At 72.2% G+C, this 57671-nt stretch carries 41 protein-coding genes (2 of these 41 cut by a window edge); 18 read left to right on the top strand and 23 right to left on the bottom strand.

Translation table 11 applies throughout. The features are described from left to right. Nucleotides 1-155, top strand: partial view of an ExeM/NucH family extracellular endonuclease gene (locus tag ACGFIB_RS34655; RefSeq protein ID WP_393377571.1) — the end only. It extends 2281 nt beyond the left edge of the window; 155 of the gene's 2436 nt are visible here — the last part of the coding sequence; its start codon lies beyond the left edge, outside the window; its stop codon occupies nucleotides 153-155. Between the two features lie 55 nt (nucleotides 156-210). Here ACGFIB_RS34655 and ctaD read toward each other — a convergent pair whose 3' ends face one another. Beyond that, the gene (ctaD, locus tag ACGFIB_RS34650; protein ID WP_393377569.1) at nucleotides 211-1899 is read right to left on the bottom strand and encodes an aa3-type cytochrome oxidase subunit I; all 1689 of its coding nucleotides are present in this window, start codon (nucleotides 1897-1899) and stop codon (nucleotides 211-213) included. A 122-nt stretch (nucleotides 1900-2021) separates the two neighbouring features. Here ctaD and trxA point away from each other — a divergent pair, with 122 nt between their 5' ends. Continuing rightward, nucleotides 2022-2387, top strand: a complete 366-nt coding sequence (gene trxA, locus ACGFIB_RS34645) for a thioredoxin (protein WP_142572720.1) — start codon at nucleotides 2022-2024, stop codon at nucleotides 2385-2387. Nucleotides 2388-2495: 108 nt separating this feature from the next. Here the strand turns inward: trxA and ACGFIB_RS34640 are convergent, their stop codons facing one another. Together ACGFIB_RS34640 and ACGFIB_RS34635 are read right to left on the bottom strand one after the other, a co-directional pair. After that, nucleotides 2496-3866 (bottom strand): class II 3-deoxy-7-phosphoheptulonate synthase, encoded by a 1371-nt coding sequence (locus ACGFIB_RS34640; RefSeq protein WP_357247477.1) that lies wholly within the window; start codon nucleotides 3864-3866, stop codon nucleotides 2496-2498. An 11-nt stretch (nucleotides 3867-3877) separates the two neighbouring features. Beyond that, the gene (locus ACGFIB_RS34635) at nucleotides 3878-5125 is read right to left on the bottom strand and encodes an FAD-dependent oxidoreductase (RefSeq protein WP_393377566.1); all 1248 of its coding nucleotides are present in this window, start codon (nucleotides 5123-5125) and stop codon (nucleotides 3878-3880) included. Between the two features lie 119 nt (nucleotides 5126-5244). Here ACGFIB_RS34635 and ACGFIB_RS34630 point away from each other — a divergent pair, with 119 nt between their 5' ends. Then, nucleotides 5245-5412, top strand: a complete 168-nt coding sequence (locus tag ACGFIB_RS34630; RefSeq protein ID WP_167748343.1) for a hypothetical protein — start codon at nucleotides 5245-5247, stop codon at nucleotides 5410-5412. 2 nt (nucleotides 5413-5414) lie between these two features. On the opposite strand, the gene ACGFIB_RS34625 is transcribed toward ACGFIB_RS34630, so the two are convergent. The 6 genes from ACGFIB_RS34625 to ACGFIB_RS34600 all read right to left on the bottom strand — a co-directional run bounded on the left by ACGFIB_RS34625 (nucleotide 5415) and on the right by ACGFIB_RS34600 (nucleotide 12243). Next, nucleotides 5415-6419, bottom strand: a complete 1005-nt coding sequence (locus ACGFIB_RS34625) for a phosphotransferase family protein (protein WP_393377564.1) — start codon at nucleotides 6417-6419, stop codon at nucleotides 5415-5417. Continuing rightward, complete coding sequence (locus ACGFIB_RS34620; RefSeq protein ID WP_229689862.1) at nucleotides 6420-7316, bottom strand: aldose 1-epimerase family protein; 897 nt, start codon at nucleotides 7314-7316, stop codon at nucleotides 6420-6422. Between the two features lie 464 nt (nucleotides 7317-7780). Beyond that, nucleotides 7781-9103 carry a GH1 family beta-glucosidase gene (locus ACGFIB_RS34615; protein ID WP_223853660.1) on the bottom strand — a complete coding sequence of 441 codons (1323 nt, stop codon included), beginning with the start codon at nucleotides 9101-9103 and terminating at the stop codon, nucleotides 7781-7783. 4 nt (nucleotides 9104-9107) lie between these two features. After that, nucleotides 9108-10349: a 2-oxo acid dehydrogenase subunit E2 gene (locus ACGFIB_RS34610; RefSeq protein ID WP_393377562.1), complete on the bottom strand. Its 1242-nt coding sequence runs from the start codon at nucleotides 10347-10349 to the stop codon at nucleotides 9108-9110. After that, the gene (locus ACGFIB_RS34605; RefSeq protein WP_393377559.1) at nucleotides 10346-11323 is read right to left on the bottom strand and encodes an alpha-ketoacid dehydrogenase subunit beta; all 978 of its coding nucleotides are present in this window, start codon (nucleotides 11321-11323) and stop codon (nucleotides 10346-10348) included. Before ACGFIB_RS34605 ends, ACGFIB_RS34610 begins: the two co-directional genes overlap by 4 nt. Then, nucleotides 11320-12243 carry a thiamine pyrophosphate-dependent dehydrogenase E1 component subunit alpha gene (locus ACGFIB_RS34600; RefSeq protein WP_357247492.1) on the bottom strand — a complete coding sequence of 308 codons (924 nt, stop codon included), beginning with the start codon at nucleotides 12241-12243 and terminating at the stop codon, nucleotides 11320-11322. The genes ACGFIB_RS34605 and ACGFIB_RS34600 overlap by 4 nt, the downstream gene beginning before the upstream one ends. Before the next feature lie 497 nt (nucleotides 12244-12740). On the opposite strand from ACGFIB_RS34600, the gene ACGFIB_RS34595 reads away from it, so the two are divergent. Genes ACGFIB_RS34595 through ACGFIB_RS34555 form a run of 9 tightly spaced genes read left to right on the top strand, consistent with a single transcriptional unit; the run spans nucleotide 12741 to nucleotide 30304 of the window. Further along, nucleotides 12741-18365: a non-ribosomal peptide synthetase/MFS transporter gene (locus ACGFIB_RS34595; protein WP_393377556.1), complete on the top strand. Its 5625-nt coding sequence runs from the start codon at nucleotides 12741-12743 to the stop codon at nucleotides 18363-18365. Next, entirely contained in the window at nucleotides 18362-19972 is a 1611-nt protein-coding gene (locus ACGFIB_RS34590; RefSeq protein WP_393377554.1) for a class I adenylate-forming enzyme family protein, read from the top strand. The genes ACGFIB_RS34595 and ACGFIB_RS34590 overlap by 4 nt, the downstream gene beginning before the upstream one ends. 1 nt (nucleotide 19973) lies before the next feature. Next, nucleotides 19974-21569: a condensation domain-containing protein gene (locus ACGFIB_RS34585; RefSeq protein ID WP_393377551.1), complete on the top strand. Its 1596-nt coding sequence runs from the start codon at nucleotides 19974-19976 to the stop codon at nucleotides 21567-21569. Next, nucleotides 21563-21796 carry an acyl carrier protein gene (locus tag ACGFIB_RS34580; RefSeq protein ID WP_167748344.1) on the top strand — a complete coding sequence of 78 codons (234 nt, stop codon included), beginning with the start codon at nucleotides 21563-21565 and terminating at the stop codon, nucleotides 21794-21796. Before ACGFIB_RS34585 ends, ACGFIB_RS34580 begins: the two co-directional genes overlap by 7 nt. Further along, the gene (locus tag ACGFIB_RS34575) at nucleotides 21793-23613 is read left to right on the top strand and encodes a condensation domain-containing protein (RefSeq protein ID WP_393377548.1); all 1821 of its coding nucleotides are present in this window, start codon (nucleotides 21793-21795) and stop codon (nucleotides 23611-23613) included. Before ACGFIB_RS34580 ends, ACGFIB_RS34575 begins: the two co-directional genes overlap by 4 nt. A 1-nt stretch (nucleotide 23614) precedes the next feature. Further along, on the top strand, nucleotides 23615-23821 hold the full coding sequence (locus tag ACGFIB_RS34570) for an MbtH family protein (RefSeq protein ID WP_142572742.1): 207 nt from the start codon (nucleotides 23615-23617) through the stop codon (nucleotides 23819-23821). Further along, nucleotides 23818-25254 carry a condensation domain-containing protein gene (locus ACGFIB_RS34565; protein ID WP_357247507.1) on the top strand — a complete coding sequence of 479 codons (1437 nt, stop codon included), beginning with the start codon at nucleotides 23818-23820 and terminating at the stop codon, nucleotides 25252-25254. Before ACGFIB_RS34570 ends, ACGFIB_RS34565 begins: the two co-directional genes overlap by 4 nt. Before the next feature lie 2 nt (nucleotides 25255-25256). Next, nucleotides 25257-27206: a non-ribosomal peptide synthetase gene (locus tag ACGFIB_RS34560; protein ID WP_393377547.1), complete on the top strand. Its 1950-nt coding sequence runs from the start codon at nucleotides 25257-25259 to the stop codon at nucleotides 27204-27206. Continuing rightward, nucleotides 27203-30304 (top strand): amino acid adenylation domain-containing protein, encoded by a 3102-nt coding sequence (locus ACGFIB_RS34555; protein ID WP_393377544.1) that lies wholly within the window; start codon nucleotides 27203-27205, stop codon nucleotides 30302-30304. Before ACGFIB_RS34560 ends, ACGFIB_RS34555 begins: the two co-directional genes overlap by 4 nt. A 112-nt stretch (nucleotides 30305-30416) precedes the next feature. Here the strand turns inward: ACGFIB_RS34555 and ACGFIB_RS34550 are convergent, their stop codons facing one another. From ACGFIB_RS34550 to ACGFIB_RS34525, 6 genes are all read right to left on the bottom strand, one after another. Then, nucleotides 30417-31436, bottom strand: a complete 1020-nt coding sequence (locus ACGFIB_RS34550; RefSeq protein ID WP_142572750.1) for a LacI family DNA-binding transcriptional regulator — start codon at nucleotides 31434-31436, stop codon at nucleotides 30417-30419. Nucleotides 31437-31464: 28 nt separating this feature from the next. Further along, the gene (locus ACGFIB_RS34545; protein ID WP_357247643.1) at nucleotides 31465-32856 is read right to left on the bottom strand and encodes a GH1 family beta-glucosidase; all 1392 of its coding nucleotides are present in this window, start codon (nucleotides 32854-32856) and stop codon (nucleotides 31465-31467) included. Nucleotides 32857-32897: 41 nt separating this feature from the next. Then, complete coding sequence (locus ACGFIB_RS34540; RefSeq protein WP_142572752.1) at nucleotides 32898-33788, bottom strand: carbohydrate ABC transporter permease; 891 nt, start codon at nucleotides 33786-33788, stop codon at nucleotides 32898-32900. After that, entirely contained in the window at nucleotides 33785-34759 is a 975-nt protein-coding gene (locus ACGFIB_RS34535) for a carbohydrate ABC transporter permease (RefSeq protein WP_142572754.1), read from the bottom strand. Before ACGFIB_RS34535 ends, ACGFIB_RS34540 begins: the two co-directional genes overlap by 4 nt. Nucleotides 34760-34843: 84 nt before the next feature. Further along, nucleotides 34844-36190 (bottom strand): ABC transporter substrate-binding protein, encoded by a 1347-nt coding sequence (locus tag ACGFIB_RS34530; RefSeq protein WP_191053977.1) that lies wholly within the window; start codon nucleotides 36188-36190, stop codon nucleotides 34844-34846. A 328-nt stretch (nucleotides 36191-36518) separates the two neighbouring features. Beyond that, entirely contained in the window at nucleotides 36519-38033 is a 1515-nt protein-coding gene (locus ACGFIB_RS34525; RefSeq protein ID WP_393377541.1) for a sulfatase family protein, read from the bottom strand. Between the two features lie 225 nt (nucleotides 38034-38258). Between ACGFIB_RS34525 and ACGFIB_RS34520 the strand changes: the two genes are divergently transcribed. Both ACGFIB_RS34520 and ACGFIB_RS34515 read left to right on the top strand, forming a co-directional pair. Beyond that, nucleotides 38259-39290 carry a hypothetical protein gene (locus tag ACGFIB_RS34520; protein WP_393377539.1) on the top strand — a complete coding sequence of 344 codons (1032 nt, stop codon included), beginning with the start codon at nucleotides 38259-38261 and terminating at the stop codon, nucleotides 39288-39290. Continuing rightward, nucleotides 39287-40522, top strand: a complete 1236-nt coding sequence (locus ACGFIB_RS34515) for a DUF6716 putative glycosyltransferase (protein ID WP_393377537.1) — start codon at nucleotides 39287-39289, stop codon at nucleotides 40520-40522. Before ACGFIB_RS34520 ends, ACGFIB_RS34515 begins: the two co-directional genes overlap by 4 nt. Before the next feature lie 64 nt (nucleotides 40523-40586). On the opposite strand, the gene ACGFIB_RS34510 is transcribed toward ACGFIB_RS34515, so the two are convergent. Then, entirely contained in the window at nucleotides 40587-42077 is a 1491-nt protein-coding gene (locus ACGFIB_RS34510; protein ID WP_393377535.1) for an aromatic amino acid ammonia-lyase, read from the bottom strand. Between the two features lie 62 nt (nucleotides 42078-42139). Here ACGFIB_RS34510 and ACGFIB_RS34505 point away from each other — a divergent pair, with 62 nt between their 5' ends. Together ACGFIB_RS34505 and ACGFIB_RS34500 are read left to right on the top strand one after the other, a co-directional pair. Next, a complete protein-coding gene (locus ACGFIB_RS34505; protein ID WP_393377532.1) occupies nucleotides 42140-43693 on the top strand; it encodes an NAD(P)-binding domain-containing protein in 1554 nt (517 codons plus the stop codon). Beyond that, nucleotides 43683-45161, top strand: a complete 1479-nt coding sequence (locus ACGFIB_RS34500; protein WP_393377529.1) for a class I adenylate-forming enzyme family protein — start codon at nucleotides 43683-43685, stop codon at nucleotides 45159-45161. The genes ACGFIB_RS34505 and ACGFIB_RS34500 overlap by 11 nt, the downstream gene beginning before the upstream one ends. A 7-nt stretch (nucleotides 45162-45168) precedes the next feature. Here ACGFIB_RS34500 and ACGFIB_RS34495 read toward each other — a convergent pair whose 3' ends face one another. Then, a complete protein-coding gene (locus tag ACGFIB_RS34495) occupies nucleotides 45169-46392 on the bottom strand; it encodes a benzoate/H(+) symporter BenE family transporter (protein WP_357247531.1) in 1224 nt (407 codons plus the stop codon). A gap of 63 nt (nucleotides 46393-46455) precedes the next feature. On the opposite strand from ACGFIB_RS34495, the gene ACGFIB_RS34490 reads away from it, so the two are divergent. Then, nucleotides 46456-47037 carry an XRE family transcriptional regulator gene (locus ACGFIB_RS34490; protein ID WP_357247533.1) on the top strand — a complete coding sequence of 194 codons (582 nt, stop codon included), beginning with the start codon at nucleotides 46456-46458 and terminating at the stop codon, nucleotides 47035-47037. Nucleotides 47038-47043: 6 nt separating this feature from the next. On the opposite strand, the gene ACGFIB_RS34485 is transcribed toward ACGFIB_RS34490, so the two are convergent. The 5 genes from ACGFIB_RS34485 to pulA all read right to left on the bottom strand — a co-directional run bounded on the left by ACGFIB_RS34485 (nucleotide 47044) and on the right by pulA (nucleotide 55715). Beyond that, nucleotides 47044-48312: a polysialyltransferase family glycosyltransferase gene (locus ACGFIB_RS34485; protein WP_393377526.1), complete on the bottom strand. Its 1269-nt coding sequence runs from the start codon at nucleotides 48310-48312 to the stop codon at nucleotides 47044-47046. Then, nucleotides 48305-49270, bottom strand: a complete 966-nt coding sequence (locus ACGFIB_RS34480) for a glycosyltransferase family 2 protein (protein ID WP_357030752.1) — start codon at nucleotides 49268-49270, stop codon at nucleotides 48305-48307. Before ACGFIB_RS34480 ends, ACGFIB_RS34485 begins: the two co-directional genes overlap by 8 nt. Continuing rightward, entirely contained in the window at nucleotides 49267-51357 is a 2091-nt protein-coding gene (locus tag ACGFIB_RS34475; RefSeq protein ID WP_393377523.1) for an N-acetylneuraminate synthase family protein, read from the bottom strand. Before ACGFIB_RS34475 ends, ACGFIB_RS34480 begins: the two co-directional genes overlap by 4 nt. A 124-nt stretch (nucleotides 51358-51481) precedes the next feature. After that, a complete protein-coding gene (locus ACGFIB_RS34470) occupies nucleotides 51482-52918 on the bottom strand; it encodes a sensor histidine kinase (RefSeq protein WP_393377521.1) in 1437 nt (478 codons plus the stop codon). Nucleotides 52919-53054: 136 nt separating this feature from the next. Continuing rightward, nucleotides 53055-55715, bottom strand: coding sequence for a pullulanase-type alpha-1,6-glucosidase (gene pulA, locus ACGFIB_RS34465; RefSeq protein WP_393377519.1), 2661 nt, complete (start codon nucleotides 55713-55715; stop codon nucleotides 53055-53057). Between the two features lie 202 nt (nucleotides 55716-55917). Here pulA and ACGFIB_RS34460 point away from each other — a divergent pair, with 202 nt between their 5' ends. Continuing rightward, nucleotides 55918-56562 carry an ACT domain-containing protein gene (locus tag ACGFIB_RS34460; protein WP_229689858.1) on the top strand — a complete coding sequence of 215 codons (645 nt, stop codon included), beginning with the start codon at nucleotides 55918-55920 and terminating at the stop codon, nucleotides 56560-56562. Between the two features lie 18 nt (nucleotides 56563-56580). Here the strand turns inward: ACGFIB_RS34460 and ACGFIB_RS34455 are convergent, their stop codons facing one another. Beyond that, a protein-coding gene (locus ACGFIB_RS34455; protein WP_393377516.1) for an ABC transporter ATP-binding protein crosses the window boundary here: on the bottom strand, nucleotides 56581-57671 show its 3' portion. The gene runs 184 nt beyond the window's last position; 1091 of the gene's 1275 nt are visible here — the last part of the coding sequence; the start codon falls outside the window, past its right edge; its stop codon occupies nucleotides 56581-56583.

Raw genomic sequence — 57671 nt, 5'->3', positions numbered from 1 at the left:
GGGCGACCATCTGGCATGTCAACGCCGACGAGCCGCGCATCCTCGACTACAACCTGGAGTTCAACCCGCCGAGCCTCTACCGGCCGGACGCGTTCCGCTCCTCCGACCACGACCCGCTGCTGATCGGGCTGAACCTGCCCGGCGGCAAGGGCTGACGACCCGCACGGTAAGGGGCCCCCGGCGACGGGGGCCCCTTACTGTCGCGCGCTCCTATTTCGCGTCGGGATCGACGAAGTCCCGTTTGGTCGCCGGCGGCTCGCCCGGCTTGCCGCCGAGCCGCGGATACCGCAGGTCGAAGGCGGGCCGCTCGGAGCGGATCGGCGGGATCGACACGAAGTTGTGGCGCGGCGGCGGGCAGGACGTCGTCCACTCCAGCGAGTTGGCATGCCCCCACGGGTCGTTGACCGTCACCTTGTCCCCGTGGCGCACGGTCCACCAGAGGTTGTAGATGAACGGCAGGGTGGACAGCCCGAGCAGGAACGCCCCGAGGCTCGACACCTGGTGCATCCAGGTGAAGCCGTCGGCGGACGCGTAGTCGCCGTACCGCCGCGGCATGCCCTGCACGCCGAGCCAGTGCTGGATGAGGAACGTCATGTGGAACCCGATGAACAGCATCCAGAAGTGGATCTTCCCGAGCGGCTCGTTCAGCATCCGGCCGGTCAGCTTCGGCCACCAGAAGTAGAAGCCGGAGAACATCGCGAACACCACCGTGCCGAACACCACGTAGTGGAAGTGGGCGACCACGAAGTAGGTGTCGGTCACGTGGAAGTCCAGCGGCGGCGACCCGAGGATCACCCCGGTCAGACCGCCGAACAGGAACGTCACGAGGAAGCCCACGGCCCACAGCATCGGCGTCTCGAAGGTGAGACTGCCCCGCCACATCGTGCCGGTCCAGTTGAAGAACTTCACCCCCGTGGGCACGGCGATCAGGAACGTCATCAGCGAGAAGAACGGCAGCAGCACCCGGCCGGTGGCGAACATATGGTGCGCCCACACGGTGACCGACAGCGCCGTGATCGCGATCGTCGCGCCGATCATCCCGACGTACCCGAACAGCGGCTTGCGGCTGAAGACCGGGATCACCTCGGTGATGATGCCGAAGAACGGCAGCGCGATGATGTAGACCTCCGGATGGCCGAAGAACCAGAACAGGTGCTGCCACAGGAGCGGACCGCCGGTCTGCGGGTCGTAGATGTGCGCGCCGACCTTCCGGTCGAGTTCCAGCGCCAGCAGCGCGGCGGCGAGCACCGGGAAGGCCAGCAGCACGAGGATCGAGGTGAAGAACACGTTCCAAGTGAAGATCGGCATCCGGAACATCGTCATTCCCGGGGCGCGCATGCACATGATCGTCGTGATGAAGTTGACCGAGCCGAGGATCGTCCCGACACCGGACAGCGCCAGGCCCATCACCCACAGGTCCCCGCCGAGCTGCGGGGTGAAGGCCGCGCGCGCCAGCGGCGTGTAGGACGTCCAGCCGAACGTCGGCGCCCCGCCGGTCAGCATCGATCCGAGGACCATCAGGCCGCCGAAGAGGAACAGCCAGTAGCTCGCCATGTTCAGCCTCGGGAACGCCACGTCCGGAGCGCCGATCTGCAGCGGCATGATCGCGTTGGCGAACCCCGCGAACAACGGCGTCGCGAAGAACAGCAGCATGATGGTGCCGTGCAGCGTGAACAGCTGGTTGTACTGCTGCAACGTGACGAACTGCATGCCGGGATCGAAGAGCTCCGCCCTGATGACCATGGCCTGCAGGCCGCCGATCAGGAAGAACAGGAACGTGGTGATCAGATAGAGGTTGCCGATCACCTTGTGATCCGTGCTCGACAACCATGAGGCGATCCGGGCGCCGGTGCCCCTCTGGGCCGTCAGGTCGCTCGGCCGTGCGGCATGAGTCGTCATCCGGGTGCTCCTTCTACGTCAAGGAGGTCTCCTGCCCAATCACACGAGGCTCATCGGGAAATGGAATGCTGGGATTGTCCGGCTGGTTATGCCCGCTGAAGACCGAGCGAAAGGAGTCGCCCGTGGCGACCATCGAGGTAACCGAGAAGAACTTCAACGACATCGCCGACAACGGCATCGTACTGCTCGATTTCTGGGCATCCTGGTGTGGCCCCTGCCGCTCCTTCGCACCGATCTTCGAAAAGGCGTCCGAGGAGCACGAGGACATCACGTTCGGCAAGATCGACACTGAGGCGCAGCCGGCCCTGTCTGAGGGCTTCGAGATCACCGCGATTCCTACGATCATGGCGATCCGTGACGGCATCGTGGTGTTCGCCCAGCCGGGCGCCCTTCCCGAGCCGGCGCTCACGGACCTGATCCGGCAGCTGCGCGCGCTCGACATGGACGCCATCCGCGCCCAGATCGAGGCGGAGGCCAAGAGCTCCTGACGCCCCGGGGCGTCCGGGAAACGGAAACCGCCGTCACCCCGTCCGAGTGATCGGAGGGCGACGGCGGATTCAGACGAACGGCGACGGGCGGTTCGGGCCCGGCCCGGGTCAGCTCGACCGGTAGAGCTCCGCGACGCGGAAGGCGAGGTCGAGCGACTGACCGCGGTTGAGACGGGGGTCGCACGCCGTCTCGTACCGCAGCGCCAGGTCCTCCTCGACGATCGCGTGCCCGCCGCCCACGCACTCGGTCACGTCGTCGCCGGTGAACTCGATGTGGATGCCGCCGGGGTGGGTGCCGAGCGCGTGGTGCACCTCGAAGAAGCCCGCGACCTCGTCGAGCACGTCGTCGAGGCGGCGCGTCTTGTGGCCGCTCGGCGCCTCGAAGGTGTTGCCGTGCATCGGGTCGCACACCCAGGCCACGGTGGCGCCGCTCGCGTTGACCTTCTCCACCAGCGTCGGCAGCGCGTCGCGGACCTTGCCCGCGCCCATGCGGGCGATGAAGGTGAGCCGTCCGGGCTCGTTGTCCGGGTTGAGCTTGTCGATCAGCGCGATGGCCTCTTCGGGCGTGGTGGTCGGGCCGAGCTTCACGCCGATCGGGTTGCGGATGCGGCTGAAGAACTCGACGTGCGCCCCGTCGAGCTGCCGGGTGCGCTCGCCGATCCACACCATGTGCGCCGACACGTCGTACGGCAGGCCGGTACGCGAGTCGATCCGGGTGAGTGCCCGGTCGTAGTCGAGGATCAGGGCCTCGTGGGAGGAGTAGAACTCCACGGTGTGGAACTCCTCGGGGTCGGCCCCGCAGGCCCGCATGAACGAGAGCGCCTGGTCGATCTCCCGCGCGAGCTGCTCGTACCGGCGCCCCGCCGGGGACTCCGCGACGAAGTCCTGGTTCCACGCGTGGACCTGGCGCAGGTCGGCGTAGCCGCCCTTGGTGAAGGCCCGCGCGAGGTTCAGCGTGACGGCGGAGGAGTGGTAGGCGCGCAGCAGCCGGTTCGGGTCGGGGCGGCGGGTCTCGGCGGTGAAGTCGAAGCCGTTGACCATGTCGCCCCGGTAGGCCGGGAGCTCGACGCCGTCGCGGGTCTCCGTGGGCTTGGACCGCGGCTTGGCGAACTGCCCGGCGAGCCTGCCGATCTTCACGACCGGCACGCGGCCGGCGTAGGTCAGCACGATCGCCATCTGCAGCAGCGTCTTGAGCTTGTTGCGCACGTTCTCGGCCGTCGCGCCCGCGAAGGTCTCGGCGCAGTCGCCGCCCTGCAGGACGAACGCCTCCCCGCGCGCCACGGCGGCCATGCGGTCCTTGAGCTGGTCGCACTCACCGGCGAACACCAGTGGGGGCACGGACGCCAGCTCCGCGACGACCTTGTCCAGCTCGCCGCGGTCGGGCCAGTCCGGCTGCTGTGCCGCGGGCAGGTCGCGCCAGGTGTCCAGGGCACCCGAGGTGTCCGGGCCGCTCACGGGGTCGAGGTTCGTTGCGCTCACGGGTACCAAGGTTATTGCACCGCGTCCCGTGTGGTCCCCTTCCTGTCCATTTGCTGAGATCTTTTTTCTCGCAGCGGAAGACGTACGTGCTCGGGCAGCACGCCGAGCCCGAGGAACCGGGCCACCAGCGACCGCACCACCGGCACACGGGTGAGGGCGGGGATCCGCGCCACGGGACCGGCGAGCGCCGGCCGGATGAGGCGTTCCTGCACCACCCGCTGCGCGGTCTGCACGACGGCCGTGGGGACCTTCCTGCGGCGCCCCACTCTGGCGAGCGCCGCGGTGGGGGCCCGGCCGCGCAGCAGGGCCGGCCCGACGATGTTGGCGGTCGCGACCGCGTCCTGCACCGCGAGGTTGATCCCGACGCCGAAGACCGGCGACATCGCGTGGGCCGCGTCGCCGATCAGCAGCAGCCCGGGCAGGTGCCAGCGCGTGAGCCGGTTCAGCTCCACGCTGAGCATGCCGGCCTCGTCGAAGCGGCGCAGCCCGCCGGTCCTGCCGGCGAGGAAGGGCAGCAGCCGTTCCACCTCGCGGCGCAGCGCGTCGACGCCCTGCGCCTCGAGCGCGGCGAAGCCGCCCTTCGGGATGAGGTAGGCGAGCTGCCAGTACGTGTCCCTGTTGATGGCGACCATGAGCCGGCCGGTCGACGCCCGCAGGAACGGCTGCTCGGGATCGCCCTCCGCCCGTGGCAGCCGGAACCAGAGGACGTCCATCGGCGCGCCGAACCGTTTCGGCGTCAGTCCGGCCGCCCGCCGGACGTCGGAGTGCCGGCCGTCGGCGGCGACCGTGAGCACGGCCCGGATCTCGTGCTCCTCGCCCCGCTCGTCGCGGTAGCGCACCCCGCGGATCGCGCCGTCGCGCCGGATGAGATCGACGACTGTGGCGTTCATCACGAGGTGGAAGCGGGGATACGCGCTCGCCTCGCGGGTGAGGAGGTCGAGGAAGTCCCACTGTGGGACGAAGGCGATGTACTGGTACTTCCCCGGCACGCGTCGCAGGTCGGCGATGGGCACCTCGCCGTCGTCGGTCAGCACGGACATCAGGTACGCCTTGTGGTGCGGCAGCCGGTGGAACGCCTCGGACAGGCCGATCTCGTCCAGGACCTGGAGGGTCGAGGGATGGATGGTGTCACCGCGGAAGTCGCGCAGGAAGTCCCCGTGCTTCTCCAGCAGAGTGACGTCGACGCCCGCGCGGGCCAGAAGCAGCGCGAGCATGGCCCCCGCGGGCCCACCGCCCGCGATCACACATGTCGTCTCCATAATTCATCACCCGCTGAAATCATCTCACGCGGGGGGCCGGGCCACCAGATGTGGGCCTACCGGAGCGCGCGCGGGACCGCTATTTTGTGATCAATGGTGTCGGCCTTCTGGAGTCCGCTGTGAGTGCTCGTGTCAGTCGTCTGCCCCGCGTCGCGGCCGGGGCGCTGGTCCTGTCCCTTATGGCGTCGCTGACCGTGGGAGCGCCCGCCGCCCTCGCCGCGACCGGCGACTCCGAGCCGCACACCGGCAACGGGTGCGGCTCGCAGTCCCTCACGCTGGAGGCGTGACCTCAGACGTGCGCGTGGCTGCGGGACCCCGCGCGCAGCACCTCCAGGCAGGCGACCAGTGACCGCGTGGTGATGTCCCTGGTGCGGGCGTAGGCCTCCTCCGGATACTGCCGCGGGCCGTCCTCCACCAGCATGATCAGGTAGAGGTAGACCCGATAGAGGGCGATCCGGACGCGGGCCGCCTGGTCCAGCCTCACCGGGCCGGCCTCCTGCCGGTAACCCGCGAGCATCGGGTCGTCCTCGCGCAGCTCGTCGAAGATGGTGGGGGTGACGAAGTCGGCGAGCGGGTCGCCCCAGAACGCCCTCTCGTGGTCGATGAGCGCCTGGACGCGCCTGTCGCCGTCCAGGAACACGTTGCCCGGCCATATGTCGAAGTGCACCAGTGACGGGGTGGTGACCTGGTCGAGGACGTGCGCGTTCATGTGGACGAGCCCGACGATCTCCAGGATCGTCGCGGGGAGCGGGGTGTTGAAGTGGACCGCGTCGTCCAGCAGGGCCCCGATCATGACGAGGAACGCCTCCCGCCACGTCCTGCCGGTCAGCCCGGCGTACGGGTAGCCGAAGACGCCCGTGCCCGGGATCGTGTGCAGGCGGGCGAGGTGGCGGCCCAGCTCGAACCGCAGCGCGCTCTCCTCCGCGGGGCTCAGCGACGTCCGGTTCCACGGCACCCCGTCGAGCGCGGACAGGATCAGGAGGTCGCCGCCCAGCAGCGGGTCGTCGAACGACGCCTTGAGCAGGGTGGGCATCGGCAGCCCCGCGGGCTGGGCGAGCTGGTAGACCATGGCCTCGGTGCGCAGCAGGTGGCGCTCGTAGGCCAGCAGCCGCAGGTCGGGCGGCGGCCCGAGCTTGAGCACCACCTGACGTCCGTCATCCAGGCCGAGCCGCCAGACGGAGTTGGCGAAGCCGTCGGTGAGCTCCTCCGAGGAGATCACCCCGCAGCCCAGCGCCTCGCGGGTGACCTCGTCGAGCTGGGCGGGGGACAACCGCCTCTTCGTCTTGCTGTCCATTCACCCTTCCAATGACGCAGTGGTGACCGCGATGGTCCACGTGGCCTCGTGCTTGTCCCCCGGCTGCAAAACGATCAGATCGGTGCCCGAGTTGAACGCGTCGGGCGGGCACGTCATCGGCTCCACGGCCAGCCCCCGGTGGCCGAGCCCCGTGCCGGTGCAGATCTGGACCCACGGCATCACCGCCGGGTCCCAGGTGAGCTCCACCCCGCCCTCGGGCCCGAGCACGCGCACGCGCCCCTCCGTCACGCCGGCGAAGGCGTGGTCGACCGCGGTGTCCCCGATCACACGCGGCGTCGTGAAGTCGTACGGCGACCCCGCGACCTCCACCAGGTCGGTGGGGGCGAGCAGGTCGTCGGTGAGCAGCACCCGCCCGGCCGGCAGGCTGAGCGTGTAGGCGGTGACGTCGGGCCCGGCCAGCAGCCACGGGTGCGGCCCGCAGCCGTACGGGGCCGCCGTCTCGCCCACGTTCTGCGCCGTCAGCGTGGTCGACAGGCCCTCCTCGGACACCGCGTGCCGCACCTCGAGGGCGATCCTGTGCGGGTAGCCCTCGGTGGGCTCCACGACGTGCGTCAGCCGTACGTGGCCGTGGTGGTCCTCGACGGACAGCAGCTCCGCGCACTTCCAGTCGAGCTCGGCGACGAGGCCGTGCAGGGAGTGGCCGCGGTCGGGCTCGTTCACCGGCAGGTGGCGGCGCTGGCCCTCGAAGACGTACGTGCCGCCGACCACGCGGTTCGGCCACGGGGCCAGGACGGTGCCGCTGAAGTAGGGGACCGGCCCGCCTTCCGGCCAGCTCGCCACCAGATCGCGGCCCTCGTGGGTCAGCGCCCGGAGCGCGCCGCCCCGCTCGCTGACCGTGGCCTGGTATGCGCCGCCGGCAATCGTGTAATCGGGCACGGGGGAGTCCTCTCGCTGACGCGACGTCAAGAAGCGGGTCATCTGACGGTATGCAGGGACTTTATCCCAGCTCATCGCCCTTGATCCAAGGGGGGTCGGAGCAGAGTGGGAGCGCTCCCACTGCGAGCAAAGTTAAGCCTTTTCGGCTGACGCGTCAACTTATTCGCGGGATTATCGCGTAGATCGGTCTAACGGCACTGATTTGCCGCAAACCTGTTCTCGTATGCACGTGCATGGGCAGCCGCCCACCATTGCGCGCTGAAAGTTTCAGCGGTTATGGGCAGCCGTGCGTCGCACCGCCGCGCGCCGAGGACGCGGGCACGCGAATAGGCGCGGGCGGGTGAGAACCGCGCCCCGGGAACGGCGGCGGAAAGCCACCGGCCCGGTTCGCGGCCATCGGGCCCTGTTCATCGGGCCCTTTTTCCTCAGGGCTCGTCCTCGGGCCCTGCGGGCCCGCAGGGGTCTCAGCGCAGCTCGCCGCTCTTCGCGACGTCGCGATACCACAACGCGCTGTCCTTGGGGGTGCGCTGCTGCGTCGCGTAGTCCACGTACACGATGCCGAACCGCTGGCTGTACCCCTCGGCCCACTCGAAGTTGTCGAGCAGCGACCACACGTGGTAGGCCTCGACCTGCGCACCGGCCTCCATGGCGCGGTGCGTCGCGCTCAGGTGATCGCGCAGGTACGCGATCCGCCGCTGGTCGCGGACGCGGCCGTCGGCGTCGATCCCGTCCACGGTGGCCAGGCCGTTCTCGGTGATGATCATCGGCACGCCGGGGTAGTCCCGCTGCACTCGTACGAGGATGTCGTGGAGGCCCTCGGGGTAGATCTCCAGCCACTCGGCCTGGGCCCGCTCGTGCCGGAAGACCCGCTCGCCCTTGCCGTCGACGAAGACCGGTGTGTAGTACTGCACGCCGAGGACGTCGATGGGCTCGCTGATGACGCCGAGGTCGCCGTCGAGGATGTGGTCGGCCATCGGGCCGCGCTCGGAGATCCAGCGCAGCGTGTCCTCGGGGTAGCGGCCCTTGAAGACGGGGTCGAGGTAGAGCCGGTTCTCCAGCCCGTCCTGGTGGTGGGCCGCCTCGCGCGCCTCCGGCGTGTCGTCGGCCGGATAGGTGGGGTGCAGGTTGAGCGCCGGCCCGATGCGGCGTCCGGGGTGCCGCTCGTGCAGCACCCGGGAGGCGAGGCCGTGCGCGAGCAGCAGGTGGTGGCAGGCGACGAACGCGCGCGCGTCGTCCTTGAAGCCCGGCGCGTGGCTGCCGAAGCGGTATCCGCAGTCGACCACGGTCTTGGGCTCGTTGATCGTCAGCCAGTCCCTGATCTCCAGGGCGTCGTAGCAGATCTCGGCGTATTCGGCGAAGCGTTCGGCCGTGTCCCGGTTCTCCCAGCCCCCTCGGTCCTGCAGCTCCTGCGGCAGGTCCCAGTGGAAGAGCGTGGCCATCGGCCGGACGCCGCGTTCGGCCAGCCCGTCCACGAGCCGGCGGTAGAAGTCGAGGCCCTTCTGGTTGGGCTTGCCCGAGCCGGTCGGCTGGATCCGCGGCCAGGCGATGGAGAAGCGGTAGCTCGCCAGGCCCAGATCGGCGATCAGGTCCAGGTCCTCGTTGTAGCGGTGATAGTGGTCGGCGGCGTGCTCACCGCTGTCACCGTCGCGTACGTTGCCCGGAACCGCGCAGAACGTGTCCCACACCGAGGGCCCGCGACCGTCCTCCGTGGTCGCGCCCTCGATCTGGTACGCCGCGGTGGACGCGCCCCAGACGAAATCGGCCGGAAACCGTGCGGGTGAGTTCATGGCTTCATCCATTCTCGCTGAGGAAACGCGCGGGTGATTCGAGCGCCGTGCGGAGTTCGCCGAGGAACTCCGCGGCATCGCGGCCGTTGATGAAACGGTGGTCGTATGCGAGCCCTACTGTGGCGAACCTGCGTACGGCGAAGCCCGAGCCGTCTTGCACGACCTCCGGACGCGGCGCGGTCAGCGACAGCGCGCACGTCTGGCCGGGGAAGACGATCGGGACGGCGAACACGATGCCGTCGTTCGTGTGCAGGGTGAGCGTGATGGCGCCCCCCTGGAGGTCGCGTTCCCGGAACGACCCGGTGAGCGCCGTCTTGCGGAAGCCGACCAGGTCGGCGGCGATCTCGGCGAGCGGCCGGTTGCCGGCGTCGCGGACGACCGGGATGAACAGCCCGCGGCCCACGTCGACCGTCACGCCCACGTCGGCGGTGGCGGCCCTTCTCGCCCGCGGGCCGGGGCCGGGCGCCGCGAAGAACATGGGGAAGCGGTCGAGCAGCCCGCCGGCCGCCTTCACCACCATCTCGGGCAGGCCGACCAGGGTGCGCAGCCGGCGGGTGAGGTCGCGGGCGAGCGACAGGACCTCGGTCACGTCGACGTTCATCGCCGTGAAGGCGGCCGGGATCTCGCGGAGGGACCGCTCGACGACCTCGGCCGTCCGCTGCTGCGCCCGCGACAGCGTGATCCACTGTGCGTCGTCGTCCCCCGCCGGGGCGTCGCCGGTGACGGCAGGGGAGACGGCGGGGGAGGGCTCCTGCCCGCCGAGCAGTTCCTCGACGTCGGTCCGCCTGATCACCTTGCGGCCGAGGGCGTGCACCCGCTCCATGGGGATGCCGTGCTCCTCGATCAGTTCCCGCGCGGGCGCCGTGACGATCACGCCGGAGGCGTCGCCGGGCGTCGCCGCGGTCCGCGCTCCGCCCGGGTTTCCGTGCGCGGCCTCCTGCGGGGCTTCCTGCACCGCTTCCCGCCCGGCCTCCTGCACGGTTTCCTGCGCCGCTTCCGGGGCGGCCTCGTCCGCGCTCCCGAGCAGGCGGGCGATCACCTGCCCCGGCTCGCACTCGGCCCCCTCGGCGAGCAGCCGCCGCAGGACGCCGTCGGTGGGGGCCTCGACCTCCTCGGTCGCCTTCGACGTCTCCAGCAGCGCGATCGGATCGCCGTCCCGCACCGCCTGCCCGTCCTCGGCCAGCCACTCGACCAGGACGTACGACGTGTCGTTGTTGTTGAGCTTGGGCACCCGGAAATCGGTCACGACAGCGCCTCCCTCACCGCGGCTCGGATGCTGTCGGCCTGCACGAGCACCTCACGTTCCAGATGGGGGGCGGCGGGGATCACCCCGTCCGAGGAGTTGATCAACGTGATCGGGCGGCGCAGGCGGTCCCACAGACGCGGATAGAGCGCCGTGGCCACCTCGGCCGCCCAGGTGCCGCCCTCGGTTCCGTCGTCCACGACGCAGACGTGCGGCGCGTCCTCCAGTCCCGGCAGAGGGGGCACGGGGTAGAGCTGGGCGGGCACCAGCAGCTCGCAGACCAGGTCGTCCTCCAGGAGCAGCGCCCGCATGGCGTCGAGCGTCCGGTGGACGAGCCCGCCATGGGTGACCAGCGTGCAGTCGGGGCGGCCCGCGCCGTCGAGGTACACCCGCGCCACGTCGTCCACCAGCTCGAACCGGAACAGGTCGTCGGTGCGGAACATCTGCCGCGTGTAGAGGACCTTGTCCTCGAAGAACAGGCAGGGCCGGCCGAGCCCGAACATCCGGGCGAACAGCTCGGCCGCGTCGTGGAACGGCGTCATCTCGAACAGGGACAGCCCGGGCACGCCGATGAAGTGCTTCTGCGGGTTCTGGCTGTGGGTCGGGCCGTAGCCGCGGTTGCCGCCCGTGGGGCAGCGCACCACGAGCGGCACCGGCACCGGCCTGCCGTACATCGAGGTGGACTTGGCGGCGAAGTTCGTGATCTGGTCGAACGCCAGCGCCACGAAGTCGGCGAACATGATCTCGACGATGGCCTTGTCGCCGGCCAGGGCCAGCCCGGCGCCGACCCCGGCGATCGCGCCCTCGCTCAGCGGCGTGGATCGCACGCGGGAGCCGAACCGGCCGGACAGTCCTCGGGTGATCTTGAACGCGCCGCCGTAGGGGTCGCCGACGTCCTCGCCGAGCAGGTGGACCGAGGGGTCGGACTCCATGAGATCGTGCAGCGCCTGGTTGAGGTGCTCGGAGACCCTGGTCACGCCGCTCCCCCCGGCCGGGAGAGGGGCCGGGCGGAGACCTCGGCGACCACCCGCTCGACGAGCTCTCGCTGCTCGCGGTCGATCCGGGCGAACCACTCGGGATCGAGCTCGGCGTGCCGGTCGTACCAGTCGGACTCCCGCACCCGGCGGATCTCCTCCGGCGGGCGGGTGTCGTCGCCCTTGCTGTGCGGTCCGAGGCGGTGCGTGGCGAACTCGACGACCAGCGGGGACGGCTCGGCCCGCACGGCGTCGACCAGCGGGGCGAGGGCCTGCCTGATCTCGCCGACGTCGGTGGACGTGACGTGGTGGTGGCGGACGCCGAAGGCCGCCGCCCGGGCGGCGATCGTGCCGGCCATCTGCGCGGACGTGGGGGTCGACTGGGCGATGCCGTTGTGCTCGACCACGACGAGCAGCGGCACCCGCCAGAGGGAGGCCATGTTCAGCGCTTCGTAGACGGCGCCCTCGCCCCAGGTGCCGTCTCCGATGTAGGCGCAGGCCAGCGCTCCCGTGCCGGCCAGTTTCAGGCCCACCCCGGTGGCCACGGGCAGGCTCTCGCCCTGCACGCCGGTGGACAGGAAACGCCGGTGGTAGATGTGCTGGCTGCCGCCCACGCCGCCGCACAGGGCGCCCTCCCGCCCCATGATCTCGGCGAGCAGTCCGTGCGGGTCGGGATGGCGGGCGAGGAAGTGGCCGTGCCCCCGGTGGTTGCTGAACACGAAGTCGTCGTCGCGGAGCAGGGCCGAGACCGCGACCGGAATGTACTCCTGCCCGAGGCAGGTATGGGTGGTGCCGCTCAGCACGCCCTGCTCGAACAGGCGGAGCAGGGCGCGTTCGAAGTGCCGGATGAGGAGGAGTGAGCGAAGATCCCCGTCGTTGAGGGCATGCCGCGGGCTCCGGGACGGTGCAGCGGTGGCGATCACAGGTGGTCCGCTCCTGGTGCGTCTCTGGTCGAGTGCGCGCTCGACGCCGGGACCCGCTGCCAGGGACAGGAGCACCCATTCTGGGAGCGCTCCCACGCAGGGTAGGTGCGGTTAGGGGCCCTGTCAATCCCCCGTAATAGGGCGAATTTAGGAGATTAAGACCTAATTGTCCGTGATCTGCAGCAATATCCTCACATACCCCGCCTTGGGGCTAATAACGGACAGAAACTTCCATGACACTTGACGAACGAAAGGCGCGATCCCTAGCCTCCACTGCCGTGGGAGCGTTCCCACTACCGCGTCCGAAATGGGGGTCACCGGCGCGAGCGGCAGTGGATTCCGCGCCAGGCACCAGGCAGGAAATTCACCGGCGGTGATTCCGCTGCCGGATCGTTGGTCGTCCGCGTCTTCGGATCGTACCGCCGGCGTACCGGGGCGCAGAGCGCACAGAGGAATGCCATGTTCTTAATGCAAGTTTCAACCGAGGTGCCGGCGTCGTGACCCGAACCGGCCTCTCACCGGCCAAGCAGGCGCTGCTGGCACAGCGGCTCAGGGCCGGGGCAGCCGCGAAGGTCACCGTGCCGCCGCGACCGGCCGGCACCCACCCGCCGCTTTCGCACGCGCAGGAGCGCCTGTGGTTCCTGGAGCAGTACGCCCCGGGCACCACCGCCTACACCGTCGCCTTCGCCGTCCGGCTGGACGGCGGTGAGATCGACGACGCGGCCCTGGAGCGCGCCCTCACCGAGGTGGCCCGCCGCCACGAGACCCTGCGCACCCGGTTCGTCACCACGGAGGACGGCACGCCGGAGATCGTGCTGGACGACGAGCCCGCGGTCGAGCTGCGGCTGTCGGACGACCCCGCCACCGTGCAGGAGAACGTGCAGGAGGAGCTGAACCGGCCGTTCGACCTCGCGACCGGCCCGCTGCTGCGGCTGCTCCTGGTCCGGCTCGCCGCCCGCGAGCACGTGCTGCTCCTGACCATGCACCACGCCGTCACCGACGGCTGGTCGTGCGACATCGTGATGGAGGAGCTGCTCGCCCTGCACGAGGCGTACCGGACCGGGACCGACCCCGATCTCGCCGCCCCGCCCGTGCAGTACGGCGACTACGCGCTGTGGGAACGCGGACGGACCCACGAGGACGACATCCGTTACTGGCGGGAGCGGCTGGCCGGGCTGCCGCCGATCGAACTGCCGACCGACCTGCCGCGCCCGCCGGAGCAGGGTTCGGCGGGCGCCGCCCACGGCGTCGTCGTGGACCGCGAGCTGGTGGACGCGCTCACGGCGCTGGGCGGCGCGAACGGCGCGACGCTGTACATGACCCTGCTCGCCGCCTACCAGGTGCTCCTCGCGCGGTACTCCGGCCAGGACGACTTCGCGGTGGGATCGCCCGTGTCGGGGCGCGACCTGCCGGAGCTGGAGCGGGTCGTCGGGCTCTTCATCAACTCGCTGCCGATGCGGGCCGACCTGTCCGGCGACCCGACGTTCACCGAGCTGCTCGGCCGGGTGCGCGAGACGGCGCTGGACGCCTACGCGCACCAGGAACTGCCCTTCGACCGCCTGGTCGGCGAGCTCGGCGTCGAGCGCGACGTGAGCAGGTCGCCGGTGTTCCAGGTGATGTTCGCGCTGCAGAACTACCGGTCGGCCCCGCTGCGCACCCAGGGGCTGACCATGTCGGCGTACCCGTTCGAGGTGACCGCCAGCCGGTTCGACCTCGCGCTCTATCTCATGGACCAGGGCGACGGCCTGCACGGCAACATCACCTACCGCACCGAGCTGTTCCGGCCGGCCACGATCGCGCGCCTGGCGGAGTGCTTCGAGAACCTGCTCAGGTCGATCGTCGCCGACCCCCACGCACGGGTGTCCGACCTGGAGCTGCTCCCGGCGGCCGAGCGCGACCGCGTGCTCGCATTCGCGGGAGCGGCTCCCGAGGCGGTGGCGCCTGCGGCGGACGCGTTCGGCGGGGCGACGACGCTCCACGAGTCGTTCGCCGCGCAGGCGGCCCGCACCCCGTCCGCGACCGCCGTCGCCTGCGGCGGCGACGCCCTCACGTACGCCGAGCTGGACGCCGCGGCCGACCGGCTCGCCCGGCGGCTGCGCGGGCTCGGCGTGCGGCGCGACGACCGCGTGGCGATCTGCCTGGAGCAGTCCACCGGGCTCGCGGTCGCGGTGCTCGGCGTGCTCAAGGCGGGCGCGGCCTACCTGCCGCTCGACCCGGAGCACCCGCGCGCCCGGCTCGAGTTCGTCCTGGCCGACGCCGCGGCGTCGATCGTCGTGACCAGCCCCGACCTGCGCGACCGGCTGCCCGATGGCGTCACCGCCGTGCACCTCGACGAGGAGGCGCCGGAGCCCGCCGACCACTGGGAGCCCACGGCTCCGGGCGACCTCGCGTACGTGATCTACACCTCCGGCACCACCGGGCGGCCCAAGGGCGTCGCCGTGCAGCACCACGAGGCCATGGTCTACCTCGCCGGGGTGCGCGAGCGGCTGGGCGTGGAGCCCGGCTCGTCCTTCGCCCTGCTCCAGTCCCTCGCCTTCGACTTCGGCGTCACGGTCTTCTACCTGTGCCTGATGACCGGCGGCACTCTGCACCTGGTGCCCTCGCGCACCGCCGGTCCCGAGCTGGCGGAGATCTTCCGGCGGACCGGGATCGACTACCTCAAGATCACGCCGTCCCATCTCGCCGCTCTGCTCGCCGACGCCGGGCCGGACGACCTGCTGCCCAGGAAGCTGCTGCTGCTGGGTGGCGAGGCGGCCCCACGCGGCTGGGCGGCCGAGCTCGCGGCGATGGGCCGCTGCCAGGTCGTCAACCACTACGGTCCGACCGAGGCCACCGTGGGCGTGACCACCTACGACGTCGCCCGGCTGCCCGCTCCCGACGGCCCGGCCGAGGCGGGCGTGAGCCTGCCGATCGGCTCGCCGCTGCCCGGGGCGCGGGCGTACGTGCTGGACGAGCGGTTGCGGCCGGTGCCCGCGGGAGTGCCCGGGGAGATCTACCTCGGCGGCGACCGGCTGGCCCGCGGCTACCTGAACCGGCCGGGCCTGACAGCCGACCGGTTCCTCCCCGACCCGTACGGCCCGCCCGGGTCGCGCATGTACCGCACCGGCGACCTCGGCCGGTGGTCCGGCTCCGGCGACCTGGAGTTCCTCGGCCGCCGCGACCTCCAGGTGAAGATCCGCGGCTACCGGGTCGAGCTCGGCGAGGTCGAGTCGGTGCTGGCCGACCATCCGGACGTCGCCCAGGCCGTGGTCGAGCCGCGTGGCGAGCAGCTCGTCGCCTACCTCGTCCCCGCTGTCCCCGCCGCCCCCGCCGTCCCGGCGGCCGGGAACGCGGAGAACGAAGTGGACGGCGCGCGGCCGGACACCGCGGCGGTGCGCGCGTGGCTGGCCGACCGGCTGCCCGCGTACATGATCCCCTCGCGGTACGCCTGGCTGGACGAACTGCCGCTCAAGTCGCACGGCAAGGTGGACCGCTCGCGGCTGCCCGAGCCGGAGGCCGACGTGGCGGCGGCCGAATACCTCCCCCCGGCGCCCGGCGCCGAGGAGGACGTGGCCCGCGTCTGGGCGGAGGTGCTGGACGTCGAGCGCGTGGGGGCGCTCGACGACTTCTTCGCCCTGGGCGGCCACTCGTTGCTGGCGATGCGGGTCATCGCCCGGCTGCGCAAGGCGCATCCGGACCGGCGGATCACGGTGCTCGACGTGTTCAAGCACCGCACCGTCCGCGAGCTGGCCCGGCTGCTCACGGCCGAGGGGGACGTGCCGCGTTCCCTGCTGCACCGGCTCACCCCCGCCCGGGCCGCCACCACCACCCTGGTGTGCGTGCCGTACGGCGGGGGCAGCGCGGTCGTCTACCAGCCGCTCGCGGACGCGCTGCCGGACGACTGGGCGCTCTACTCGGTCGCCGTGCCCGGTCACGAGCTGGGTGAGGAGGCCCGGCCGTTCGACGAGGTCGTGCTCGACTGCGTGGCCGAGATCTCCGAGATCATGGACAGGAACGGCGGCTCACTGGTGCTGTACGGCCACTGCGGCCTCGGCGTCATGCTCTCCGCCGAGATGGCCCGGAGGCTGGAGGCGGACGGCCGCACGGTGGACGCGCTGTATCTCGGCGGCGTGTTCCCCTTCGCCCGTCCGGGCCGCGGCCTCAACTGGCTCGGAGCCTTCTTCGACCGCCTCACCAGCGACCAGCAGCGGGTCAACGCCCTGACCGCGGCCGGGCTCGACGTCGACGACCTCGGCCGGGAGCAGGTCAAGCTGATCGTGCACAACCGCCGCGAGGGCACCCGCGCCGCCGAGCGGTACTTCACGCGGATCTTCGAGGCGGGCGGCGGCCCGGCGCTGCGCGCGCCGGTGATCTCCGTGGTCGGCGAGCGCGACCCGGCGGCCGAGTTCTACCAGGAACGTTACAAAGAGTGGCACTGCCTGTCAGACGAGACGGCGTGCGTCGTTCTCGACGAGGCCGGGCACTTCTTCCTGCGCTACCGCAACGAGGAGCTGGCCGAGATCGTCACCGGCACCCACGCCGCCCTCGCCTCCGGGCGTACGGAGGGGATGGAACGGGACGAGGGCCGCACCTGGTGGTTGCAGGGCGTGTCACGCCGGTCCGGAACCCCGGTGGTCGAGGGCGAGGTGGTCGAGGGCGAGGTGATCGAGAGCGAGGTCGAGAGCGGGGCGCAGGACGACCCGGGCGGCCCGGACGGTGCGGCAGACACGCGGGTGCGCGTCGGCCCGCCGCCCAGCATGCGGCGGTTCCTCCTCATCGCGGCCGGACAGCTCGTCTCCATCACCGGCTCCGCGCTGACCGAGTTCGCGATTCCGCTGTGGATCTATCTCACCACCGGTTCGCTCGCCCGGTTCGCGCTGTTCTCCGTGCTCGGCCTGCTGCCCGGCATGCTCGTCGCCCCGCTGGCCGGAGCCGTCGTCGACAGGTTCGACCGGCGCAAGGTCATGATCGCCGGGGACGCGGCCGCCGGCGGCACCCAGCTCGCGCTCGGCCTGCTGCTGTGGACCGGCAACCTGCAGACCTGGCACATCTATCCGCTGCTGGTCTGCCTGTCCGTCGCGCTCACCTTCCAACGGCTGGCGTACGGCTCGGCGATTCCGCAGCTCGTGCCGAAACGGTTCCTCGGGCACGCCAACGGCGTCGTCCAGATGGCCACCGGCACCGCGCAGCTCATCGTGCCGCTGATCGCGGTCGGGCTGATGGCGGCGATCGGGCTGGAGGGCATCCTCGTCATCGACGTGGCCAGCTACGTCGTCGCCACGCTCACCGTCGTGCTGATCCGCTTCCCGGCGACGATGGCCTGGAAGCGGCGGGAGAGCGTGCTCTCCGAGATGATGGGCGGCATCCGCCACTCCTGGGGCAACCGGGGCTTCCGCGCGATGCTGTTCTACTTCGCGGTGCTGAACATCTTCCTGTCCCCGCTGTTCATGATGATCTCGCCGCTGGTGCTGTCGTTCGGGTCGCTGGCCGAGGTCGGCCGGGTGTCGTTCGCGGGCGGGCTCGGCGCCTTCCTCGGCGGCCTGGCCATGGCCGCGTGGGGCGGACCGCGCCGCAGGCGGCTGCTCGGCGTGCTGCTGTCGACGCTCGCCCTGTCGGTGTTCTGCCTGCTGACCGGGCTGCGCCCCGACCTGTTCCTCATCGGGGTCGGCGCGTTCGGCATGTCGCTGTGCCTCACCCTGCTGAACGGCGTCTACGCCACGATCATCCAGGTCAAGGTGCCGCAGCGGTTCCACGGCCGGGTCATCGCGCTGAACACGCTGGTCGCCTGGTCCACCCTGCCCATCGGGTTCGGCCTGGTCGCGCCGTACGGCGCGCAGGTCTTCGAGCCGCTGCTCGCCCCGGACGGGCCGCTCGCCGGCACGGCGGGCGTTGTGCTCGGCACCGGCGCCGGGCGCGGGATCGGCTTCATGTACGCCTGCTTCGGGGTGGCGATCGCGGTCATCGCGCTGGTCGCGCTGCGGATCCGGGTGCTGCGCCGGTTCGACACCGACGTGCCCGACGCCCTGCCGGACGACGTCGTCGGCTACCAGGCCCTGACCGAGCGCATCGCGGCCGCCCGCACGGACGCACAGGTGGGCACGGACGCACGGGCGGCCCGCGAACCCGAGAAGGAGCACGTATGACGGGGACGACGGGGACGATGAGGACGCGGGGAGCGCGGGGCGTGCCCGGTCTGACCGTGCCGGAGCTGCTGCGGCTGCGCGCGGGACAGGAACCGGACGGCGTCGCGATGATCGTGGAGGGGCACGGCACGCTCACCTTCGCCGAGTGGGACCGCAGGTCGGCGGCGCTCGCCGCCGGTCTGACGGACCGGGGAGTCGCCCCGGGCGAGCGGGTGGCGCTGCACTTCGGCAGCCGCGACTGGATCGACTTCGCCGTGGCGTTCTTCGGGGTGCTCAAGGCGGGCGCGGTGGCCGTGCCGATGTCGGACCGGCTGGCCCCCGCCGAGCTGCGCTACATGATCGGGCACTGCGCGGCGTCGGCGGTGCTGCTGGGCCGGGACCTCACGGCGCCGCCGGGGCCCGGGGAAGGCGCCGTGGAGCCGTGGACCGCGACCCCGGCGGAGCTGGAAGCCGGCTTCGGGCCGGAGACGGTGGGGGAGGGACCGCGGGTGCGGCCCGGCGACCTGGCGCAGATCCTCTACACCTCCGGCACGACCGGGCGGCCCAAGGGGGTCGGCGCGAGCCACGCCAACCTGGCCTACGGGTGCGTCACGCAGCCCAAGCACCGCAGGTTCGCCCACTCGCGCCACCTGCTGCACGCCTTCCCGATCGGCACCAACGCCGGCCAGACCATGCTGATCAACGCGCTGGACGCCCGGCCGACCGTGCTGACCCCGGCGAGGTTCACCCCGGGCCGGTTCGCCCGGCTGATCGAGACCTACCGCCCCGGCACGGTGTTCCTGGTGCCCTCGATGGCGATCGAGCTGCTCGACGCCGGGCTGCACGAGCGGCACGACATGTCCGGCGTGGTGCTGCTGGGGTCGGCGGCGGCCGCGCTTCCCCCCGCCCTGTCGGAACGTCTGTCGGCGGCCTTCCCGAACGCGACCGTGACGAACTACTACACGTCCACCGAGGCCGCCCCCGCTCAGACGATCATGATTTACGACCGGACGCGACCGGCCGCGCTGGGGCGGCCGGCGTTCGGCGGTTCGCTGCGCATCACCGACGAGGAGGGCGACCCGCTCCCGCCGGGGGAGACCGGCGAGGTGTGGATGCGCTCGCCCACCGCCACTCGGTCCTACTACGGCGACGCCGAGGCCAGCGCCCGGTCGTTCCGCGACGGCTGGGTGCGCATGGGCGACGTCGGATACGTGGACGCCGACGGCTACCTCTACCTCGTCGACCGGGAGAGCGACGTGGTCAAGACCGGCGCGTTCAAGGTGTCCACGCTCCAGGTGGAGGCCGCGCTGCACGAGCACCCGGGGATCGCCGAGGCGGCCGTGTTCGGGCTTCCGCATCCGGTGCTGGGCTCCGTGCTGGGGGCCGCGGTCGTGCCCAGATCGCCGCGGTCGCCGGGACAGCAGGAGGGCCGTGGGTTGTCCGAGAGCCCCGGGTTGTCGGAAAGCGAGGTGCGTGCCTTCCTGATGGACCGGCTGGCCTGGCACGAGCTGCCCGAACGGATCCTCGTGGTCGACAGCCTGCCCAGGAACCAGTCAGGCAAGGTCATCAAGAAGGAGCTGCCCGCGCTGCTGGGCGGCTCCGTGATCAGCACGACGGAAGGCAAGTGAGATGTCACCGACACTCGTCGGCGAGGGGGAGCAGGCGTCCCTCGCACAGCACGGCATGTGGATAACGGAGCAGATGGGCTGCGGCGGCCGGGTTTACCACATGCCGCTGGCCATCCGGTTCGACGGCCCCCTCGACGCGGACCGGTTGCTGGCCGCCTGCCACGACGTGGTCCGCGCGCACCCCCAGCTGGCCGCGGCCCTGGCGGAGCGGGACGGCGTGGTGCGCCTGCTGCCCGGCGCGGTGCCGCCGCCCATCGGTTTCGAGGACGTCTCCGGATTCGAGGACGCAGGGCGGGAGCCCGGCGAGCTGGTCGATCGTGAGACGGCGCTGGCCATGAACCTGGCGACCGGGCCGACCGCCAGGTTCACGGTGTTCCGGCTCGCGCCGGAGCGGCACCTGCTCGTCTTCGTCGCCCACCACGCCGTCTTCGACGGCATGTCGAAGGACATCCTGGTGCGCGGCCTGGCCGCCGCCTACGCCGGGCTGCCGTCGCCGGCCCTTCCGCTGACGTACGGCGAGGCCGTCGAGCGGGAGAACGCGCGGGTGGCCGAGCTGCTCGGCGACGCCGCCGAGTTCTGGCGCGGCCGCTGGCAGGACCGGCAGGACCTGCGGCTGCCGGGGCTGTCCGGGGTCTCGACCCGCGCCGCGGACGGCGACGCGGTCGACTTCGCGCTCCCCGCCGATCTCGCCGTCGCCGCGGACAAGATGGGCGTCACCCGGTTCGAGCTGGTGCTCGCCGCCGTGCACACCCTGCTCGCGGCGTACGGCAACGAGGATGCGGCGGTGGCCGTCGACCTGTCGACCAGGACCGAGGAGACGCGGGGCCTCATCGGCCTGTTCGTGAACGAGCTGCCGGTGCCCGCCCCGGCGCCCGGTGGGAAGTTCGCCGAGTTCGCCCACTCCGTACGCGACGAGTTGCGGGCCACGTATCGGTTCCGGGAGGTGCCGCTCGCGCGTGCGGTCGGCGGCGTGAGCCCGCGCACCGCGCTGACGCCGGTGTCGGTCAGCTACCGCGGCCGTGACGGGAGCGCGCCGGAGTTTCCCGGCGTCGAGGCGTCGGTGGACTGGATGGCGTTCAACCGCGCGGTGCGCGGCACGCTGCACCTGCAGGTGGTGGACGCGCCGGACGGCATCGCGGCCCGGCTGCAGTTCAATCCGCTCGTGTTGAGCCGTTCGGGCTGCGAGACCGTCGCCGAGCACCTGCTCGCCCTGCTGCGGGCGCTGGCCGCCGCTCCGGACGCCGCCGTGGCCGACCTGCCGCTGCCGCCCCCCGTGGCCGCCAGCATGGTTGACGGCGTGGTCGGCGGCGTGGTCGGCGGTGCGGCCGAGCCGTCCTTCCCCCGGGCAGGGGAGGCGGACGCCGCGCCGTACCTGGCGGAGGTGGGCGAGATCTGGCGCGAGGTGCTCGGCATGCCGGAGATCGGTCCTGACGAGGACCTGTTCGACCTCGGCGGGCACTCGCTGTCGATCACTCAGATCATCGCGAAGGTGCGCGAGCGGATGGACGTGGAGCTGTCCTTCGACGTGTTCTTCGATGAGCCGACGATCACCGGGATCGCCGCCGAGGTCGCCCGCCTGCGGGAGGAGGCATGCTGAGGGAGCGCGTGGCCGAGCTGGTGTCGAAGGCGAGCGGAGGCGACCTGGCCGTCGCCGACATCCTGGCGGCGACCTGCAGCCTGCCGGCGCTCGGCCTCACCTCGATCTCCTACCTCCGGCTGATCGACCTGCTGGAGACCGAGTTCGACTGCGACGTCGACCTGGACGGCGGCCATCTCGACACGCTCGACGGCCTGGTCGAGCACATCGCGGGGCAGCGGAAGTGACCGCGGGCCCGCCGGCGCAGATCACCGGTCTCTCGGCGCTGCCGCCGCGAACCGTGGAGTTCCGCGGCGCACGGGGCGGGCAGGCCGCACTGACCTGGGGCCAGCAGGGGATCTGGCGCTCCACGCAGTGGCTGGACGACGGCGACCCCTACTTCAACCTGGCCTGGACCCTGCCGGTGACCGGCGCGGCCGGCCTGGACGCCGTGCTGCGGGCCGTGGGCCGTCTGGTGGAGCGGCACGAGACGCTGCGCACGGCGTTCGTCCGGGCCGGGGAGACCGGGGAGACCGGGGAGGACGTCGGGCCGGACACGGTCCAGCGAGTGAGCCGGGAGGGCCGGCTCACCGTCGGCCTGTACGAGGCGGCGGCCAAGCCGATGAGCGCGGCCAAGGCGCTGGCCGCCGAGCTGGCCGCGACCGGGTTCGACTACGCGGCCGAGCTGCCGATCCGGTGCGCGGTGGTCTGCCAGAGGGGACGGCCGCGCGCGCTGGCGCTCGCGTTGTCCCATCTCGCGCTCGACGGCTGGTCGCTGAACATGGTGGCCGCGGAGTGGCCGCGGCTGGTCGCGGGGGAGGACCTGCCCGACCCGGGCCGGCAGCCGCTCGACCAGGCCGCCTCCGAGCGGTCGGACCCGCCGCCCGGCGGTCAGGCGCTGCGGCACTGGCAGGCCGGTCTGGTGTCCGCCCCGCGTTCGATGTTCGACTTCCCGGCGAGGGAACCCGAGGAGCCGCGTTTCGTCCGGCACGGGATGGACTCCCCGGCGGCGGCCGTCGCCGCCGAGGCGCTCGCCGCCCGGCACGGCGTGACGACCTCCAGCGTGCTCACGGTCGCGAGCGCCGCGCTGCTGGCCGCCGTCACCGGGCACCCCACGGTGGCGCTGCAGCTCATCGTGTCGAACCGGCACCACCCGGGGATGGAGACGATGGCCGGGCCCGCCGCCCAGGACGGGCTGTGCGTCGTCGAGCTGGGGGCCGGCACGTTCGCCGACGCGCTGCGGCTCGGACACCGCAGGACCATGGCGACCTACCGGAACGGGCACTACGACCCCGCGCTCGTGCTGGCCGCCCGGGAGGCGGAGGCGTGGGACCGCGGCGCCGACATCGACCTGGACGTGTTCTACAACGACGTCAGGCAAGGGGGCCGCTGGCAGGGCCTGCCGGCGGTCGATCCCGGGGACGCCGAGGCGATCGCCGCGCTGCGGAGCCGGACCAGGACGTTCTTCGTCGGCACCTACTCGAAGGTGAAGGCGAGGATCTTCTTCGCCACCGGCCCTGCCTCGTCGACCTGCGAGTTCTACGTGCTGGTGGACACGGCCTTCCTGCCCGGAGACGTCGCCGGGCGGATGCTCACCGGCCTGGAGGAACTGCTGGTCCGGGCGGTCACCGAGGAGGTGCCGCTGGACCGGGTGGCGAAGGTGGCGGGCCTGGACCCCGTGCGGCGTCCCGCCGGGTGGACGGCGGTCGGCCCCGACTGGGTGGACCTGAAGGAGACCGAGGCGCTGCTGCGCCGGGTGTGCGGGACCGGCCTGGCCGCGGTCGTGGTGGACGACCCGGAAGACGGCGCCGCGGACGGGGCGGGAGACGGGGCGGCGGCCCGGCTGACCGGGTATCTCGTCGCGCGTCCCGGGCTGGACACGCCCGAGGCCGTCCACACCGCCGTGATGCGCGCCGCGGCCGGCCGGACCGACGTGCTCGCCCCCCACCACTACGTCCTGTGCACGGCGCCGCCGGCCGAACCCGGCGGCTGGCCCGGCTGTCCCCGCTCGACCGAGGGCGGCGGCCGGGCCCCGTCTTCCGCAATGACCCTTTTGGAGAGGTGACATGACCGACTCCCCGATGCTCGTGGTCGTCAACGACGAGGAGCAGTACTCCGTATGGTGGAGCGACCGCGAGCCGCCCGCAGGGTGGCGGGCCACCGGCTTCGCGGGCACGCGGCAGGAATGCCTGGCCCACATCGAGACGGTGTGGACCGACATGCGGCCGCTGAGCGTGCGCGACCCGGCAACGCTGAGCGCCCGGGACAGATGACCAGCGCGGAGCGCCGCGCCGCGCTGATCGAGAAGCTGGCCGGGCTGCCCCCCGAGCGCCGGGCGGCGCTGCTGCGCTCCCTGGGGGGCGCGCCGCGGGACCCCGGCGGCCAGGAGTGGCCGCTGTCGCCGGGACAGGAGCGCCTGTGGTTCCTCAGCCGCTTCGACCCCGGTGACACCAGTTACAACACGCCCTGGTGCATGCGGCTGCGCGGGCCGCTCGACGTGGACGCGCTGACCGCGGCGTTCACCCGGATCGTGGAGCGGCACGAGGTGCTGCGGACCCGCTTCCGGCTGCGCGGGGACGCCCCCGTGCAGGTCGTGCTGCCGCCCGGTCCGGTGCCGCTGGAGAGGATCGCGCTGTCCGGCGAGGCGGACCTCGACCGGGAGCTGAAGGAGTTCGTCGAGCGCCCGTTCGACCTGGAGAACGAGCCTCCCCTGCGGGCCGGGCTGGCCGAGCCGGGCACGGACGACGCGGTCGTGTGCATCGTCCTGCACCACATCGTGATGGACGGCTGGTCGCTCGACGTGCTCCTGCGTGAGCTCACTGAGTGCTACGCCGCCGGGCGCGAGGGACGCGAGCCCGAGCTGCCGGAGCTGCCCACGCAGTACCCCCGCTTCGCGGTGCAGGAGAGACAGCGGGACCACACGCAGGGCCTGGAGCACTGGACACGCCGCCTGGCCGGCGCTCCGACGCTGGACCTTCCGGCCGACCACCCCCGGCCGGACCGCTGGTCCGGGCGCGGCGGACGCGAGCCCCTGCTGCTGCCGCCGGAGGAGATCACGCCGCTGGAGAAGGTGGCCAGGAAGCGGCGCTGCACGTCCTTCATGGCCCTGGTCGCCGCCTACCAGGCGACCCTCTCCCTGGCGTCGGGCCAGACCGACTTCTGCGTCGGCGTGCCGGTGGCCGGCCGGCCCCGCAGCGAGCTGGCGCCGCTGATCGGCTACTTCGGCAACACGATGGTGCTGCGCGCCGACCTGTCCGGCGACCCGTCGTTCCACGAGCTGCTGGACCGTGTGCGGGAGGCGACCCTGGCCGGGATGCGGCACGCGGACGTGCCGTTCGAGCACGTCCTGGCCGCGCTGCGCGTCCCGCGTGACATCAGCAGGCCGCCGCTGTGCCAGGCCATGTTCAATCTGCACAACCTGCCCAAGGACGACCTGCTGGGGACGCGGATGGCCGACCTCGACCGGGAGGTCTACACGGTCCCGCCCAGTCACACGAAGTCGGAGGTCTCGATGGACCTGTGGCGGGGCCCGGAAGGGCTGGGCGGCGTTTTCGACTACAGCAGCGATCTGTTCGCGCCCGCGACCGCGCGCCGCCTCCTCGGCGGTTTCGCCGAGGTCGTACGGCGGGCCGGGGCCGACCCGGACGTCCCGCTGTCGGCGCTGAGCGGCACGTTCGCGAGCGTTCCCGAAGTGAAAGGTGCATGAAAGTGAGTGACGCGGTGAGCGGCGTGACCAGCCCTGATACGGCGCTCGCGCTGATCCGCCGGTGGCGTGACGCGAGCCCCGACGCGGTCGCGGTGAGCGGCGCCGGCGGTGTGCTGACCTACCGGGAGCTCCATGACAGGGTCGACCGGCTGGCGGCGCTGCTGCGCGCCCGCGGGGTCGGCCCGGAGGTCCCGGTGGGCCTGTGCCTGGAGCGCTGCCCCGGCATGGTCGTCGCCCTGCTCGCCGTGTGGCGGGCCGGCGGCGCGTACGTGCCGCTCGACCCGGGATTCCCCGAGGACCGGCTCCGGTTCATGCGGGAGGACGCGGGCATCCGGCTGGTGCTGGCCGGCCAGGGCGTCGAGTCCCGGCTGCTCGACGGCGTCGCCGACGTCGTGGAGCTGGCGCAGGACGGTGTTCCCGCCGGGGGCTGGGCGTCCGGCGACGGCGACGGATCGGCCGACGGATCGGCCGACGGGCCGGTGGGTGACGTGGCGGGCGACCTGGCCTATCTCATGTACACCTCCGGCTCCACCGGCAGGCCCAAGGGGGTCGCCGTGCCGCACGGGGCGGTGGTCAACCTGCTGGAGTCCTTCGCCTCCCTGCTGGAACTCACCCCGCGCGACGCCTGGCTGGCGGTCACCACGCTGTCGTTCGACATCTCGGTGCTCGAGCTCCTCCTGCCCCTGGCCTGCGGCGCCCGGGTGGTGGTCGCGTCCGGGCACGAGACGGCGGACGGCCGCGCCCTGCGGTCGCGCGCCGTGTCCGAGGCCGTGACGATCATGCAGGCGACCCCGGCGAGCTGGCGCATCCTGCTGGAGTCCGGCGGGGTCCCCGAGAACGTCGCGACCCGGCTGTGCGGGGGCGAGGCGCTGCCCCGCGACCTCGCCGACGCCCTCCTCGACGGCGCCCTCCCCGACGGGGGCGCCCGGCTCTGGAACGTGTACGGCCCGACCGAGACGACGGTCTGGTCGACGGCCGGGCGGGTGGCCCGGAGTGACGAGAACGGGTCCGCGGTCCCCGTCGACCTGGGCGAGCCCATCGGCAACACGACGGTGCACATCCTCGGCCCCGACGGGCGTCCCGTGCCGCCCGGCGAGGCAGGTGAGCTGCACATCGGCGGCGCCGGCCTGGCCAGGGGATACCGCGGCATGCCGGGCCAGACGGCGGCCAGGTTCCTGCCCGACCCGTTCTCCGAGGCGCCGGGAGCCCGCCTGTACGCCACGGGCGACCTCGCCGCGATCGAAGACGGCAGGCTCCGCTACCTGGGCCGGGCCGACCAGCAGGTGAAGGTGCGCGGGTTCCGGATCGAGCTCGGCGAGATCGAGACCGTGCTGCGGGCCGCGCCGGAGGTGGCCGGCGCCGCCGTCGGCGTCTGCGACGGTCCCGACGGGCTGCCGCGTCTGGTCGCCTACGTGGTGCGGGCGGCCGGGGAGCCCGAGGGGGCCGACCTGTGGCCGTCCCTGCGTGACCGGCTGCGCCGCGACGTGCCCGAGTACATGGTGCCGGCGCACCTCGTGGTGCTGGACGCCCTGCCGCTCACCCCCAACGGCAAGCTCGACCGCAAGGCCCTGCCGGTGCCCGAGTGGACCCGGGCGCGGAGCCAGCCGTACCGGCCGCCGTCCACCGCGCTGGAGGAGGACCTCGCGGCGATGTGGGGTGAGGTGCTCGGCATCGCGGAGCCGGTCGGCGTCGAGGACGACTTCTTCGAGCTGGGCGGGCACTCGCTGACCGCCACCCAGATCATCGCCAGGATCCAGGCGCGCTTCGCGATCAACGTGCCGATCGTGGTGCTGTTCGAGAACCCCACGGTGGCCGACCTGGCGGTGGCGATGGACCGGCTCGACGACGACGACCTGGACCTCGCCGACATCGCCGCGCTCCGCGACGAGCTCGACGGCCTCAGCGCCGAGGACCTGGCGGCCGTGCTCGACGAGATGGCGTCGGACGCATGAGGGCGCCCCTGTCGCCGGGCCAGGAGCGGCTGTGGCTCCTGCAGCGGCTGGATCCCCGCGACGCCTCCTACACCATGTACACCGTCCGCCGGCTGCGCGGCCCTCTCGACACCGGCGTCTTCGAACTGGCCCTCGCGGACGTCGTGGCCCGGCACGAGGGCCTGCGCACCCGGTTCGACGAGGAGGACGGCGTCCCCTGGGCGGTCGCCGTGCCGCCGGGGGCGGCGGAGTCCCTCCCGCCGGTCGAGCGGATCCAGGCCCGCGACGAGGAGGAGGCCCGGCGGCTCGCCGCCGAGCGGGTGAACGCGCCGTTCGACCTCGCCGAGGGCGTGCCGCTGCGCGTCGCGGTCATCGAGATCGGCGCGCTGGACCACGTCCTGTGCGTCACGATGCACCACATCATCGGCGACGGCTGGTCGCTGGGGATCCTCTTCGACGACCTGGCGGAGTGCTACACCGCACGCCTGCAGGGGCGGGCGCCGAATCTGGCGCCGCTGCCGGTCCAGCCGTCCGACTACGCCCGCTGGCAGCGCCGCCGGGCCGAGCGCGCGGTGCCGTACTGGCAGGAGCGGCTGGCCGATCCGCCGCCGCCCGACCTGCCCTGCGCCGTGGGGAGCGGCGGCGTCCGCGACGAGGATCACGCGGGCTTCCAGGTCGCCCGGATCGGCAGGGAGGTCGCGGGCGAGCTGGACCGGCTCGCCCGCGAGCACAGGACCACGCTGTTCACCGTGCTCATGACGGCCTACCAGGTGCTGCTGCACCGGCACACCGGCCACACCGACGTCCTCGTCGGCACGGCCGTGGCCGGCCGCGACCGGGTCGAGCTGGAGCCGCTGATCGGCTATCTCTCGCAGACCGTCGTGCTGCGCGGCGACCTCGACGGCGATCCGTCGTTCACCGAGTTGCTGGGGCGCATCAGGCGCGAGGCGCTGACGGCGCTGAGCCGGCCTTCGGTCCCGTTCGAGCGGATCGGGCACCCTCCCGAGGCGCTGATGCCGACCATGTTCGTCCTGCACACCCAGGACATGGGACTCACCCGGCCGTTCGGCGACCTGTCCGTCAGCTTCTTCCCCGACGGGTACCGGCAGGTCAAGCTCGGCCTGTACGCCGAGGCGTGGTTCGAGGACGGCGAGATCGTCCTGTCGTTCGGCCACGACGGGTCCAGCGGATCTCCGCACGAGGCGGAGGCCGTCCAGCGGCTCGCCGACCGCTTCCTGCTCCTGCTCGAGTCGGCTGTGGCGGAGCCGCATCGCCGGATCTCCGAGCTGCGCGTCTGGACCGGCGACGACGAGGCCGACATCCACGCCATGGCCGGCGACGGCGGCGACGGCGGCGGCGCTGCCGGACCGACGGTCCCCGAGCTGATCGCCGAGACCGTCCGGCGCGCGCCAGGCGCCGTCGCGGTCGTCTGCGGGGAGACCGAGGTCACCTACGGCGAACTGGACCGGCGGGCGGCGCGGCTGGCCGCGCAGCTGCGGGCGGAGGGGGTGCGCCCCGGCGACGTGGTCGGCGTCTGCCTGCCCCGCTCGGTCGAGGCGATCAGCGCGCTGCTCGCCGTCTGGCGGGCCGGCGCGGCCTACATGCCGTTCGAGCCGGACGAGCCGGAGGAGCGGCTGACCTTCTCGCTCGCCGACGCCGGGGCGACACACGTGATCACGACCCGGGCGCTGCCCGCCGGGCTCACCGCCGTGCACCCGCGTGAAGCCGGCGACCGGTGCGAACCGCGGGAGACGCGGCCGGGCGACGTGGCCTACGTGATCTCCACATCCGGCTCCACCGGCAGGCCCAAGGGCGTCGCCGTCGAGCACCGCGCCATCGCGGCCCGGATCCGGTGGATGCGCGAGGAGTACGGCCTGGCGCCCGGCGACCGCGTCGTCCAGTTCGCGTCGCTGAGCTTCGACACCCACCTGGAAGAGGTCTTCCCCACGCTCGCCGCGGGAGCGACCCTGGTGCTGCTGCCGGGCGGGGCGGCGACGCTGCCCGACGTGCTGGCCGCCCCGGGCGGGGAGCGGATCACGATGCTCGACCTGCCCACCGCCTACTGGCACCACCTGGTCGAGGAGATCGACCAGATCGCCTGGCCGCCCGCGCTCCGTCTGGTCGTCATCGGCGGCGAGCAGGCGTCCGGCGGCGCGGTGACGCGCTGGCGCGGCCGGTTCGGCGACGACGTCCGCCTGGTGAACACCTACGGCCCGACCGAGGCCGCGGTCATCGCGACCGCGACCGACCTCGGCGCGACGCCGTACGGCAGGCCGCCGATCGGGCGGCCGGTCGGCGCGACGACGGTCCACCTGCTCGACGCCGCCGGGGCGCCGGTCCCGAAGGGCGTGATCGGCGAGCTGGTCGTCGGCGGCGCCGGGGTGGCCCGCGGCTACCTGCGCCGCCCGGCGCTCACGGCCGCCGCGTTCGTCCCCGACCCGCTGGGACCGCCGGGATCGCGGAGATACCGTACGGGCGACCGGGCGCGCTGGGACCAGGAGGGCGCGCTGGAGTTCCTCGGACGGCTCGACGGGCAGCTCAAGGTCCGCGGCTTCCGGATCGAGCCGGGCGAGGTCGAGGCGCGGCTGCTCGACCATCCGGGCGTCGGCCAGGCGTTCGTGACGGTCCACGCCGAGGAGCTGGTGGCGTACGTGACCGGGACCGCGACGGGGGAGGAGCTCGCCGGGCACCTCGCGCGGACCCTGCCGCGCCATCTCGTCCCGACCGCCTGGGTCGTTCTCGACGCGCTGCCGCTCACCAGCCGCGGCAAGGTGGACCGCGCGGCGCTGCCCGCGCCGGTCCGGACGTCGTCGGCCGGGCACGTCCCGCCGAGCACGGACGCGGAGCTGCTGGTGGCCGAGATCTGGGCGGAACTGCTCGGCGTCGATTCCATCGGCGTGAACGACGATTTCTTCACCCTGGGAGGGCACTCGCTGCTCGCGACGAGGATCGCGGCCCGGCTGCGCCGGGGGACCGGGGTGGAGGTCCCGGTCCGGACGATCTTCGAGCGGCGCACCGTGGCCGAGCTGGCGGTCGCACTGGAGGACCTGCTGGTGGCCGAGCTGGAGAACATGTCGGATGAGGAGGCCGAGCGCCTGCTCTCGTCCGCGGGCGGCTGATCCCTCTCCGCCGGAGCACGGGCCGCCGCAACGCGAGACCGCCGCGCACCCGAGGGTGCGCGGCGGTCTCGTCGTTGTGGCCTCGTGTTCGGCCGTGGTCGCCGCGGCCGCGTCAGGCTGAGGTGCGGATCACCAGGTGGGTGTCGAGGATGACGACCGGTTGCTCCAGCGGCTCGCCGTTGATCCTGGCGATCAGAAGCTGGACCATCTGCCGGCCCATCGCCTCCGTCGGCTGGTGCACGCTCGTCAGCTGAGGGTCGGTGTGCAGCGCCACCTTGGAGTCCTCGAAGCCGATGAGCGCGACGTCGTCGGGCACGACCAGGCCCTGCTCCTTCAGCACCCGCAGGGCGCCGACCGCCATCGGGTCGGAGGCCGTGAACACGGCGTCCAAATCGGGGTGGCGGGCGAGCAGGTCGCGCATGCCCGCCTCCCCGCTCTCCTCGGAGAAGTCGCCGTACGCGACGCGCTCGGTCATACCGGTGGCCAGCAGCGCGTCACGGTATCCGGCGAGACGGTCGACACCCACGCCCATGTCCTGCGGACCGGCGAGGGTGGCGATCTTGGTACGGCCCTTGGAGAGCAGGTACTTGACCGCCTGCCGGGCGCCGGCCCGGTTGTCCATGTCGACGAAGCTGTACGGGTTGAGCCCCACCGGGCGGCCGCCGAGCACGGTCGGCACGCCCAGCTCCTCCAGCCGGCCCGGCAGCGGGTCGGCGCCGTGCACCGAGGTGAGCAGCACACCGTCGACGTGCTGCCCGGTCAGGTAGTGCTCCAGCCGGTCGTGCTCGGCACGGTTCTGCGCCATCGTGAGGATGAGCTGGAGGCCGGTCTCCGCCAGTGCGGAGCCGATGCCGCGGATCAGCCCGGCGAAGTACGGCTCGTCGAAGACGCGCTGCTCCGACTCCGACACCACCAGCGCGATGGTGTCGGTCCGATTCGTCACGAGGGTGCGCGCCGCCCGGTTGGGTACGTAGCCGAGCTCCTGGATCGCCAGTAACACCGCGTCGCGGGCCCGGTCGCTCACCTTGGGCGAGCCGTTGATGACCCGCGAGACGGTGCCGCGGCCGACCCCGGCGCGTGCGGCGACCGCTTCCAGAGTCGGCCGGCCTCCGGAACGGCGGTCCCCGTTCATCTATACTGCCCCCTTATCGTGTCTGCGCTTATTGTGCCCGACCCAGCAGGCCGCCGTGCCTGATGGTGTCGGCATACCACAGAGCGCTTGATTTCATGGTCCTCGCCTGGGTCTCGTAGTCGACGTAGACAAGGCCGAAGCGCTTGCCGTATCCCCAGGCCCATTCGAAGTTGTCCATCAGCGACCAGGCGAAGTAGCCCTGCAGCGGGATGCCCGACTCGATGGCCGTGTGGCAGGTCCGCAGGTGGGCGTCGATGTAGGCCACCCGATCGGGGTCGTGCACCGCGCCGTCCTCGCCGATCGCGTCGTCGTAGGCCGCGCCGTTCTCCGAGATGTAGAGCGGGATCCGCGGGTACTCCTCGGCGATCCGGCGCAGCATCTCCTGCAGGCCGCTGTCGTCGATCTCCCAGCCCATCGAGGTGACCGGGCGGCCGCCGTTGACGAAGCCCACGTGCTCGCTGCCGATCCACGGCGACCCCGAGTCGGTGGGCGCCGCGGCCGCGGACGCCGCGCCGCCGGGCGCGCCGGAAACGGTGAAGCGGCTGTAGTAGTTGATCAGCAGCATGTCGAGCGGCGCGGCGATCGTGGCCAGGTCGCCGTCCTGGATGAACTCCATGTCGGACAGGTGGCTCAGATCGGCCAGCACGTCCTCGGGGTAGGAGCCCTTGAGCAGCGCGTCCAGGAAGAAGCGGTTCTGCAGCCCGTCGATGCGGCGGGCGGCGTCCTGGTCGGCCTCGCTGCCCGTGGCCGGCGTGACCGGATAGAGGTTCACGCACCCGCCGATCTGAGAGTCGGCGTTCTGCGCCCGCATCGCCTGGACGGCCAGGCCGTGCGCGAGGTTGAGGTGGTGCGCGGCGCGCAGCGCGGCGGCCGGCTCGCGCCTGCCCGGCGCGTGCTCGCCCGAGGCGTACCCCAGGAACGCCGAGCACCAGGGCTCGTTGACCGTGCTCCAGTTCCTGACCCGGTCGCCGAGCTCGGCGTGCACGGCCGCGGCGAAGTCGGCGAAGCGCTTCGACGTGTCCCGTGCGGGCCACCCGCCCGCGTCTTCCAGGGCCTGCGGGAGATCCCAGTGGTAGAGCGTCAGCCACGGGTCGATGCCGTAGCTGAGCAGCTCGTCGACGAGCCTCTTGTAGAAGTCGAGGCCCTTGGCGTTGTACGCGCCGGAGCCGTCGGGCTGGATCCGCGGCCAGGAGACGGAGAACCGGTAGGCGGTGAGGCCGAGGTCCGCCATGAGCTTGACGTCCTCGCGGTACCGGTTGTAGTGGTCGATCGCGGTCTCGGCGGTGTCTCCGCCCACGATGCGCCCGTCCTGGCTGCAGAAGGTGTCCCAGATGGAGCGGCCCCGCCCGTCCGCGGTGATCGCGCCCTCGATCTGGTAGGCGGAGGTGGCGGCGCCCCAGACGAACCCGGTGGGGAACATCAGGCCGGCCGTCTCCGCTTCGGGTCGTGTGCCTTGCGTTGTCACGCCTTGACCGCACCTTCCATGAGTCCGCCGATGATCTGTCGGCCGAACGCGATGAACACGACGATGAGCGGGAGAATCGACATGAGTGTGCCGCTGAAGATGAGCACGTAGTCCGTGCCGTACTTCGCGTTGAGCGAGTTGATGGCGACCTGGACCGTGGGGTTGTCCGGCGTCAGCACGATCAGCGGCCACATGAAGTCGTTCCAGATCAGCATGAACGTGTTGATGCCCAGCACCGCCATGCCCGGCCGGACGGCCGGCAGGACGACGTTCCACCAGATCCGCAGGGTGGAGGCGCCGTCGACGCGGGCGGCCTCGATCAGCTCGTTGGGCACGGCCTGCTCGGTGTACTGCGTCATGAGGAAGACGCCGAAGCCGTTGAGCAGGAAGGGCAGGATCACGGCCTTGATCGAGCCGACCCATTCGAGGCTGACCATGAGCCGGTAGAGGGGGACGATGCCCATCTGCTGCAGCGGGACCATCATGGTCAGCAGCACCAGCAGCAGCAGGATCTTGCCGCCCTTGAACTTCAGCCGGGCGAACGCGAAACCGGCGAACGTCGAGATCACCACCACCGAGAGTGTCACCGTGCAGGCGATGATCAGGGAGTTGGTGAGACCGGTCAGGTAGTGCGCGTCGGGGTTGGTCAGCACGCGCTGGATGTTCTCCCCGAGCTTGCCGCCCGGCAGGAACGGCGGCGGCATGTCCGTCGCCTCGGTGTTGGTGCGAGAGGCGATGACGATCATGTAGTACAGCGGGAACGCCGAGATGATGATCGTGACCGCGAGGATGAGCCTCGTCATCGGCGTGGCGGTCCAGAGGCTGCCGGCACCTCCTGGCGCCTTGCGGCGCCGCCGCGTGGTGGCGGGCGCGGAGAGCGTGGTCACTTGTTGCCCCCGATCCGGCGGATGAGCAGGAAGTTGATGCCCGATCCGATGAGGATGAGCAGGAACAGCAGCCAGGCGGCCGCGGAGGCGTAGCCGTAGTCGAACTCGCGGAAGCCCTGCTCGAAGATGAACATCGAGACGGTCTGGAACTGGCTGTTGGTGCCGCCGTGGACGTTGCCGTTGTAGAACGTCGTCGGCTCGGAGAACAGCGTGAGGCCGCCGATGGTGGAGTTCAGCACCACGAAGATCATCGTGGGCCGGAGCATCGGGATCGTGATCTGCCAGAACTGGCGCCGCCGGGACGCGCCGTCGATCGAGGCCGCCTCGTACAGGTCCTTGGGGATCGTCTGCATGCCGGCCAGGAAGATGATCGCGTTGTAGCCGGTCCAGCGCCAGTCGATCATGGTCGCGATGGCGATCCAGGAGGGGAGGCGCTCGGCCTTCCAGTCGATGGGGTCGGCCCCGAACCAGCCGAGAACCCAGTTCACCACGCCCCAGTCGCGCCCGTACAGCTGGGTGAAGACGACCGCCACCGCGACGACCGAGGTGACGAGGGGGAGCAGGACGCCCAGCCGGACGCCCAGCTGGAACTTGAACCGCTTGTTCAGCGCGTTGGCCAGCATCAGGGCCAGCAGAATCTGCGGGATCGTCGCGATGAGGAACATCGCGAGGGTGTTGACGACCGCCTTCCAGAAGGCGGCGTCGCCGAGCATGGCGGTGTAGTTGCCGAGGCCCGTCCATTCGACCGTGCCCGTGAGGTCGTAGTCGAAGAACGAGAAGTAGAGGGTGAAGCCGAGCGGGAAGAGCCCGAAGATCAGGAAGAGCAGGTAGTAGGGAGAGACCAGGAGGTACGGTGCGGCCTTGAGGTCCAGCCAGGTCATGAAGGACCGGCCCGGTCTCTGCCGGACGTGTCTCCGGCTGGGCGGCATCGGTGCCCGGGTGGGTTGCCCGGCGTCGACGTGCAGGCTCATAAGTTACCTTTCGGGTGAAAGCAGGCGACCGGCCCGCCGGCGGGGTGCCGCTGCGGCGGGCCGGTGCTCACCTGGCGGGCAGGATCAGCCCGCGGCCTTCACGGCGTCGTCGACGAGCTTCTTCCAGCCGTTCGCGTACGGCACCGAGCCGTCGTCGATGGCGGAAACGACCGACTCGATGGCGTTCTTGACCTGGGCGTGCTTGACGCCGAGGAAGATCGGCTGGAGCGAGGCGGCCGACTTGGCGAAGATGTCACCGACGGGGGCGTCGTTGAAGTACTCGTTCTTCGCGCCCTGAACCGCCGGGTCCTGCTGCGCCTGGACGTTGCTCGGCATGTTGCCGGCGTAGTTGAAGACGCTGACCTCGGCGTCCTTACCGGTCAGGTAGTCGAGGACCTGCGCGGCCTCCTTGGGGTGCTTCGACTGCTTGGGCACGGCGAGCCAGGAGCCACCCCAGTTGCCGCCGCCGCCGGGCACCGCCGCGACGTCCCACTTGCCCTTGAAGTCCGGTCCGGCGCCGCCGTCGCCGCTCACGGCGCCGAGCATCCACGACGGGCAGCCGAGGGTGGCGAACTGCGACTTCTTCATGCCGGTGTTCCACTCCGGCGTGAAGTTGCGCAGCTTGGCCGTGAGGCCCTCCTGGCTGATCTTCTGGGCGAAGTCGTAGGCCGTCTTGACCGCCGGGTTCTTGTCGACGATCAGGTTGTTGTCCTTGTCGAAGTACGTGACGTTGCCGTTCTTGGCGCCCTCCTGCACCAGGACCACGTTGTAGAGCGTGTTGGTGCCGTCGACGAACTTCGTGTTCTTGATCTTGTCCTGGAACTTGTGGGCGACCTGGACGAAGTCGTCCCAGGTCGGCCAGAGCTTGCTGACCTCGTCGCGGTCGGCGGGCAGGCCGGCCTTCTCGAACAGGTCACGGCGGTAGCACAGGCTCATGCCGCCGACGTCGGTGCCGAGGCCGAACAGCTTGCCGTCGGCGGTGACGCCGTTCTCCCACTTCCAGGCGGCGAAGTCGGCCTTGCGGTTCTGCAGGCCGAACTCGCCAAGGTCGGCCCACCACTCGGGGTGCGCCTTGGCCAGACCCATGCCGCCCTCGTCGATGCCGACGACGTCGCCGGCGCCCGCGCCGGACTGCAGCCACTGGATCATCTGGGGCCAGTAGACCTGCTCGAACTGATCGGTCAGGTTGTCATACTTGATCTGGATGTCCTTGTGCTCGGCGTTCCACTTGTCGACGGCCTCCTTGTAGCCGAAGTTCTTGCCGCCGCCGAACGTCTGGAGCGTGACGGTGACGGGGCCGGCTGCCGCCGAGGACCCGCCGCCCGCCGCCGTGTCGGGCTTGTCGTCGGACTGGCAGGCGGTGGCGCCAAGAGCCAGCGCCGCCACCGCGGCGACCGCGAGCAGCCTGCCGCGGCGCGAGTTTGCAATCATTCCGGACCCCTCTCAGGTGGTATCCCGAATCGTTCGTGGGAGGTACATCCCAGGCCGGTCCCCGATCTCACGGCCCGCGATCGAAGGTTCTGCTCGGTGCTCCCGCATGGTGTGTCAAGAGCTGTTGGGAGCGCTCCCACGAAGGGTCCTCTATGAGCAACCGGGGCGTCAATATGCCGAAACCTAACTGTTACTCCCTGGGTGGTTAGACCTGGTCAAGGGGACATACTAGGACATACCACGCTTGGGAGCGCTCCCATCACCATATGGGCAGAAATGAATAGGGGGTGCCCCGAACCCGCCGGGGCACCCGCCCTTTTCCGCTTCGTCACCTCACCCGGTGGTGGGCCGGCGCGGCCGCCCCCAGGGACAGGCCGCCGCCCAGAAAGATCCCCGGGCCCGAGACGTCCATCAGCCGGCACACCGGTCCGGAGCAGGACCGCAGCAGCGTGAGCCGGGCCGCGAGCATGGCCGTCAGGCCCGGCCCGGCCGTCGCCGCGATGTTGTGCAGCTCCGCCGGATCGTCTCGTAGGTCGTAGAGTTGCCGCTCCCCGGTCTCGTACTCCACGTACGCGTACCGCCCGGTCCGCACCATCGCGTACGTGGGCGGCGAGTGCGGCGAGTAGGAGGGATGGTAGAACTCCGCGAGCACGGCGTCACGCCAGGGGACGTCGTGCCCGTGCAGGAGCGGGACGAGCGAGCGGCCCTCGGCCGTGGGCGGCACCGTGGCCCCGCCCAGCTCGGCGAACGTGGGCGCGAGGTCGACCGTCGAGGTGAGCGCGTCGACCACGCCCCCGGCGGGGACCCCCGGCCCGCGCACCACCATCGGCACCCGGATGTCCTCCTCGAAGGGCGTCGTCTTGCCCGGCCGCAACCGGTGCTGGCCGAGGTGGAAGCCGTTGTCGGAGGTGAAGAAGATGTAGGTGTCGTTCAGGCGGCCCGCCCGGGTCAGCGCCTCGACCAGGGCGCCCACCATGTCGTCGACGCCGAGCATGGCCCGCAGCCGGTCGCGGTGGACGCGGTCGATCCGGCGCGTGTCGGCGGCCGACAGCGGCGTGCGCTCCCGGAGCCAGCGGGGCTCGGCGGACAGGTCGGCCTGGTCGAACGACGCGGTCCGCGGCGCCTGCTCGCCGGCGAAGGCGGCGGCGTGACGCGGCGCGTGATGCGCGGGCAGGTGCGGCGCGACCGGGGCGAGATAGAGGAAGAACGGAGACTGCCCGGCCGCGGAACCCGTCGCGAACGCCGCGGCCTTGGCGCTCAGCACGTCTTCCAGGTAGTCCTCGGGGGCGTCGCCGTACCGCCGTGTCGCGCCGTTCTCGTTGAGCGTGTAGCCGTACTCCTGGTAGAGGCGGGTGACCGGGACGTGCCACTCGTCCCAGCCGGGCGGCACGTACGTGCGCGGCGCGCCCTCCGGGTAGTTGTTGAGATACTTGCCCATGAGCGCGGTGCGGTAGCCCGCGTCGTGCATCCACGTCCCGAGGGTGGAGGCCTCCAGCGGCCGGAACTTCGGGAACCCGCCGGTCGGCGACCGGTTGCTCTTCACCTGATGGCTGTGCATGTACTGCGAGCGCAGGATGGACGAGCGGGAGGGGCAGCACCAGGGATTGGTGACGAAGAACCGGGACAGCGTGGTGCCCTGACGCACCAGGAGATTGGTGATGTGGGGGAACCGGCTCAGATCCGACGCGTCCAGGTCGTCGGTGAGGATCAGTACGATATTGGGCCGATGAGCCGCGAGTCCGGGGGCGGGCTCGGCATGGGAGGCGCCGGTGAGCCCGAGGCAGAGCAGGAGCGCTGCGGCGAGCCCGGCCCACAGCTTTCTCGGTCGTCGTGGTTGGGGCACGGCAGCAATCATTGCCACACGCTCGCCTGGGGAAACGTACGCCCTGTGATCGCGTGACCGCACCGTGTCCATTACATGGACGACTCTGGTGAATCCTCCGCCGCCGCCGGTCAGCTCGGCCGTCATACCTCCCATAGCGGCGTGACGTCCGGAAAAGGTCTCTTCGAGGGCTGTTCACCGGGTGTTCCCGCCGTCGTCGTGTCCGGTGGCTAGCGTGAGCGCGTCGTGAACGTTTCTTTACGGGGCGTGGAGAACGAGGGACGGCGCCACGCCGCCGAGCAGGGGCAGGCCGTCGCATGGGTGGAGTCCCCCCTGCAGCTGCTGTGCGTCGTCGAGGCGCACCACGCGGGGCTCCTCGGACCCGTCACCACGGTGGTGCCGCGCGCCGGGCTGCCGGCCCTGCGGCTGACCCGCCGCGAGCTCGAGCGGCTCGGCCTGCCCGAGGGGCTGGAGTTCGCCGAGCCGGCCGAGCGGGTGCCCCGGCCGGGCCGGACGTGGGCGGTGGGCGACGCCTTCTCCGGGCGCGTCCAGCTCGCCCTCGTCACGGCCCTTTCCGGCCGCACGGTGCTGGTTGACGACGGGCTGGCCACGATCCGCCTGCTTGAGCTGCTGGTCGCACGGCGTCCGCTGCTGCGCGCCCGCGGGGCCCCGGGCGTCGTCCGCAAGGTGCTCGCCGCGGCCGCCGGTTTCCGCCTGCGCACCCGCAGGCCCACCGTGTTCACCGCGCTCCCGGTGCCCGCCGGCCTCGCCGAGGCGGTGGAGGGCACGGGCGCGCGGCTCGTCCGGCACGACTTCGCCTGGCTGCGCGCCCAGCCCGCCGTCCGGCCGCCGCAGGAGCGCACCGTCGTGCTCGGCACCTCGCTCGTACGCAACGGGCTCATCCACCGCGACCGCTACCTGCGCTGGCTGGAGCGGATCGACGAGCCCGTCGCGTACTTCCCCCATCGGCGGGAGGACCCCGAGGACCTCGACCGGGTGCGCCGGATCGCCGGGCTGACCGTGTACGACGCGGGGGCGCCCGCCGAGATGACGCTGCGCGACCTGCGGCCGGACCAGCGGGTGCTGAGCCTGCCGTCCACCGCGGTGACCTCGCTGCGCGTCCTGCTGTCGGCCCGGGGCGTACGGGTGGAGGCCGTGGACGTGCCGGAGGACTGGTGGACGGCTTCGGCCATCCCGTCGCTGCGCTCCCACCTCCAGCTCTTCGCGCACGAACCGCATCAGCCCCACACGCACGATCCCGGAAAGGTCGCTCCTTGACCCGTCTGCTCGCCGTGGCCGACTCCGACTCGTATCTCAAGTGGGCCGCGGGCCTGCTCGACGCGACTCCGGAGGACTGGGTCACGGACCTGGCCGTCGTCCGCACTCCCATCACCCCGTCCGCGGCGCAGATCGCCGCGGCGGTGAGCGGCACCCGCGCGCAGGGCGAGGGGCTTCCCCCGGTGCTGCCGGCGCGGCAGTTGCGCCGGGCCGCCGAACGGTTCCGGCCCGACGCCGTGCTGCTGGCCTGCACCGGGCCGGTGGTGGACGCGCTGGCGGCGGAGACGCTGGCCGGGCTGCGGCCCCGGCCGGTGCTGGTGTCGGGGCTGCCCGGCATCTCGGTGCCCGCGACGGAGAAGGCCTGGCTGTTCCGCGGCGGCTGCGACCTGTTCGTCGTGCACAGCGGCCGGGAGGTCGCCGAGTTCTCCGAGATCGGCGCGCGGCTCGGCGGGGGAGGGGCGGTGGCGCTGGCCCGCCTGCCCTACCTCGACCTGCCGGCCCGCGAACCGGCCGCGCACGGCGCGGGGGGCGCGGGGGGCGTACGCGACCGTGTCGTGTTCGCCACCCAGGCCAAGGTGCCCAGGCGGCGCGAGGAGCGGGAGCGGATCCTGCTCGCGCTGGCCGACCTCGGGCGGGCCCGGCCCGACCTCGACGTGGTGGTCAAGCTGCGGGCCCGTGACGACGAGCGGCAGACGCACAACGAACGTCACCACTACGAACGGCTGTGGACCGCGATGGAGGCCGAGGGCCGGGTGCCCGCGGGCGCCGTGCGCTTCGCCGCCGGGCCGATGCACGAGCATCTGAGCCGCGCCGCCGGGTTCGTCACGGTCAGCTCGACGGCCGCGCTCGAGGCGATCGCCGGGAACGTGCCGCTACTCGTGCTGTCCGACTTCGGGGTCAGCGCGGAGATGATCAATCTGGTGTTCGAGGGCAGCGGCTGCCTGGGCACGCTCGACGACCTGGCCAAGGCGGACTTCCGGGTCCCCGCCGAGGAGTGGTGCCGGGCCAACTACTTCCACGACTCCTCGGCCAGCGACTGGACCGGCCGCGTCGCCGCGCTGGTCGCCGCTGCTCGCGCGGGGACGCTGGAGCCGGCCCGCTCGCTCCTCGACGGTCCCGAGCACGCGGCCGCCCGCCGCCGCGCCCGGCTGCGCCTGGAGGTGCCGCCCAAGGTCCTGCGGTACGGCTATCGCGCCAAGCGCCGGATGCGCCGCTATCTCAAGGCTCTCTAGGCGACGGCGAGCCGCCCGGGGAGTGACGAAACCCAGCCCAACCGACGCTGAAGCGGGCTGTTTCTCACCGAGGGAGCGTCGCAGTGAGCAGCTCGGCGGCCCTGCGGACATCGGCGTCCAGGGCGCGGTCGGGATCGACTGCGGGGATCGCCTCGACCAGGGTGTCGAGGAGCGCCGCGCAGCCCGAAGCCGTGGGGCGGCGGGCGCCGACGTGCGCGGCCTGCCGCAACCCCACCGCCAGCGACCCGCAGAGCAACCGCAGCAGTCCGGCCATGTCGTAGGCACGCAGGGCGGCCTGGGTGCCGAACGGCACCACGTCCTGGTTGTGCAGGTTGGTCGGCAGGCTCTGCACACTGGCCGGCACGGCGGCGCGGCGGATCTCGGCGACGAACGCGGTCGTGGCGAGCTGCACCCCCTGCATCCCGTGCTGGCGGCCGGGTCCGGCGGCGAGCATGGGGGGCAGGCCGCCGTTGCGGGCCGGGTCGACGAGGAGGTCGAGTTGCCGCTCGGCGAGGTTGCCGAGCTGAGCGGTGACCATCGCCAGGACATCGGCGGCGAACGCGGCGGGCTGCCCGAAGAAGTTGCCGCCGTGCACCACCAGGTCGTCGTCGGGGAAGAACAGCGGGTTGTCGCTGACGCTGGACAGGTCGGCCGCGACGACACCGTCGACGTAGCGGAGGGCGTCCTCGGCGGCGCCCAGCAGTTGCGGGGAACAGCGGATGCTGTACGGCTCCTGCAGCGGACGCGTGCCGGCCGGGAGGGTCCCGGCAAGGGTCTTGCGCATGCCGTCGGCGACATCGATCGCGCCCGGATGGCCGTAGGCGCCGAGCAGGCGCGGGTGGAGGAAGCCCGGGTCGCAGCCGAGCAGATCGACCAGCAGGCAGGTGAGCCCCTGCAGCGCGCGGTGCGAGGACCGGACGCTGTCCAGGGCCAGGGCGGTCGCGGCCATGGTGAGGGAGGTGCCGTTGACGAGCGCGAGGGCGTCCCGGCCGTCGAGCGTCAACGGGGTCAGCCCGGCATGGCGCAGCGCCTCGGCCGCGGGCATCCGCGAACCGCCGAGATACGCCTGTCCCCGGCCACGCAGTGCCTGGGCGGCGTAGGCGAGCGGGATCAGGTCCCCGCTCGCGCCGACCGAACCGTAGCGGGGGAGCGCCGGGACGAACGTCGTCGTGAACATCGCGGCGAGCCCGTCGACCACGTGTGCGGAAACTCCCGACGCCCCTTGGGCGAGCGACCACGTACGCACGAGGATCGCGGCCCGGCTCACGTCATGGGCCAGATCCGGCCCCTGGCCGGCGCCGAGGTGGGCCAGGGTGTTGTCACACTGGTCGGCTTCCTCCTCCCGGCCGGCGAACCCGACGAGGGCGCCGAATCCGGTGGTCGCGCCGTAGACCGGGCGTTCCTCCTCCCGCACGTCGCGGAGGAAGCCACGGCCGCGCTCGACGCGGTCGCGGACGGACGCGTCGACCACGACGGACACCGGTGCCGCGGCGCGGCGCAGGTCGGCTGAGCGCAGCGGAGAGCTGAGGTCGATGGTGCCTTCGACGGCGGGCATGTCCGGACTGTAGGCAGCCGATTCTCAGAATCCTATGAGAATTCGTCCGTAGCTTCCGGCTCATGGCGCATGACTACCTGATCATCGGGGCCGGACCGGCCGGGCTGCAGCTCGCCGCAGAGCTCGAACACGGCGGTCACGACTATGTCGTCCTGGAGCGCGGAGCCGGCCCGGGCACCTTCTTCACCCGGTTCCCGCGGCACCGCCGGCTGATCTCCATCAACAAGGTGCACACGGGGTACGACGACCCGGAGCTGCGGCTGCGGATGGACTGGAACTCGCTGCTGAGCGACGATCCCGGCCTGCTGTTCACCCGCTACAGCGAGGAGTACTTCCCGCAGGCCGACGAATTCGTGCGTTACCTGTCCGACTACGCGGCGGCGACCGGCGTCCGGGCGCACTACGGCGTCGACGTCTTCCGGATCGGCCGGGACGACAACGGGTTCACCGCCACCGACCGCGGCGGGCGCTCGTGGCGGGGGCGGCGGCTGGTCGTGGCCACCGGAGTCTCCCAGCTCCACGTCCCGCCGATCCCGGGCATCGAACTCGCCGAACGCTACGACACGTTCGAGACCGATCCGCGGTCCTTCGCCGACCAGCGGGTCCTGGTGATCGGCAAGGGCAACTCGGGGTTCGAGACCGCCGACGCGCTCATGGCCCAGGCCGCGGTCATCCACGTCGCCGGGCCGCACTCCGTCAGGATGGCCTGGCAGTCGCATTACGTCGGGCACCTGCGGGCGGTGAACAACAACTTCCTCGACAGCTACCAGCTGAAGTCCCAGAACTCGGTGCTCGACGGCACGGTGGAGAGCATCGAGCGCCGTGCCGACGGCGGCTACCGGGTGATGTTCCGCTATGCCCGCACCGTGGAGGCGCTGCGCGAGCTGTTCTACGACCGGGTGATCGTGTGCACCGGCTTCCGGTTCGACGCCTCTATCTTCGACGACGGGTGCCGGCCCGCGCTGGTCATCGACGATCGTTTCCCCGAGCAGACGCCGGCGTACGAGTCCGTCAACGTGCCTGATCTCTACTTCACCGGCACGCTCACTCAGCAACGCGACTTCAAGAAGGCCACCAGCGGGTTCATCCACGGTTTCCGGTACGGGGTGCGCGCGCTCTACCGGATCCTGACCACCCGTTACCACGGCGGGACCTGGCCGGCCGGGCAGGTCGAGCCCACCGCCGACGCGATCGCCGACGCGATCATCGCCCGGGTCAACCGCTCCTCGGCGCTGTGGCAGCAGTTCGGCGTGCTCGGCGACGTCGTCAGCGTGGCCGGAGCGACCGCGCTGTACCAGGAGGAGGTCCCGGTGGCGTACGTGGCGGACGGCGGCCTCGGCCACTCCCCGCACAGGTTCGTCGTCACCCTGGAGTACGGCCCGCACCACGACGCCGTCGACCCCTTCGACATCTCGATCCCGAGGGTCGCCGAGAACGACGCGGCCCACGCCCATGACGCGAGCTACCTGCACCCGGTGGTGCGGCACTACCGGGACGGCGCGCCGGCCGGCGTCCACCACCTCGCGGAGAACCTGGAGAACGAGTGGAACCTGTCGGAGGTGCACCAGCAGCCACTGGCTGTCTTCGTCAAGGAGTGCCTCGCCGATGCCGGCTGAGCCGTACCCGCGTGCCGTTCTGGACCTCCTGGCCGCGGCCGGGGACCGGCCCGTCTTCGAGCACGGCGCCCGCGTCGTCACCGGCGCGCGGATGCTCGGCCTTGTCCGGCGGATCGCGGCCGGGCTGCGCGCCGCGGCCGTCGGGCCCGGAGACGGCCTCGCCCTGGTGCTCGGCGTCACCCCGGAGGCGTTCGCCGCGACGATCGCCGCCTATGTCGTGGGAGCCCGGGCCGTCGGCGTGCGGCCCGGACTGCCCTACCACCAGTTGCGCCACGTGCTCCACCAGGACATCGCCGCGGTCGTGACCGACGCGGCCACCGGTCCGGAACACGCGCGGCGCACGCTGACCGTCTCCGAGCTGCTGGCCGCACGTGACGAGGACGGTCCGCTGCGCCTGTCCGGCCGGCCGGAGGACGTCGCCCGGCTCGTCTACACCAGCGGCAGCACCGGCACCCCCAAGGCCTGCGCACAGACCTACGCCGCCATGAACGCCGCGTGGACGGCCCGCCCGGCGGCGTGGCCGCCCGCCATCCGCGAACTGGCCTCCCGGCTGCGGCGCTACCTGGTGTTCGGGTCGCTGAGCAGTCAGGTGATGATGGAGTACGGCGTGCTCACGCTCGCCGCGGGCGGGACCATGGTCGTCGCCGACCCGCCCGCGCTCCCCGAAGCGATCACCAGGTATCGGGCGACCGCCAGCGTCATCACCGTGCCCCGCCTGTACAAACTCGTCGCCGCCCAGCGCACCGACCCGGCGGACCTGAGCAGCCTCCGGGCGCTCATGGTGTCCGGGTCGCCGCTGGAGGCGTCCCGGCTGCGCGAAGCCTTCGACGTGCTCGGCCCGGTCGTGTTCCACGGCTATGGGCAGACCGAGACCGGCACGATCTCCATGGCCACGCCGCAAGACGTCCCCCCGTCGGTCGGGTTCCCGCCCGACGTCGTCGACGTCGAAATCCGGGACGCGGCCGGCCGGCCCGTCCCGCCCGGTGCCGACGGCGAGCTGTACGTCCGTACGCCCGCCCAGGCCGCCGGATACTGGGCCGACCCGGCGGAGACCGCCGAGGTGTTCGTCGACGGATGGGTGCGCACCCGCGACCTGGGCCACTTCGACGAAGACGGACGACTGTACCTGGCGGGGCGGACACGGGACGTCGTCATCGTCAACGCCAACCTCTACTACGCCGGCCCGATCGAGCGGGTCCTGGCTGCTTCCCCCGACGTCGCGGAGGCGTACGTGGTCGCTGCCCCGGACGAGGACACCGGCGAGGCGGTGCACGCGTTCGTGGTGCCGGTGGCGGGCCGGACCCCCGGCCTTGACTCGCTGCGCCGGCTGGTCGGCGAGCGGCTCGGCGACGAGTGCGTTCCGGCGACCATCACCGTCCTCGACGAGGTGCCGCTGACGCCGAACGGCAAACCGGACAAGCGCCTTCTGACGATCGCGATACCCCGAGCCGGGAACAGCGCTCCTTGACGGCCGCCTAGGTCGAGCGGGCCGGCACGGTTTGCGCGTGCGGGGCCGGTTCGGCCGGCGGCACCGGCGGCTCGGGTGGTCGCGACGCCGCGCGGCGCCGGGTGAGCAGGAGCGCGAGCGATCCGGCGATCAGGCCCCAGAAGGCCGATCCGATGCCCGCGATGGACGTCGCCGAGGCGGTGACGACGAAGGTGACCGCTGCCGCCTCCCGCAGGTCCGGCCCGGTGAAGGCGCCGGCGAGTGAGGAGGCGAGCGCCGGGAGGAGCGCGAGCCCGGCCACGGCGGTGACCAGGACCGGCGGTGAGGCCACGACGAGCGCGGTGGCGAAGGCGGCGCCCAGCCCCAGCGCGAGCTGCCCGGCGCCGAGGGCCAGGGTGGCGATCCAGCGGCGGGCCGGGTCGGGGTGGGCGTCGGGCCCGGCGGTCAGGGCGGCGGTGATGGCCGCGAGGTTGACGGCGTGCCCGCCGAACGGCGCGGCGGCCGTGCTGACGAGCCCCGTCGTCACCAGTGCGCCGCGCAGCGGCACGGAGTAGCCGTAGGTCGACAGAACGGCCGCCCCGGGCACGTTCTGTCCCGCCATGGTCACCAGGAACAGCGGCAGCGCGATGCCGACGAGGGCCGGCAGGGTCACGGCGGGCATCGTGAACACCGGGTCGGGGCGCAGGGACGCGGCCGGGAACGCGGTGCCGCTGATCGCGAGGCCGGCCACGGCCGCGGCCAGCGCCCCGGCGATCGCCCACCGCCGGGCGTAGCGCATCAGCACGGCCCAGGTCAGCGTGACCGGCCCCGCCAGCAGCGGGACCTCGGCCATCGCGTGGAGCGGGGCGGTGCACAGCGGGACCAGAACTCCGGCGAGCATGGCCGCCGCGATCGGGCCGGGGATCGCGGCGACGCCGCGGGCCAGCCACGGGACGATCCCGGCGAGCACGGTCAGGACCCCGCACACGGCGAAGGCCCCGACCGCCGCCGGGTAGCCGCCGGCCACGTGGCCGGTCGCGACGAGCAGCGCGGCGCCCGGAGTGGACCACGCGATCGCGATGGGCATCCGATAGCGGACGGAGAGGACGGCGGCGGCGATCGCGATGCCGGCGCACAGCGCGAGCAGTCCGGAGGCCGCCTGCCGGGAGTCGGCCCCGACCGCCCGCAGGCCCGCGAGGACGATCGCGAACGCGCTGGCGTAGCCGACGACCGCACTGACCAGACCGGTGAGCACCGGCTGCAGGATCCGCATCGTCCCTCCCCGGGAACACGACCGTTCCGTTTACGGAACGATTTCAGGTGACACCATAGCCAGGTGGGTACAGATGGGACAAGCCGGTTCGACCCGGCTATCGGGCGGCGACTGCGCGGGCTGCGGGAGGCACGCGGGCTGTCGCTGTCGGAGCTCGCGCGCAGGGCCGGCGTCGGCAAGGCCACCGTGTCCGGGCTGGAGCACGGAACGCGCAACCCCACGCTGGAGACGATGTACGCGATCGCGGCCGCGTTGTCGGTCCCGATGAGCGCGCTGACACTGGACCCCGGCGCCCCGGCCGGCGACGCCTCGCCGGTGCGGGGCACGGCCGTCCTGTCCACCCTGCTGGAGGTGTTCAGGGAGCCGGGCGCGACCTACGAGATGTTGCGCCTGCGGATCCTCGCCGGGGTCGAGCAGACCTCGCCCGCGCATCCGCCCGGGGTCACCGAGCACCTCTCGGTCGTCGGGGGGACGATCAGGACGGGCCCCGCCGCCGCGCCGCTGACCGCGGGCCCGGGGGAGCACGTCTCGTGGGCCGCGGACGTCCCCCATGTCTACGCGGCCCTCGGCGGCGAGGAGGCGCACGCGATCCTCCTCATCCGCACCCCCCATGACCGTCCGGCCGCCGGCGGGCCGGCCGAGTAGCGAGCGTCAGCGGTTGAGCAGGCGGCGCAGGCGTGAGGCCGGCTGCTCGGGCGGGGCAGGCGGAGGCGGAGGATCGATCAGGCCGAGCGACTCCAGCCTGCGCTTCTTGAAGTAGCGCGCCGGTCCGTGCGCGCCCACGTACGCCGCCGCGGTCTCGCGCAGGCCGGGGTGGGCCGTGCTCCGCATGCAGTAACCCACGGCGGCGACCAGGGCGGTGAGGTCGGCGGCGGGCGGCTCGGTGACCGTGCCGTCGGCCTCCAGCCGGGGCAGCGTGGCGTCCACGATCGTCGCCGGGATCCGGTTGCTGTTCTCGTACGGCGTGAGCCGTTCGAGCACGAGATCGGCGCCGGTGGTCGTGACCGGCAGGCCGAACAGCCGCCGCGCGGTCACCAGCGCGGTGGAGAAGCACCCGGCGACCAGCTCGGGGCGGTGCGCGGCGAAGCACGCCTCGGCGGGCGTCGTCTCGGGGGCCACGAGGAGGTCGACCCCGAGCTCCGCGGCGACCGGCCGCAGCTCGCGGGCGTGCCGCCGCCCGGCGGCGGGGTGCGGCTTGAACAGCACGGTCCGGTGGCCGCGCGCCGCGACGCCGCGCAGCATGCGCTCGTGCAGCGCGGCCTCCTCGGCGGCGGTGACCAGGCCGAGCGCGGACAGGTACTGGCCGAGGACGACCGCCTCGGCGCGGGGCGTCGCCGCGGCCGCCTGCGCGACCCGGCTCACCACGCTCGCGAACGACGTGTCCGCCAGGGCCTCGGCCGGCACCCCGTGCTCGGCCAGGAGCAGGGGCGCCAGGCCCGGGACGAGGTCGAGGTGGAGCAGCCGGGTGATCCGCCCGGCGATCTCCTGGGGGAGCGGGTCCCGGGTCGGTCCGTAGCTCATGAGGCCGTCGGAGTAGACGGTGATCGGGCAGTCCTTGACCAGGCCGGCGAGCGTGCGCGACGGGGACACCGCGATCGACTCCAGGACCAGCTCGTCCGGCTCGCCGATCAGGTCGCGCAGCAGACGGCCGAGCATGGGCGTCTCGATCGAGCGGGGCTTCCAGTCCGACGGGTGCAGCGGCGTGATGATCTCGTTCCAGGACAGGACGCGGTCGAACCGGTCGCGCAGCGCGGCGAACCCCGGCGCCTCGTCCAGCGCCGGGGTGACCTCCGGGATCGCCGCGTTGTTCGACACCAGGAGGACCCGGCCGCCGTCGCGGAACCGCCCCTCGTCGATCGCCGCCGCGAGCGTCATCGCGCCGAACAGCGTGGAGGCGTAGAACAGGGTCGAGTCAGGCACGCGGCCCTCCCGCCAGGTGGGAGCCCGGTAGATAAGGGTCGAGCAGAGCTGCCCGCTCGGGCTCCAGGCCGCCGATCGCCTCGGTCAGCGCCTCGTGGGGCAGCCGGGCGAGCGCCGCCCGCGCCCGCTCGTCGAACCGGGCGCGTACGGCCGGGGTGAACCGGCCGGCCAGCTCCACGTGGTGGGCGAGCAGCGCGCACAGGTTGCGGGCCGCCTTGGGCAGGTAGCGCGGCTCGGCCTCGTCCAGCACGATGTCGTAGGCGTCGAAGAAGTGGAGCTGCCGCTCGTCGCCGATCCGGGTGAGCGAGGCCGCGAGCCCCCGCCGGTAGAACACCCCGGCGAGGGAGACCACGGCGTAGGACCGGGCCAGGCGGTGCAGCCGCCAGATCCACGGGCGGTCCTCGGCGGTGTGCAGCCCGGCGGGGAAGGTCAGCAGGTCGTCCAGCTCGCGCCGGTAGATCCCCGCCCAGGCGTAGGGGTAGTCGACCATCGTCTTGAAGCCGGCCGGCAGGATGCCGTCGCGCGGGTCCAGCACGACGCCGCGGCGCGGCTGCGGCGCCCGGTGCGTCTCCCGCCTGCGGCCCTCGACCTGGACGTGGTCCACGCGCACGAAATCGCATCCGAGCCCGTCGATGGCGGCGACGAGGCGGGGCAGGTAGCCGGGCGCGAGCCAGTCGTCGGCGTCGAGGAAGGTGACGTACCGGCCGGCGGCCAGCTTCAGCCCGGTGTTGCGGGCGCCGGCCAGTCCCAGCGGCACCGGGTTGCGGACGACCGTGAGCCCCGGCAGGTCGCGCCGGAAGTCCTCCACGACCTCCGGCGTCGCGTCCGCCGAGCCGTCGTCCACGACGACGACCTCGGTCTCGAACTCGCGCGTCCGGTTGCGCGCCAGCGACGTGAGCGCGTCCCCGAGGTACGCCTCGCCGTCCCGGACCGGCACGACCACGGACAGAGTGATCACGCGGTGGCCCGGCGCAGGCGGGCCCGGGGGGCCTCCTCGCCCGGGTAGACGCGCTTGACGCCGTCACCGAGTGCGGTCTCGATGATGCGGATGTCGCGAACCAGGTGCTCCAGGCCGGTGGGCTCCAGCGAGGCGGCGTGGTCGGAGCCCCACATCGCCCGGTCGAGGGTGATGTGCCGCTCGACGGTCACCGCGCCCAGTGTCACGGCGGCGAGCGAGATCTGCAGCCCGCGCTCGTGCCCCGAGTAGCCGACCGGCACGCCGTACCGCTGCCCGAGCGTGGTGATCATGCGGAGGTTGGCCTCCTCCGGCGGGAGCGGGTAGGTCGAGGTGGCGTGCATCATCACCAGGCGCTCGGTGCCGAGGATCTCCACAGCCGCGTCGATCTCCTCGATCGTCGACATGCCGGTGGACAGGATGACCGGCTTGCGCGTGGCGGCCAGCGCGCGCAGCAGCTCATGGTCGGTCACCGAGGCCGAGGCCACCTTGTGCGCGACGACGTCCATGTCCTCGAGGAACTCCACCGACGGCACGTCCCAGGGCGAGGCGAACCAGTCGACGCCGCGCTCCTCGCAGTACTTGGCGATGTGGGCGTACTCGTCCGCGCCGAACTCGGTCCGGATCTTGTACTCCATGTAGGTCATCTGGCCCCACGGCGTCTGCCGGATCTGGTCGCGCTGCTCCAGCGGCACGCAGATCTCCGGGGTGCGCTTCTGGAACTTGACGGCCTGGCAACCGGCGTCGGCGGCCACGTCGATCAGCTTGCGGGCGATGTCGACGTCGCCGTTGTGGTTGATGCCGATCTCGCCGATCACGTACACGGGCTGCCCGGGACCGACCAGCGACCGGCCGATCCGCACCGGCCGCGGCTGCCCGAGGTGACGGGGCGCGGCGACGGGGGCGGGGGCGGCGACGGTCTCCAGCGCGGTGGCCGGGCGGGCCGCGAGCACCCGGTCGGACAGCTCGCGCACGGCTCCGGCGCCTCCGGGGGCCGACAGCACGACGCGGGCGGCGGCGCGCACCCGGGGGTGGGCGTCGGGCACCGCGACCGGCCAGCCGGCGATCGCCATGCAGGACAGGTCGTTGACGTCGTTGCCCACGTACGCCACCCGCTCGGGAGCCAGGCCCTCGGCGGCCAGCCACTCGCGCAGCGCGACGTCCTTGGCGCCGAGGCCCTGCACCACCGGCACGCCGAGCTTGGCGGCGCGGGCGGCGACGACCGGGTTGCGCTCGGTCGACAGCACGAGCACCTTGACCCCGGCCCGGCGCAGCAGCGCGATCCCCATCCCGTCGGAGCGGCTGACCGCGACCATCTCCCGGCCGTCGGAGTCGACGAAGGCGCGGTCGTCGGTGTGCACGCCGTCGAAGTCGGTGACGACGGCGTCCACGTCGATCGGCAGCGGCTCGTCCACGAACGGCGCGAGCGCCCGGGCGATCTCCAGGTCCTCGGCGGTGTCGATCTCGACCGCGTGCCGGGCGGGCACCGGCTGGACCGCGACCCTGCCGAAGAAGCGGTGGCCGCGCTCGCGCAGGCCCTCCGTACGCATGACGTAGAACGCGCCGGTCTCGCGGTAGTGGGGCTCGCGGTCCTGGCGGCGCGGGCGCACGGCCGGGTCGTGGTTCACCCCGTGGCCGGCGCCGGTCCACACGAACTCGTAGGTCTCGGTGCCGGAGAAGACCGAGTCGGCCTCGCCGTCCAGCACCTTCGCGACGGCGGCGTCGAGGTCGCGGGGGTCGAGGAACGCGCTGGTGCACTGGACGAGCACGACGATCTCGGGCGCCTCGCCGGAGATCTCGCCGGAGAGCTCCGAGGGGAGCTCGGACAGGGCGTGCAGCACGGCCGACTCGCTGGAGGCGGTCGATCCGCTGAGCTCGGCGGGCCGGCGCACGACCCGGGCGCCCGCGGCCTCGGCCACCTCGGCGATGCGGTCGTCGTCGGTGCTGACGACCACCTCGTCCACCAGTTCGGCACGCAGACAGGCGTCCACCGCCCGGGCGACGAGCGGGACGCCGCCCACCTTCTCGAGGTTCTTCAGCGGGACTCCCACCGACCCTCCACGGGCGGGGACGACGGCCAGCACTCGCACGAGTGACTCCTCTACCTGCGACATCGGGAACCCGTGTGACCCATGGGGGCCGGGGTGTCCCGAAAACTAGCCAGCAGGTTCTCCCGTTGGGGGTTACTGGGCTGAACGACCCGGGGCGCGGTCCTTAACTTTGGGTGTCGCCGGACGGGCGGTCGCCGCACGGGTGGTCGCCCGACGGGTGGTCGCCGTTGGGGGCGGGAGCGCCCACGGCGCCCGGGGCCAGCGGCAGCGAGATCACGAACCGCACCCCGGGGTCGCCGTCCTTGACGTCCTCGACCCTGATGGAGCCGCCGTGGGCCTCCACCACCTCGCGGGCGATGGCCAGGCCGAGGCCCGTGCCGCCCCGGTCGCGGCTGCGCGCCGCGTCGGTACGGTAGAACCGCTCGAAGATCCGCTCGCGGTCCACCTCGGGGATCGGACTGCCGTCGTTGCGCACGTACAGGACGGCCGCGTCCTCGGTGCGCTCGACCCGCACGCAGACCACCGACAGCGCGTGCCGCTCGGCGTTGTCGAGCAGGTTCGCCACCACTCGGGCGAGGTGGCGGCGCGTGGCCCTGACCGTCACCCCCGGGGTGCTGTGGAGGTGGGTCGGCAGCTGCGCCGACCGCCGCTCCACCTCGTCGACGACCAGATGGGACAGGTCGACCTCCTCCCTGGCGGCCTCGGGAACCGTGAGGACCCGCGCGAGCAGGAGCAGGTCGGCGACGATCGCCTCCAGGCGCTCGGTGTCGCGCAGCGCGGCGCAGAGCGCCTCGCAGGTGTCCTCGGGATGCAGCCGCGCGCTCTCCAACTGGGCCCGGATCCCGGCGATGGGGGTGAGCAGTTCGTGCGAGGCGTCGGCGGCGAACTGCCGCTGCCGCTGGATCGAGGTGTCCAGCCGGGACAGCGCGTCGTTGGCCGCCTGAGCCAGCCGGGAGAACTCGTCGTCGCCGGGCGGCTCGGGCACCCGGCCGCCGGGGTTCCTCTCGGAGATCTCGGCGAGTTCCGACCGGATCGCCTCCACCGGCCGCAGCGCGCGGCCCGTCACGTTGTAGGCCGTCCAGCCCGCGAGCGCGGCGAGCAGCAGTGCGGCCAGGAGCAGCGCCGGCAGGGTGACGGACATGCCGAAGATCGCCGGGGCCGCCCGGCCCGCGTAGACGGAGTAGGAGCCGGACTCCGGGGAGAGCCGCAGCACCGTGACGTAGAGGCAGTCGCGCCCGGAGGGCGAGCAGACCGTCGTCTGGGTGACCTCGCGGTCGGGGGCAGGGCGTAACGGGCTCAGGCGGGGCACGCTCTTGGCCGCCGTGCTCTCGGCGATGATCCGGCCGTCCGGTCCCGCCACCTCGATCAGGTTGATGTCGTTCCCGCCGGTCGATATGGGGTTGCGCAGGTGCCCGTCGCGAATCTGCTCGGCGATGTGGGTGGCGGTGTCCAGGCTCCGGTCCCAGATGCGGTCCGCGACCATGTCGCATATGAGCACGTGCACCACGAGCGCGAGCGGGATCAGCAGGATCGCCGCCGTCCCGGTGGCGAGGAGCGCCAGCCGGGCCCGCAGTGAAGGGGAGCACCAGGGGAGGAGCATTACCCGAGGCTACTTATGGTCATCCTTAGGGAAACTCGCACCATCGAAAAGCTCACCCCAAATTTCCCCAAATCCTGGTAATGCGTGCAACCGGACGCGGGGTCCCGTGGCCCGGCGGCCTCCCCCTGCGGCGTCCTCATGGTGTTTGAGTGAACACCGCGACCGTGCGGGCGGGCACGGCCAGCGTGCCGGTCGCCGGATCCGCCGACGCCTGCCGGACCACCGGGTCGTCCGACGCCGCCTGCACGGGGTGGAGCGCGACACGGGCGCCCTTCAGCGCGGGAACGGCAGGTGCGGCGGTCTTCCCGGTGGCGTTGAACACCACGTAGATCGCCTGGTTCTCGGGATCGACGCCGGTGGCGTCGATGCGCATGACGATCACGCCGGGGGCGCCGGACGGCGGGAAGGAGACCCGCCTGCCGATCTCCGCGGCGGAGCCCAGCGAGAAGGCGGGGGAGGAGCGGCGGATGCGCAGGAGCTCGCCGAACCTCGCCCGGGCCGCTCCGATCGCCGCGCAGCCGGGCCGCAGCGCGGGGTCGGCCAGCAGGGGCCGCGCGTACGGCCAGCGGGCCTCGTTGTCCTTCGCGGGCGGCAGGCCGCCGCCGAAACCGTTCCCCTGTGCTGATTCGGGCCCTTCGGGGCGGCAGTCCCACAGCAGGCGGTTGAACCAGTCGCCCGAGTCGTAGGAGTTGCGGTCGAGCGACTTGGACCGCAGCCGCTCGCTGCCGGCGTGGACGAACGCGGTGCCCTGCCCGAGCAGGACCGTCGCCAGCGACAGCGACTGCATCCTGACCCGGTCGGCCATCGGGGTGTCCTTCGGCAGCTTGAAGGCGAGCGCGTCGAACAGCGTCTCGTTGTCGTGGGCGTCCACGTAGGTCACCGTGTCGCCGGGCGCGGCGGCGTACCCGGCGGGGCCGCCGTTGTAGCCGACCTCCGACCCCTTCACGGGCGTGCCGGACGACCCCGTGAAGGTGAAGTCGCGCAGGTTGCCCGCCAGTCCGAGCTTCACCAGGTCCTCGTGGTGCGCGAGCCGGTCGCCGGGCTCGTCGCCCAGGCCGGAGCCGAAGCCCCGGACGCCCGGGTCCGCGTCGAACGGCGAGCCGCCGCGCACCGCGTCGCGCAGCCGGTCGCTGAAGGTGCCGATCCCGGTGCCCGCCATGTTCGCCTGGGTGGCCTGCTCGAACCGGGCGCCGTCGGCCACCTCGCCGAAGTTCCAGCCCTCGCCGTACAGAATGATCGACTTGCCGTCCACGCCGTCCTTCCCGGGCGTGAGCGCGTCGAGGGCCTCGCGCACGGCCAGGATGTTCGCCTTGGGGTGGTGGCCCATCAGGTCGAACCGGAACCCGTCGACCTTGTACTCCCTCGCCCACGTGACGATCGAGTCGACGACGAGCCGGCCCATCATCGCGTGCTCCGGGGCGGTGTTCGCGCAGCAGGTGGAGGCGGCCACCGTGCCGTCGTCCATGAGCCGGTGGTAGTAGCCGGGGACGACGCGGTCGAGCACGCTGGTGGGCTCCTGCCCGGCGGCGTGGGTGTGGTTGTAGACGACGTCCATGACCACCCGCAGGCCCGCGCCGTTCAGCCCCGCGACCATCTCGCGGAACTCCTTGATCCTCCGGTCCGGGTCGGTCGCGTACGAGCCCTCGGGCGCGGTGTGGTGCAGGGGATCGTAGCCCCAGTTGAACGAGTCCTTCGCGGCGGTCTCCGCGATGCACGCCTGCTGCCGGTCGGAGTCCGGCGGCAGCGCGGCCAGGTCGCAGCGGGGCTCGGTGCGATCGGCCTTCCGGTCGGGCACGGTGGCGAAGTCGAAGACCGGCAGCAGGTGGACGTGGGTCAGCCCGTCCTCAGCCAGCCTCCGCAGCTCGGTCATCCCGGCGCTGCCGGTCTGGGTGAACGCCTTGTACGTGCCGCGCTCGGCGGCCGGCACGGTGGCGTCGGAGGCCGAGAAGTCGCGCACGTGCAGTTCGTAGATCGTCGCCTGGTCCTGGCGCACCGCCGGGGGCTTCTTCAGCGCCGTCCACCCTTGGGGCCGCAGCGACGGGTCGTCCAGGTCGACGATCTGGCTGCGCCCCGAGCCCGCCGAGACCGACAGGCTGTAGGGGTCGGTCACCTCGTTGGTCACGATCTTCCCGGCGGCCGGAGCGTAGACGGTGACGAGGTAGGTGTAGTGCCTGCCCCGCCACGACTCCGGGCCGTCGGCCGACCACACGCCCGTCGCGTCGTCCCTGCGCATCCGGTGGACCGTCCTGCGATCGGTGGACGGGCCGTCGTAGAGGGCCAGCTCGACCTGCCGCGCGGTCGGCGCCCACACCGCGAGTCCGCCGCCGCCGGTGGGGCCGAGCGGGACCGTCGCGGCCCCGGAGTACAGGTCGTCGAGCACGCCGGGGATCTGCACGCCCGTGGCGGTCAGCAGCGCGCCCGACGGCCCGCGCTCGATCGCCACGACCTGGCCGCGCAGCGCGTCGCGGACGAGGCCGGTGTCGCGCCGGTCCACCGTCAGCGCGCCGTACGCCCCGCCGGGAGACGCGAGGTGCGGCCAGGCGGCCTTCTGGGCGTCGCTGAGCCGTCCGGGCCCGTCGGGGGCAGGCGTCAGGCGGATGAGACGGACGTCCCCGGTCAGGTCGCCCTTGTCGTAGCCGATGTCACCCCGGGGCGAGTAGGCCAGCGCGTAGTGGTTCGCCGCGGTGACCGCGCCCTTCCAGGCGACGGTGTCGCGGTCGATCCACTGGGCCGTGGCCCTGGACAGGCCGGCGTCCGCTCCGGTGGCCGCGGGCTGCGGCGGCAGGTTTCCGTCCACACCTGACAGTTTCCACACATCGTGGCCGGTCACGCTGAGAACTGACGACCTTGTACGGTGAGCGGGGTGCCCCTCGGGGCACGCCGGTGCGGCCGCCGGCCTCGCCGGCTCGTGCAAGGCTTTGCCGCAACTTCCAGAAAGGTTGCCGCCATTTCGCGACCCACCGCCGTAACGGGCGCGAAACGTGTGTCCGACACTGTTGGTGTCGCACGAGAAGGAGGTGGTGGGGATGCTGCTGCGGCTGCGGGTCTCGCTCCCCGACCGGCCCGGGGTGCTCGGCCAGGTGGCCCGCGCTTTCGGGGTGATGGGCGCGGACATCCTGCAGGTCACCGTGCTGGAGCGGCAGGCGGGCCGTGCGGTCGACGACTTCACCGTCTCCTGGTCGGGCGTCTTCGAGCCCGGCGAGCTGCGCGAGCGCATCGGCGTGGTGCCCGGCACGCGGGTGGAGGCCGTGTGGCCGACGCGGGAGGCGCCCGGATCGACCCCCGACTACGACCTGCTCCGGCACGTCGCCGCCGACCCCGACCGGGCGTACGTCACCCTCGTCGACGCGGTGCCCGACCTGGTCAGCGCCGAGTGGGCGGTGGCGGTCGACTCGGCCGACGGCACGATCGTCCACGGAAGCTGGCAGGCCCCCGAGAGCGTGCCCGCGGCCGACCTCACCCCGCTGCGCGCCTCGGCGTTCGAGGAGGGCGGGCTGCACCTGACGAGCGTGCCGATGGACGGTGTGCACCTGGTGGTGGCGCGTTCCCAGGGGCCGGCGTTCCACCGGGCGGAGCTGGACAAGATCGTCCGCCTGGTGGGGATCGTCTCCGTGCTGGCCGGTGGCGTCAGCCGTACCGCGTGACCGTCCTGCCGGACCGGCCTACCGGCGCGGCGGGTCGATGCGGGTGCCGTCCATGGTGAACAGCATGAGCCGGGAGACGTCGACGGCGACCCGGCCGGCGTCGCCCGCGCGCCATACGGGCCGGTTGCCGAGCCTGACGATCAGGTCCGCGCGGCGGTGCGTGCCCGACTGCGCGAGGGCCGGCTGCGGCTCCTCCTCCTCCGCGGGGGCCGATCCGTTCAGCAGGCGGCGCATCATCGACCGGGCCTTGCCGCCGCCTCCGCTGCCGTTCAGCTGGCGGCGGTCCGGCGGTTCGGGCACGTTGACGGCCGGGATCCCGGCCTCCAGGTAGGCGAGCCACTCGTGACCGTGATACTCCAGCGTCCTGACCCGGCCGAAGAACGTCGGGCCCTCCGTCCGCTCCGGCACCGGCACGAGCCCGTCCGGCCGGATCCCCACGATGATCTGCGTGCCGGTGTGCTGCGACACCGCGTACGCCCGTGGATCGGTCCAGGGCATGGTGATCTGATGAGGGCCGAAGTCCAGCATGATGAACTGGTTCTGCGGGGTGCGCACGGTCGCCGCGAGCAGGTTGAGCTGCTGGGAGTTCAGGAACGCGGCGGTGAACGCGGTCGCGGGGTCGTTGTAGACCTGCGCCGGTGTGCCGATGTCCTGCAGCACGCCCCGGTTCATGATGGCGATGCGGTCGGCCAGGGTGAGGGCCTCGACCTGGTCGTGCGTCACGTAGATGGTGGTGACGCCGAGGGCGCGCACCAGCGACGAGATCTCCATGCGCAGTTCGGTGCGCATGCCGGCGTCCAGGTTGGACAGCGGCTCGTCCATCAGGAACAGGGAGGGCTGGCGCACGATCGCGCGGCCCATCGCGACGCGCTGACGCTGGCCGCCGGACAGCGTGCCCGGCCGCCGGTCGAGCGTCTCGTCGATGTGCAGCGCGCGCGACAGCTCGACGACCCGCTGCTTGACCATCGTGGGGTCCGCCTTGGCGATCTCCAGCGGGAACGACAGGTTGCCGCGTACCGTCCGGTGGGGATACAGGGCGCCGTTCTGGAAGACCATCGCGACGTCCCGGTCCCGGGGCGCGAGGTTGTTGGCGAGCTGCCCGCCCAGCC

This window comes from Microbispora bryophytorum (assembly GCF_043197435.1).
In the GTDB taxonomy this organism is placed as follows: Bacteria; Actinomycetota; Actinomycetes; order Streptosporangiales; family Streptosporangiaceae; genus Microbispora; species Microbispora bryophytorum.
This window is presented reverse-complemented; position numbering and strand designations above follow the sequence as displayed.

What these genes read in the sequence shown, in the direction of transcription:
- ctaD (WP_393377569.1), bottom strand. Translation starts at nt 1,899, where the DNA reads ATGACGACTCATGCCGCACGGCCGAGCGACCTGACGGCCCAGAGGGGC.
- ACGFIB_RS34635 (WP_393377566.1), bottom strand. Translation starts at nt 5,125, where the DNA reads ATGGAGACGACATGTGTGATCGCGGGCGGTGGGCCCGCGGGGGCCATG.
- ACGFIB_RS34625 (WP_393377564.1), bottom strand. Translation starts at nt 6,419, where the DNA reads ATGGACAGCAAGACGAAGAGGCGGTTGTCCCCCGCCCAGCTCGACGAG.
- ACGFIB_RS34615 (WP_223853660.1), bottom strand. Translation starts at nt 9,103, where the DNA reads ATGAACTCACCCGCACGGTTTCCGGCCGATTTCGTCTGGGGCGCGTCC.
- ACGFIB_RS34590 (WP_393377554.1), top strand. Translation starts at nt 18,362, where the DNA reads ATGACGGGGACGACGGGGACGATGAGGACGCGGGGAGCGCGGGGCGTG.
- ACGFIB_RS34585 (WP_393377551.1), top strand. Translation starts at nt 19,974, where the DNA reads ATGTCACCGACACTCGTCGGCGAGGGGGAGCAGGCGTCCCTCGCACAG.
- ACGFIB_RS34580 (WP_167748344.1), top strand. Translation starts at nt 21,563, where the DNA reads ATGCTGAGGGAGCGCGTGGCCGAGCTGGTGTCGAAGGCGAGCGGAGGC.
- ACGFIB_RS34570 (WP_142572742.1), top strand. Translation starts at nt 23,615, where the DNA reads ATGACCGACTCCCCGATGCTCGTGGTCGTCAACGACGAGGAGCAGTAC.
- ACGFIB_RS34565 (WP_357247507.1), top strand. Translation starts at nt 23,818, where the DNA reads ATGACCAGCGCGGAGCGCCGCGCCGCGCTGATCGAGAAGCTGGCCGGG.
- ACGFIB_RS34555 (WP_393377544.1), top strand. Translation starts at nt 27,203, where the DNA reads ATGAGGGCGCCCCTGTCGCCGGGCCAGGAGCGGCTGTGGCTCCTGCAG.
- ACGFIB_RS34550 (WP_142572750.1), bottom strand. Translation starts at nt 31,436, where the DNA reads ATGAACGGGGACCGCCGTTCCGGAGGCCGGCCGACTCTGGAAGCGGTC.
- ACGFIB_RS34545 (WP_357247643.1), bottom strand. Translation starts at nt 32,856, where the DNA reads ATGTTCCCCACCGGGTTCGTCTGGGGCGCCGCCACCTCCGCCTACCAG.
- ACGFIB_RS34535 (WP_142572754.1), bottom strand. Translation starts at nt 34,759, where the DNA reads ATGAGCCTGCACGTCGACGCCGGGCAACCCACCCGGGCACCGATGCCG.
- ACGFIB_RS34530 (WP_191053977.1), bottom strand. Translation starts at nt 36,190, where the DNA reads ATGATTGCAAACTCGCGCCGCGGCAGGCTGCTCGCGGTCGCCGCGGTG.
- ACGFIB_RS34510 (WP_393377535.1), bottom strand. Translation starts at nt 42,077, where the DNA reads ATGCCCGCCGTCGAAGGCACCATCGACCTCAGCTCTCCGCTGCGCTCA.
- ACGFIB_RS34505 (WP_393377532.1), top strand. Translation starts at nt 42,140, where the DNA reads ATGGCGCATGACTACCTGATCATCGGGGCCGGACCGGCCGGGCTGCAG.
- ACGFIB_RS34500 (WP_393377529.1), top strand. Translation starts at nt 43,683, where the DNA reads ATGCCGGCTGAGCCGTACCCGCGTGCCGTTCTGGACCTCCTGGCCGCG.
- ACGFIB_RS34495 (WP_357247531.1), bottom strand. Translation starts at nt 46,392, where the DNA reads ATGCGGATCCTGCAGCCGGTGCTCACCGGTCTGGTCAGTGCGGTCGTC.
- ACGFIB_RS34470 (WP_393377521.1), bottom strand. Translation starts at nt 52,918, where the DNA reads ATGCTCCTCCCCTGGTGCTCCCCTTCACTGCGGGCCCGGCTGGCGCTC.